The 55,460-nt window shown below is 65.2% G+C and carries 56 protein-coding genes and 1 pseudogene (1 of these 57 running past the window's edge); 31 read left to right on the forward strand and 26 right to left on the reverse strand.

Annotated elements, in window-relative coordinates; translation table 11 throughout:
- Window positions 1-87 precede the first annotated feature (87 nt).
- From AC5Y2L_RS20105 to AC5Y2L_RS20115, 3 genes are all read right to left on the reverse strand, one after another.
- Window positions 88-516, reverse strand: a complete 429-nt coding sequence (locus AC5Y2L_RS20105) for a cellulose-binding domain-containing protein (protein WP_499937520.1) — start codon at window positions 514-516, stop codon at window positions 88-90.
- 227 nt (window positions 517-743) lie between these two features.
- A complete protein-coding gene (locus AC5Y2L_RS20110; RefSeq protein WP_499937522.1) occupies window positions 744-2,066 on the reverse strand; it encodes an amidohydrolase family protein in 1,323 nt (440 codons plus the stop codon).
- A gap of 13 nt (window positions 2,067-2,079) precedes the next feature.
- On the reverse strand, window positions 2,080-2,634 hold the full coding sequence (locus AC5Y2L_RS20115) for a pyridoxamine 5'-phosphate oxidase family protein (protein ID WP_499937524.1): 555 nt from the start codon (window positions 2,632-2,634) through the stop codon (window positions 2,080-2,082).
- 157 nt (window positions 2,635-2,791) lie between these two features.
- Here AC5Y2L_RS20115 and AC5Y2L_RS20120 point away from each other — a divergent pair, with 157 nt between their 5' ends.
- From AC5Y2L_RS20120 to AC5Y2L_RS20145, 6 genes are all read left to right on the forward strand, one after another.
- On the forward strand, window positions 2,792-3,457 hold the full coding sequence (locus tag AC5Y2L_RS20120) for a TetR/AcrR family transcriptional regulator (RefSeq protein WP_499937811.1): 666 nt from the start codon (window positions 2,792-2,794) through the stop codon (window positions 3,455-3,457).
- 231 nt (window positions 3,458-3,688) lie between these two features.
- A complete protein-coding gene (locus tag AC5Y2L_RS20125) occupies window positions 3,689-5,212 on the forward strand; it encodes a cytochrome P450 (protein WP_499937526.1) in 1,524 nt (507 codons plus the stop codon).
- 305 nt (window positions 5,213-5,517) lie between these two features.
- Window positions 5,518-6,108 carry a hypothetical protein gene (locus AC5Y2L_RS20130; RefSeq protein ID WP_499937527.1) on the forward strand — a complete coding sequence of 197 codons (591 nt, stop codon included), beginning with the start codon at window positions 5,518-5,520 and terminating at the stop codon, window positions 6,106-6,108.
- A 65-nt stretch (window positions 6,109-6,173) separates the two neighbouring features.
- On the forward strand, window positions 6,174-7,283 hold the full coding sequence (locus AC5Y2L_RS20135) for a hypothetical protein (RefSeq protein WP_499937529.1): 1,110 nt from the start codon (window positions 6,174-6,176) through the stop codon (window positions 7,281-7,283).
- Window positions 7,284-7,446: 163 nt separating this feature from the next.
- Window positions 7,447-8,397 carry an anti-sigma factor RsbA family regulatory protein gene (locus tag AC5Y2L_RS20140; RefSeq protein WP_499937531.1) on the forward strand — a complete coding sequence of 317 codons (951 nt, stop codon included), beginning with the start codon at window positions 7,447-7,449 and terminating at the stop codon, window positions 8,395-8,397.
- A 90-nt stretch (window positions 8,398-8,487) separates the two neighbouring features.
- On the forward strand, window positions 8,488-8,658 hold the full coding sequence (locus AC5Y2L_RS20145) for a hypothetical protein (protein WP_499937533.1): 171 nt from the start codon (window positions 8,488-8,490) through the stop codon (window positions 8,656-8,658).
- On the opposite strand, the gene AC5Y2L_RS20150 is transcribed toward AC5Y2L_RS20145, so the two are convergent.
- Window positions 8,655-9,518 carry a PPOX class F420-dependent oxidoreductase gene (locus AC5Y2L_RS20150; RefSeq protein ID WP_499937813.1) on the reverse strand — a complete coding sequence of 288 codons (864 nt, stop codon included), beginning with the start codon at window positions 9,516-9,518 and terminating at the stop codon, window positions 8,655-8,657. The genes AC5Y2L_RS20145 and AC5Y2L_RS20150 overlap by 4 nt on opposite strands.
- A 100-nt stretch (window positions 9,519-9,618) precedes the next feature.
- On the opposite strand from AC5Y2L_RS20150, the gene AC5Y2L_RS20155 reads away from it, so the two are divergent.
- Entirely contained in the window at window positions 9,619-9,873 is a 255-nt protein-coding gene (locus AC5Y2L_RS20155; protein ID WP_499937535.1) for a hypothetical protein, read from the forward strand.
- A 119-nt stretch (window positions 9,874-9,992) separates the two neighbouring features.
- Window positions 9,993-10,571: a cyclic nucleotide-binding domain-containing protein gene (locus tag AC5Y2L_RS20160; RefSeq protein WP_499937537.1), complete on the forward strand. Its 579-nt coding sequence runs from the start codon at window positions 9,993-9,995 to the stop codon at window positions 10,569-10,571.
- On the opposite strand, the gene AC5Y2L_RS20165 is transcribed toward AC5Y2L_RS20160, so the two are convergent.
- Both AC5Y2L_RS20165 and AC5Y2L_RS20170 read right to left on the reverse strand, forming a co-directional pair.
- On the reverse strand, window positions 10,568-11,458 hold the full coding sequence (locus AC5Y2L_RS20165; RefSeq protein ID WP_499937538.1) for an HpcH/HpaI aldolase/citrate lyase family protein: 891 nt from the start codon (window positions 11,456-11,458) through the stop codon (window positions 10,568-10,570). The two genes, AC5Y2L_RS20160 and AC5Y2L_RS20165, sit on opposite strands and share 4 nt — an antisense overlap.
- Window positions 11,459-11,685: 227 nt before the next feature.
- Window positions 11,686-12,033, reverse strand: a complete 348-nt coding sequence (locus tag AC5Y2L_RS20170; RefSeq protein ID WP_499937539.1) for a WhiB family transcriptional regulator — start codon at window positions 12,031-12,033, stop codon at window positions 11,686-11,688.
- Between the two features lie 275 nt (window positions 12,034-12,308).
- On the opposite strand from AC5Y2L_RS20170, the gene AC5Y2L_RS20175 reads away from it, so the two are divergent.
- From AC5Y2L_RS20175 to AC5Y2L_RS20185, 3 genes are all read left to right on the forward strand, one after another.
- Complete coding sequence (locus AC5Y2L_RS20175; RefSeq protein WP_499937541.1) at window positions 12,309-13,766, forward strand: aldehyde dehydrogenase family protein; 1,458 nt, start codon at window positions 12,309-12,311, stop codon at window positions 13,764-13,766.
- A gap of 100 nt (window positions 13,767-13,866) precedes the next feature.
- Complete coding sequence (locus AC5Y2L_RS20180) at window positions 13,867-14,520, forward strand: cutinase family protein (protein ID WP_499937542.1); 654 nt, start codon at window positions 13,867-13,869, stop codon at window positions 14,518-14,520.
- 39 nt (window positions 14,521-14,559) lie between these two features.
- Window positions 14,560-15,210, forward strand: a complete 651-nt coding sequence (locus tag AC5Y2L_RS20185; RefSeq protein WP_499937543.1) for a hypothetical protein — start codon at window positions 14,560-14,562, stop codon at window positions 15,208-15,210.
- A gap of 28 nt (window positions 15,211-15,238) precedes the next feature.
- Here the strand turns inward: AC5Y2L_RS20185 and AC5Y2L_RS20190 are convergent, their stop codons facing one another.
- A complete protein-coding gene (locus tag AC5Y2L_RS20190; protein ID WP_499937545.1) occupies window positions 15,239-16,156 on the reverse strand; it encodes a DMT family transporter in 918 nt (305 codons plus the stop codon).
- A 339-nt stretch (window positions 16,157-16,495) separates the two neighbouring features.
- On the opposite strand from AC5Y2L_RS20190, the gene AC5Y2L_RS20195 reads away from it, so the two are divergent.
- The 3 genes from AC5Y2L_RS20195 (at window position 16,496) to AC5Y2L_RS20205 (ending at window position 19,582) form a co-directional block, all read left to right on the forward strand.
- Window positions 16,496-17,962, forward strand: coding sequence for a serine/threonine-protein kinase (locus tag AC5Y2L_RS20195; protein ID WP_499937546.1), 1,467 nt, complete (start codon window positions 16,496-16,498; stop codon window positions 17,960-17,962).
- Window positions 17,963-17,978: 16 nt separating this feature from the next.
- Complete coding sequence (locus AC5Y2L_RS20200; RefSeq protein WP_499937547.1) at window positions 17,979-18,971, forward strand: D-2-hydroxyacid dehydrogenase family protein; 993 nt, start codon at window positions 17,979-17,981, stop codon at window positions 18,969-18,971.
- Window positions 18,972-19,033: 62 nt separating this feature from the next.
- Window positions 19,034-19,582, forward strand: coding sequence for a thioredoxin family protein (locus AC5Y2L_RS20205; RefSeq protein WP_499937549.1), 549 nt, complete (start codon window positions 19,034-19,036; stop codon window positions 19,580-19,582).
- A 24-nt stretch (window positions 19,583-19,606) separates the two neighbouring features.
- Here AC5Y2L_RS20205 and AC5Y2L_RS20210 read toward each other — a convergent pair whose 3' ends face one another.
- The 3 genes from AC5Y2L_RS20210 to AC5Y2L_RS20220 form a co-directional block, all read right to left on the reverse strand.
- Window positions 19,607-19,885, reverse strand: coding sequence for a hypothetical protein (locus AC5Y2L_RS20210; protein WP_499937550.1), 279 nt, complete (start codon window positions 19,883-19,885; stop codon window positions 19,607-19,609).
- Window positions 19,886-19,962: 77 nt separating this feature from the next.
- Window positions 19,963-20,460: a hypothetical protein gene (locus tag AC5Y2L_RS20215; RefSeq protein ID WP_499937551.1), complete on the reverse strand. Its 498-nt coding sequence runs from the start codon at window positions 20,458-20,460 to the stop codon at window positions 19,963-19,965.
- A 53-nt stretch (window positions 20,461-20,513) separates the two neighbouring features.
- A complete protein-coding gene (locus tag AC5Y2L_RS20220; protein WP_499937553.1) occupies window positions 20,514-21,410 on the reverse strand; it encodes a class I SAM-dependent methyltransferase in 897 nt (298 codons plus the stop codon).
- 79 nt (window positions 21,411-21,489) lie between these two features.
- Here AC5Y2L_RS20220 and pdxR point away from each other — a divergent pair, with 79 nt between their 5' ends.
- Entirely contained in the window at window positions 21,490-22,869 is a 1,380-nt protein-coding gene (gene pdxR / locus AC5Y2L_RS20225) for a MocR-like pyridoxine biosynthesis transcription factor PdxR (RefSeq protein ID WP_499937814.1), read from the forward strand.
- 3 nt (window positions 22,870-22,872) lie between these two features.
- On the opposite strand, the gene AC5Y2L_RS20230 is transcribed toward pdxR, so the two are convergent.
- Window positions 22,873-24,258, reverse strand: a complete 1,386-nt coding sequence (locus AC5Y2L_RS20230) for a PPE family protein, SVP subgroup (RefSeq protein ID WP_499937554.1) — start codon at window positions 24,256-24,258, stop codon at window positions 22,873-22,875.
- Between the two features lie 273 nt (window positions 24,259-24,531).
- Between AC5Y2L_RS20230 and AC5Y2L_RS20235 the strand changes: the two genes are divergently transcribed.
- On the forward strand, window positions 24,532-25,233 hold the full coding sequence (locus tag AC5Y2L_RS20235; RefSeq protein ID WP_499937555.1) for a DUF899 domain-containing protein: 702 nt from the start codon (window positions 24,532-24,534) through the stop codon (window positions 25,231-25,233).
- 32 nt (window positions 25,234-25,265) lie between these two features.
- On the opposite strand, the gene AC5Y2L_RS20240 is transcribed toward AC5Y2L_RS20235, so the two are convergent.
- Together AC5Y2L_RS20240 and AC5Y2L_RS20245 are read right to left on the reverse strand one after the other, a co-directional pair.
- On the reverse strand, window positions 25,266-26,810 hold the full coding sequence (locus tag AC5Y2L_RS20240) for an FAD-dependent oxidoreductase (protein WP_499937556.1): 1,545 nt from the start codon (window positions 26,808-26,810) through the stop codon (window positions 25,266-25,268).
- Window positions 26,811-26,869: 59 nt separating this feature from the next.
- Window positions 26,870-27,715 (reverse strand): hypothetical protein, encoded by an 846-nt coding sequence (locus tag AC5Y2L_RS20245; RefSeq protein ID WP_499937558.1) that lies wholly within the window; start codon window positions 27,713-27,715, stop codon window positions 26,870-26,872.
- 98 nt (window positions 27,716-27,813) lie between these two features.
- On the opposite strand from AC5Y2L_RS20245, the gene AC5Y2L_RS20250 reads away from it, so the two are divergent.
- From AC5Y2L_RS20250 to katG, 3 genes are read left to right on the forward strand one after another with little or no spacing between them, the layout of a single operon-like run.
- Window positions 27,814-29,088, forward strand: a complete 1,275-nt coding sequence (locus AC5Y2L_RS20250; RefSeq protein ID WP_499937559.1) for a L,D-transpeptidase — start codon at window positions 27,814-27,816, stop codon at window positions 29,086-29,088.
- Between the two features lie 57 nt (window positions 29,089-29,145).
- On the forward strand, window positions 29,146-29,595 hold the full coding sequence (locus tag AC5Y2L_RS20255; protein ID WP_499937560.1) for a Fur family transcriptional regulator: 450 nt from the start codon (window positions 29,146-29,148) through the stop codon (window positions 29,593-29,595).
- A 37-nt stretch (window positions 29,596-29,632) separates the two neighbouring features.
- Window positions 29,633-31,873 (forward strand): catalase/peroxidase HPI, encoded by a 2,241-nt coding sequence (gene katG, locus AC5Y2L_RS20260; RefSeq protein WP_499937561.1) that lies wholly within the window; start codon window positions 29,633-29,635, stop codon window positions 31,871-31,873.
- A gap of 58 nt (window positions 31,874-31,931) precedes the next feature.
- On the opposite strand, the gene AC5Y2L_RS20265 is transcribed toward katG, so the two are convergent.
- Together AC5Y2L_RS20265 and AC5Y2L_RS20270 are read right to left on the reverse strand one after the other, a co-directional pair.
- Window positions 31,932-32,702 (reverse strand): glycerophosphodiester phosphodiesterase family protein, encoded by a 771-nt coding sequence (locus AC5Y2L_RS20265; RefSeq protein WP_499937816.1) that lies wholly within the window; start codon window positions 32,700-32,702, stop codon window positions 31,932-31,934.
- 123 nt (window positions 32,703-32,825) lie between these two features.
- Complete coding sequence (locus AC5Y2L_RS20270) at window positions 32,826-33,620, reverse strand: DUF1906 domain-containing protein (protein WP_499937563.1); 795 nt, start codon at window positions 33,618-33,620, stop codon at window positions 32,826-32,828.
- A gap of 144 nt (window positions 33,621-33,764) precedes the next feature.
- Here AC5Y2L_RS20270 and AC5Y2L_RS20275 point away from each other — a divergent pair, with 144 nt between their 5' ends.
- Entirely contained in the window at window positions 33,765-34,439 is a 675-nt protein-coding gene (locus tag AC5Y2L_RS20275) for a cutinase family protein (protein WP_499937818.1), read from the forward strand.
- A 6-nt stretch (window positions 34,440-34,445) separates the two neighbouring features.
- Here AC5Y2L_RS20275 and AC5Y2L_RS20280 read toward each other — a convergent pair whose 3' ends face one another.
- Entirely contained in the window at window positions 34,446-34,697 is a 252-nt protein-coding gene (locus AC5Y2L_RS20280; RefSeq protein ID WP_499937564.1) for a hypothetical protein, read from the reverse strand.
- 594 nt (window positions 34,698-35,291) lie between these two features.
- Between AC5Y2L_RS20280 and AC5Y2L_RS20285 the strand changes: the two genes are divergently transcribed.
- On the forward strand, window positions 35,292-36,305 hold the full coding sequence (locus AC5Y2L_RS20285) for an NADP-dependent oxidoreductase (RefSeq protein ID WP_499937565.1): 1,014 nt from the start codon (window positions 35,292-35,294) through the stop codon (window positions 36,303-36,305).
- Window positions 36,306-36,330: 25 nt separating this feature from the next.
- Window positions 36,331-37,773 carry an amino acid permease gene (locus AC5Y2L_RS20290; protein WP_499937567.1) on the forward strand — a complete coding sequence of 481 codons (1,443 nt, stop codon included), beginning with the start codon at window positions 36,331-36,333 and terminating at the stop codon, window positions 37,771-37,773.
- Here the strand turns inward: AC5Y2L_RS20290 and AC5Y2L_RS20295 are convergent.
- Window positions 37,764-39,047, reverse strand: a pseudogene (locus AC5Y2L_RS20295) (acyltransferase family protein); the annotation flags it as partial. The gene AC5Y2L_RS20290 and the pseudogene AC5Y2L_RS20295 sit on opposite strands and share 10 nt — an antisense overlap.
- A 183-nt stretch (window positions 39,048-39,230) precedes the next feature.
- Here AC5Y2L_RS20295 and AC5Y2L_RS20300 point away from each other — a divergent pair.
- On the forward strand, window positions 39,231-39,485 hold the full coding sequence (locus AC5Y2L_RS20300; protein WP_499937568.1) for a hypothetical protein: 255 nt from the start codon (window positions 39,231-39,233) through the stop codon (window positions 39,483-39,485).
- Between the two features lie 74 nt (window positions 39,486-39,559).
- On the opposite strand, the gene AC5Y2L_RS20305 is transcribed toward AC5Y2L_RS20300, so the two are convergent.
- Window positions 39,560-40,600 (reverse strand): M48 family metallopeptidase, encoded by a 1,041-nt coding sequence (locus AC5Y2L_RS20305; RefSeq protein WP_499937570.1) that lies wholly within the window; start codon window positions 40,598-40,600, stop codon window positions 39,560-39,562.
- A gap of 158 nt (window positions 40,601-40,758) precedes the next feature.
- On the opposite strand from AC5Y2L_RS20305, the gene AC5Y2L_RS20310 reads away from it, so the two are divergent.
- Entirely contained in the window at window positions 40,759-42,213 is a 1,455-nt protein-coding gene (locus tag AC5Y2L_RS20310) for an aldehyde dehydrogenase family protein (RefSeq protein WP_499937571.1), read from the forward strand.
- Window positions 42,214-42,261: 48 nt separating this feature from the next.
- A complete protein-coding gene (locus AC5Y2L_RS20315; RefSeq protein WP_499937572.1) occupies window positions 42,262-43,092 on the forward strand; it encodes a glycoside hydrolase family 16 protein in 831 nt (276 codons plus the stop codon).
- A 4-nt stretch (window positions 43,093-43,096) separates the two neighbouring features.
- On the opposite strand, the gene AC5Y2L_RS20320 is transcribed toward AC5Y2L_RS20315, so the two are convergent.
- Complete coding sequence (locus AC5Y2L_RS20320) at window positions 43,097-43,939, reverse strand: class I SAM-dependent methyltransferase (protein WP_499937574.1); 843 nt, start codon at window positions 43,937-43,939, stop codon at window positions 43,097-43,099.
- Between the two features lie 122 nt (window positions 43,940-44,061).
- On the opposite strand from AC5Y2L_RS20320, the gene AC5Y2L_RS20325 reads away from it, so the two are divergent.
- Complete coding sequence (locus tag AC5Y2L_RS20325; RefSeq protein WP_499937575.1) at window positions 44,062-44,883, forward strand: alpha/beta fold hydrolase; 822 nt, start codon at window positions 44,062-44,064, stop codon at window positions 44,881-44,883.
- Between the two features lie 30 nt (window positions 44,884-44,913).
- The gene (locus tag AC5Y2L_RS20330) at window positions 44,914-45,288 is read left to right on the forward strand and encodes an NYN domain-containing protein (protein WP_499937577.1); all 375 of its coding nucleotides are present in this window, start codon (window positions 44,914-44,916) and stop codon (window positions 45,286-45,288) included.
- A 62-nt stretch (window positions 45,289-45,350) separates the two neighbouring features.
- Here AC5Y2L_RS20330 and tpx read toward each other — a convergent pair whose 3' ends face one another.
- A complete protein-coding gene (gene tpx, locus AC5Y2L_RS20335; protein ID WP_499937578.1) occupies window positions 45,351-45,845 on the reverse strand; it encodes a thiol peroxidase in 495 nt (164 codons plus the stop codon).
- A 119-nt stretch (window positions 45,846-45,964) separates the two neighbouring features.
- Between tpx and AC5Y2L_RS20340 the strand changes: the two genes are divergently transcribed.
- The 3 genes from AC5Y2L_RS20340 to AC5Y2L_RS20350 all read left to right on the forward strand — a co-directional run bounded on the left by AC5Y2L_RS20340 (window position 45,965) and on the right by AC5Y2L_RS20350 (window position 48,969).
- The gene (locus AC5Y2L_RS20340) at window positions 45,965-46,915 is read left to right on the forward strand and encodes a GlxA family transcriptional regulator (RefSeq protein WP_499937579.1); all 951 of its coding nucleotides are present in this window, start codon (window positions 45,965-45,967) and stop codon (window positions 46,913-46,915) included.
- A gap of 32 nt (window positions 46,916-46,947) precedes the next feature.
- Window positions 46,948-47,691, forward strand: a complete 744-nt coding sequence (locus AC5Y2L_RS20345) for a DJ-1/PfpI family protein (protein ID WP_499937581.1) — start codon at window positions 46,948-46,950, stop codon at window positions 47,689-47,691.
- Window positions 47,692-47,904: 213 nt separating this feature from the next.
- Window positions 47,905-48,969: an alpha/beta hydrolase gene (locus tag AC5Y2L_RS20350; RefSeq protein ID WP_499937583.1), complete on the forward strand. Its 1,065-nt coding sequence runs from the start codon at window positions 47,905-47,907 to the stop codon at window positions 48,967-48,969.
- Here AC5Y2L_RS20350 and AC5Y2L_RS20355 read toward each other — a convergent pair.
- From AC5Y2L_RS20355 to lipL, 3 genes are all read right to left on the reverse strand, one after another.
- Window positions 48,966-49,442, reverse strand: coding sequence for a nuclear transport factor 2 family protein (locus AC5Y2L_RS20355; RefSeq protein WP_499937584.1), 477 nt, complete (start codon window positions 49,440-49,442; stop codon window positions 48,966-48,968). The genes AC5Y2L_RS20350 and AC5Y2L_RS20355 overlap by 4 nt on opposite strands.
- A gap of 75 nt (window positions 49,443-49,517) precedes the next feature.
- Window positions 49,518-51,362 carry a fatty acyl-AMP ligase gene (locus tag AC5Y2L_RS20360; protein WP_499937585.1) on the reverse strand — a complete coding sequence of 615 codons (1,845 nt, stop codon included), beginning with the start codon at window positions 51,360-51,362 and terminating at the stop codon, window positions 49,518-49,520.
- Window positions 51,363-51,434: 72 nt separating this feature from the next.
- The gene (gene lipL / locus AC5Y2L_RS20365) at window positions 51,435-52,718 is read right to left on the reverse strand and encodes an esterase/beta-lactamase LipL (RefSeq protein ID WP_499937587.1); all 1,284 of its coding nucleotides are present in this window, start codon (window positions 52,716-52,718) and stop codon (window positions 51,435-51,437) included.
- A 285-nt stretch (window positions 52,719-53,003) separates the two neighbouring features.
- Between lipL and AC5Y2L_RS20370 the strand changes: the two genes are divergently transcribed.
- Window positions 53,004-53,462: an SRPBCC family protein gene (locus tag AC5Y2L_RS20370; protein WP_499937588.1), complete on the forward strand. Its 459-nt coding sequence runs from the start codon at window positions 53,004-53,006 to the stop codon at window positions 53,460-53,462.
- A gap of 52 nt (window positions 53,463-53,514) precedes the next feature.
- Here the strand turns inward: AC5Y2L_RS20370 and AC5Y2L_RS20375 are convergent, their stop codons facing one another.
- The 3 genes from AC5Y2L_RS20375 to AC5Y2L_RS20385 all read right to left on the reverse strand — a co-directional run.
- Window positions 53,515-53,808 carry a hypothetical protein gene (locus AC5Y2L_RS20375; protein WP_499937590.1) on the reverse strand — a complete coding sequence of 98 codons (294 nt, stop codon included), beginning with the start codon at window positions 53,806-53,808 and terminating at the stop codon, window positions 53,515-53,517.
- A 54-nt stretch (window positions 53,809-53,862) separates the two neighbouring features.
- Window positions 53,863-55,026, reverse strand: coding sequence for an LLM class flavin-dependent oxidoreductase (locus tag AC5Y2L_RS20380; RefSeq protein WP_499937591.1), 1,164 nt, complete (start codon window positions 55,024-55,026; stop codon window positions 53,863-53,865).
- Between the two features lie 80 nt (window positions 55,027-55,106).
- Window positions 55,107-55,460, reverse strand: the 3' portion of a protein-coding gene (locus AC5Y2L_RS20385; protein WP_499937593.1) for a hypothetical protein. The gene runs 87 nt beyond the window's last position; only the last 354 of its 441 coding nucleotides appear in the window; its start codon lies off the right edge, out of view; the stop codon is at window positions 55,107-55,109.

Here is a 55,460-nt window from a genome sequence, read left to right on the forward strand (position 1 = left end):
GCAGGGAGAAAAGTTTTCTGGTTCAGTCACTATGCGGCTCGGATTGGCTGGGTCTTAGAAGCGCCGAGCCTCAGTACTCAGTAGCCGCTAGCTGCAAGGATATTGCCCGTTGAGCACACAATTCGACGGTGGCACATAGGTACCGCTCAGCACGCCCCGGAAACCACCTGTGGCTGTTCCTCCGGGAGCGATGATGCGATTCCAATTCGCGGGGCTGAGAACATAGTGCGTGCCAGATCTGGTAACGGTGCTGTTCCAGGTGTGTGAAACGGATTCGCCTGCCGGCAAGTCGAATTCAAGCTTCCAATCGCTGAGCGGCACGGTGCTCGAGTTGGTGACGGTGAAGTGGGCGATGAAACCGGTCTGCCATGTGGATGACACCGATAAGGTCGCCGCGGCCGCAGCCGCGTGAGCTACCGGGCTGACGACGAGTCCGAGGACGGCTGCTATCAATATGGACACGGTTGCGGGAAACGCTGTGCGCCAGTGCTTCACGTAGCTGTCTACACCAGCCATAGCAGCCGACACTAAAGCCAACAGCCGATATCGGCCGTCGCATCGCGGGTGAGCTGCAGTACCTTTGCCCAACTGAAACCTTGATGAGATTTTGGCGTCCACCCCTGCAGGTCGGGCGGCAAGATGCGGATCGGGCGGCAAGGAAGCGATTCCCCCCCTCGCCTAGTCGCAGAGAGCCTGGCCGCACCTGTCGAGTCAGGCAGCGACACGAACCGGCAACCCCGAAGTCAGGTGCTGCTCGCTGAACTCAACTGGCGGACAAGCCGTTCTCCAGATTCCTGCAGCCGGCTCTTTACTTTATCGAGGTCTGCGTCGATCAGACGGTGATTGCGTTTGCGCCAACGGCCACCGATCATCACTGCTTCGATGTTGGCGACGCTTGCGCTCAATGCGGTGGCGATCGGGTCGTGGGCCGGCCAGAGGTTCAGTGCGCGCGCATCGATGACGACCAAGTCAGCCTGCATGCCCGGCTGCACTCTACCCACCCGGTCGGCGAAGCCGAGGGCTCGTGCTCCCTCGACGGTCGCCCACGCCAATGCTTGCTTGCTGGTGACCGACGGCCTCGTGCACATCAGGCCCGTTGCTTTCCGGTGGTTCTCGTGGTCGAGACCGCGCTGATGTGCCAGCGCGATCCGTGCGGCGGTGAGGATTTCGCCGGACACGGCGGTTTCGGTGTCGGTGCCCAACGACGGCGCTGCACCCCGTTGCAAGAGTTCTCCGGTGATGGGAACGCCGTGGCCATGGTTGAGTTCGTTTTCCGGTGTGGCGGTAAAGCTGACGCCCATGTCGACCAGTGTGTCGAGCCACTGGCCGGTAAGACCCGCACCATGCACGACGTTGGTGTGCGGCCCGAACAACCCCGCTGCGCGTGCAGCGTCCCACGCAGCCGCCGGTTGGCCGCCGCTTTGATGCATTGACACGATCAGGCCGCGGTTACTGGCAGCACGCAAATCGGCCAGGGTCACATCCGGCGTCGAGTACTGCGGCCCGCCGATCGCCATGCCGACGGTGAGCAGGTCGTGCGCACTGGCCGGACCGGCAAGTAGCCGGTCCACCTCGTCCAGCGGATGAGCGATGTCGGCTGCCCTGTTTGGTGTGCCGTGCAGAAAGACGGCACGAATGCCGGATTTCTGCAGGCCCTCGACGGCGCCGTCGGTGTGTTCGGGAGTGGGATTGTTATGACACCAGTCTCCGAGAGTAGTTGTGCCACAGTTAATTTGGTTGAGCGCACCGGCAAGATTGCCAATGTAGATATCGTCGGAGGTGTAATGTCCTGCAACGCAACCATGCATGCGATGCAGATATTCCGGCAATGTCCAGTCGGCGCCCGCAGAACGCAGTCCGCTTTGCCAAGTGTGCAGGTGCGCATTGATGAGCCCGGGAATGACGATGCGGCCGGTCAAATCGACGGCTTCGGTCTCGGTGCGGTCAAGGCGCTTGCCCATGTCGGCGACGCGATCGCCGTCGATGAGGATGTCGACGCGCTCTGCATCGGGCCGCCGGGGTGACATGGTGATCACCTGCGCGCCACGCAGTAGGGTGCGGCTCATTCGTCAGCTGCCTTTACCCAGGGTCTGACGCGTCCCACGGCACGGTGCCAGAAAGCCAATGGGTAACCCGTTCTTCTTGATCATTTCGGTGCAGATGCCGCGGTGGCTGGCCGAACGTCGCATACGGGCGGCAACGGACCACAACGCGATTCTCTTGAACGCGCATCGCCTCGATGTGCGGACGAGCTTCATCGGGAAGCGGCTGGCCTGACATCCGTCCGGCAACCGCCATCATGACGTCGACCACCAGTTCGGGGTCGTTCTCAATCACCGCGTCGGCGTACACCTGCAGATATGCGAACGGCCAGCGCTCGTCGAGCACGCAGAGGCTCACTTTGCCGTCGCGAGCGATCACACGAGCCTTGCCTCGGCCGGCCATCGTCGACACCAGAAGCTCGTCGTCGTCGGAGGGAATGTAGTACACGACCGACATACCCGGGCCGTCGTTTTTCCGGCGGTAGCCGAACACGCATGTGCGATGAGTCCGCACGAATTCGCGCCGCTCCGACGGGAGCATGTCGCGGTCGGTGGGAGCCGTGAATGGCTCCGTCGCAAGCGGTAAGAGCATGAACAGCCGTCCTTCTTTCTGGTGCGCCCACAATTATGGATACAGCGTTACCGATATTGCGGCGCCTGTCAAGAGTCGCCATACTGGCCGGGTGTCCCCCGCACGCGTTACCGATCGAGGCCCCGTCGCCCGCCGCCCTCGCGGACGCCCGCCGGTTCTGCCGGATCGGATCATCGACACGGCGCTGCAGATCGTGGATGAGGAAGGCGCGGACGCGCTGTCGATGAGGACACTCGCGCAGCGGCTGGAGTCGGGAACTGCAACGCTGTATCGCCACTTCGCCAACCGGGGCGAGGTGATTGCCCAGGTGGTGGACCGGGTTTTCGGTGAGGTGGAGTTCAACGCGGATGAACTTGCCGCCATGGGCTGGCAGCGGGCCTGTGAATCGTTCGCACAAGCCATGTTTGAGGTGTTGCACCGCCACCGCAACGTGGCACCGCTGCTTGTGGAACAGGCGCCGATCGGCCCTAACGCGATGGCGCACCGCGAACGATTGTTAGCCGTCATGCTCGACAACGGATTCACGCCACAGCACGCGGCGCGCTCGTATGCGACCGTGGCCCGCTATGTACTGGGCTTTGCTATCCAGCTCAGCGACCACGAATCCGGCAATGCCGAGTTGTCCCGACTCTTTCGCCAGCTCGATCCGCAGATGTTCCCCGCTACTCAGGCCGTGGCCGACTACCTGCCTGTGCCGTTGGATGAGGAATTTGCGCTCGGTCTGCATTTGATCATCGACGGCCTGGCCAAAATGCGCCGCGGTAAATCTCCTGCTGTTCGTCCGGATCGCCGCTCAGCCGATACGTCTGGCAGGGGTCAGTAGACAGCGATAGTGCCGAAAATATCGGTATACGAATAGCTTTCATCCCTGACTTGCCCCTCCGGCAGTGACCTCGTGGCGCGAAGCGGACGCTCAATTCGAGTCGAGCGCCGAGCGGCCACCGGCGCCGCGAATTCGGTCTAGCGTCTCGGCGGTACCCGCGGTACCGTATCCCAAGTACCCAGTACCGGCGGTATCGCATCTTGGTTCGATTCATGGAAGCGAGGTCCGTTGATGACTAGTCATGCAGAACTGCATCCCCCGCGTTGGGCACCGGCTTTTGTGCGCTGGCACCACACCCAAGTGGGCTGGTTACGGTCGTGGCAGTTGGCGCTCAAGGCGCTGTGGGCCGGTTACCGGCATACCATCTACGACTTCGCTGCCCAGCTACCGGGGCAGGACGACATCGTGGTGGCCCGCGCTCCCCTGGCGAAGTTCGTCATCATCCGCGATCCTGACATCGCCCGCCACGTGTTGGTGTCCAACCAGGACAACTACAGCAAAAACGCCGAATACGACCTACTCGCCGTGGCATTCGGTCGCGGCTTGGTCACCGATCTCAATGACGAACTGTGGCAACGTAACCGGCGGCTGGTTCAACCGCTATTCGCCAAGCGCCAAGTCGACAGCCTGGCACCGCAAATGACCGCTGCGGCGGTGGCGGCCGCCGAACGCTGGGATGCCCATGCTCAGGCCGGGCGCCCGATCGATGTCGCCGCCGAGATGAACTACCTGACGATGGACATCATCGCCCGCACGATGTTCGGCATCGATCTCACCGGGGAACTCGCGGAGCAAATGCGGCTCGACTTCGCCCGGCTGCTAACACTATTCGGATACGGGTTCATCGGGGGCGTGGCCCGGCCGCTGCGGTGGATCGCCGATCGTCTTGCCCGACATGGTCCCGACTCATTCGCGGCGCGTTCACCGCGGCTGGCCATCAACATGCTGCGCTTCGGCGCCAGTCTCACGGCGCCGCGCACCATGCGTGGCCTGCGCCGCATCGAGCGGTTTATCGACGGGCTGATCGCCGATTACCGCAGCGGAGCGATCGATCGCAGCGACAATCTGCTGGCATTGCTGATCGCCGCCGAGGATCCCGAAACCGGCTACCGCTACACCGATTTGGAGATTCGCGACGAACTGATGACCTTCCTGGGTGCGGGTTTTGAAACCACCGCCGCCGCGCTCGCCTGGACCTGGTATCTGCTGTCACAGAACCCGGAGGCACGCGCCCGACTGGGCCGCGAACTCGATGACGTTCTGGGCGGCCGCGAGCCTACCGTCGCCGACGTCGACAACCTACCGTGGACCCAGGCCGTCGTCGCGGAGGCGATGCGGGTATATCCGCCCATCATGGGTCTGGCCCGGGTGGCCAAAGGCGACGACATGCTTGGCGATTACCCGATCAAAGCGGGCACGCATGTCGCGATCCTCATCCACGGCGTGCACCACAACGCGCGGGTATGGAAGGACCCGAGCAGCTTCGACCCGGCGCGGTTCCTCAAAGCGAACTTCGATCCCGCATTACGCCGCGCACATATTCCGTTCGGGGCCGGCAAGCGCATGTGCATCGCGTCCGGGTTCGCCAACCTGGAAGCCGTCCTCGCCGTCGCCGCCCTAGCCCAGCGGTTCGAGCTTGACCTACTGCCGGGCCAACGGCTGCGGCGGGAACTGACTTTCACCGGCGGTCCCGATGGCGCACTGCTGATGTCCGTCGCACCGCGGAGAGCCGCGCGGACGGCGCTGTCGGGTTAGTTTGTCTTGGTAAATTGCCGCATTCTCGGCCGTCGCTGAAATGACTTGCGGCGCAGTCCGGTAGCTGGCGTCCGCGCCACACTCCCTGTCGACCGAACGTGCGAATTTTCCCGATTACCCACCGACAGCGGGCGCGGAGGGGTTTAATCCTCGCTTGGGGGACAAGCACATCACGCTCGCCGCTGACGTTATCGCGAGCAAGGGGGGTAAGAGCAGAAATGGGATCCTACCGGGCCGACCCGCATGCTGAATATCACCGGCAAGCCGCGGCTCACTTCGGCCAAACCGCACAGCCACAGCGCGGCATGGCCGAGCCGGCTTTCTCGGGCGACAAGTTCTCACAGTGGCTAGCGGTGCCAGCGAACCGCAAGAAAGCGCTCGTGGCAGCCATTGGGGGCTTCATCGCGCTGATTCTGTTTCTGGCCGGCGGCCCTGTCCTCAAGCTCGTGGCATTAGTTGTGCCGATAGCTATTTGGGCCATTTTTTTCAGACACGGTTACCACGAGACAGCCGGACTGCGGGCGCAAGCCCGGATACCCGCTGACGAAGCGATACGCCTCGCAGTGGACATTGCCAACGGCGTGCGCGGCCTGGCATCCAGCATTCAGGTCAACGGATCCTCACCGGGGCGCGCGGATTTCACGGTGCGCGGCCTGACCTGCCATCCCCTGGACTTTCACATCGCGCTACGCTCCGATCCGTCGGGCTGGACTTTCTTGTCGACGCACCTTGACAGTTGGACCTGGCGACGCGTCCGGGTCAACTTCATCCCTGTCCCCTTCACGAAGCGTATTGACGGGTACGGCCTGTACAAATCCTTCGGCGACCGGTTGCTCAAGGAACTCCAACAACGCGACCCGTCGGCGTCCGGAGCGTTCAGCAAGCGGCCGACGTAAAAGATCCATCGTGCGCTGTGTTTAGAACGGCGAATGCCTGATTGAAGTAAAGGTGTTGTGCGGGCATGTCTTTGACACTTGACGCGATCTGGTCCCTACCCGGCCCAACCGGATCCCACAATATGGCCGAGGCAGTTCAATTCGTTGCGCGCAGGGGCGGCTCGCACCACACCAGACACTTCTTCTTCTCTTTCGGCCATGGTGCCGGTGGAGCCTTGCTTCTGGTGCCCATCTTGATCGTCATCGGATTCGGCGGTTATCTACTGCGACACCCGGACCAAGCCCGCGGGCTGAAAGAGCGCCTCACATCCATGTGGAAAGGCGCCCCGGCAAACCTCGATCGCAATCGTGCGCAGACGGCTCCTCCGCCCAACGCTCCATCCGGGCCATATCCACCGCCGAACACAGTCGGCGGCGGCATGACGCGGTTCAATCCCCCGCCCGGGTGGCCCGTCCCTGCGGAGTGGACGCCGACACCCGATTGGAAACCCGATCCGTCCTGGCCTCCGGCGCCACCGGGTTGGCGGTTTTGGTTGCCGATGTATCCGCCGCCCCCACCTCGGTTCGGCCCCAATCTGTCTGACGCACTTCGTCAACCAAAAGCCAGCCAACCGACAGCCCGGCGGTGGTTCATCGGCGCCGCAGCCGTGGCGGTGCTGGTGCTCGTGGTCGTCTTCGCGTTTGAACTGTTCGGCGGCGAGTCGACCACATCGGCCACCGGGAAAGCGCCGTCTGCCACCGACGGGGCAAGCATCAGTGGCTACGGATCATTGCGGATTGGGATGACCGAAGCCGAAGCGACGTCGGTAATGGGATCGGCCCCAAAGCACCATTTCTTCAACTGCACCGTCATTGGCGAGATCGCCGTCGGCGCGTTGAAGGTATGGATTGCCGATAGCAGCGGCCGGGTGACCGGAATTGAAACTCCGTTCGGTACCAAGACCGACCGAGGGGTCGGCGACGGCTCGACGCCCGCAGAAGTCCGTGCGGCGTATTCCGGGCCGGAGTACACCATCGACGAAGGCTATGTCGGCGGACAGGGCATGCAAGCGATCAACGTCGTCGAGGGGCCAAAGGAGTACACAAGTCATCGGTTGCTCAGCTTCCTCGTCAACGCCGAGGGGCGTACCGGCCCACCAAGTATCGGACGTCCAAAGGGTTGGGAGGGCTGCTGAGATCTGGCGCGCACTCACGCAGTCCCGAATGGCTAACTTCTGGCACTGAGGCCAAAGCGTATTGTGCTACCCATAACCTAGGTTTCGGGGCGGTTGCCGCATCTCAACGGTGGCAAGGTCAAGACCGCGGCCTGGGACATCTGCTGTTTCGTGGAGCGTAGCAATGACGACGGCCGCACAACTCGATCTCGGTGCCTTCCTGCATCCGGCACTGTTCTACCAATCCGAGCAGGAGTACGTCGATGGCGTGCTGCCGTTCATCTACGAAGGGCTGAAGGCTGATCAGCGAGTGCTGGTGGCAGTACCCGGACCAAATCTGGCGCTGTTGCGGGAGGCGCTAGGCGCCGCAACGGTCTTCGTCACTATGGCGGATATGGCCGACGCGGGCCGCAATCCGGGCCGCATCCTCGGTGGGCTGTTGAGCGCCTTCGCCGAGAGGCACGCCCCGAAGTCGGTCAGGATGATCGGCGAGCCGATCTGGCCTGGCCGATCAGAGGCGGAGTACCCCGCATGCGTGCAGCATGAGGCGTTGATCAACTCAGCGTTCGCCGGATGCGACCTCGCCGTGCTCTGCCCGTACGACGTCAGCTGCCTAGAACCCACCGCAATCACCGACGCGCACAGCACCCACCCGGTGCTGTGGCGGGCAGGGATGCCCGAGCAGGACAGTGCGACGTTCGCGCCGACAGCCGTTTGGGAGAACTACAACCGCCCGCTGGCCAGCGATCCGGCGGCGGTTACCTACAACGTCAACCGGTTGACGGATCTGGGCGGGCTGCGCCAGTTCGTTGCTGCGTACGGACAGTGGTTCGACGTGCCGGCGCAGATAACCAGCAATCTGCAGCTGATCGCCAACGAGTTGGCTACCAGCAGCGTTCAGCACGATGGCGCACCATGCCAGCTCGCGTTGTGGCGGCGCGACGGCTATCTGATATGCGAGGCCCTCGACAACGCGTATCTCGACGACCCGCTGGCCGGGCGTCGGCCATATCAGCGCGACACCGTGCGCGGGCGCGGACTGTTCGTGGTCAACGGGTTGGCTGATCTGGTGCGTATCTACACCACGACAGGGCAAACCACCATCCATGCCTACCTCGAGCTGGAGCCGGCCTGAGTGTCGGCGCTCCCTCGCGCGGGTATGGGAGTCCCGGACCCGCATCGTTGAGGGTCGCTGCCCGAAAATGTGGAGCCGATCGGAGCGCTTATGACCCAACCCGACAACGAGAACTTCACCCGCGCGCAAGAGCTAGAGAACATCGTGGATGAGCTCGGTGAGAAGGTCGCCGGGGAACGCGAAGCTCAAGGCGTTCCCGGCAAACCTAGCGACCGCGAAGAGGCGGCGACCCGGGGCTCGGAGACAGAGCCGCCGGATTAACGGGCGGACTGCCACTCCCCTCCTCCGGCGGATGCCCGCGTGACCGCCTTGTCACTCGTGGCAGGCGACGGCACCAATTCCGCATGCACCGTGCGACCGAACCTCGACCGCATCAGCCGGTGTGCGGTAGGCACCAAGACGCCGTGCAGCAACGGATACTTCTGCCGTAACAAGCGTGCCGCCCCCCGAGACTCGGCGCCGTCCAGCAGCCGGACGCACCCGGCCTGTGCCGGGCCCGTCGGCTTTCCGGATCCGGTAGCCGGCCCGAATTCCACGTGCGGATTCCGACGGATGCGGCGCACCTTGATCGCTCGTTCGAAACTGCGGAAGTAGGCGCGGTCACCGTCGACCACGATGCTGACCGGACTTGAGCCCGGAGTGCCGTCCTTGCGAAATGTGGTGAGGCTGATGGTCTTCTGTCGCACGAACGGCGCCAGCGCCGGATCCGTTGCGGTGCCGACTCTGCCCAGCACATAGCCGAGCTGCTGCAGCCGCAGCACGAATGCCACAACCAGCGCCACGGACACCGCGCCCAGTAGCCAAGCTTGCGCTGCCGAGCCCCCCAGCCGAAGGTCCATTACGTGGTTCACCGTGTGTACGGTGTTCGCCACGATGAACCCCGCCAGCGCGGTGGCCAATGCGTCGGCCCAGATCAGCGCAAGCAGCAACGTGATACCGAGGCCCAGCTGGAATGCGCCGACGTCGTGCAGGAAATGCACATGCGGTCCGAAATTGACGGCCGCCGCAAACGACCGTGGCCCGACCAGACACCATATCCCGATGCCACCGGTGGTCAGCCCGACCAGGCCGGCGACCGCGTATAGGTATGTCCGCGCGAGCGCGCCCAAGCGTTTCATGATCCCCGCCTTTCGCGATCAGTGTGTCCCTCCTCGATCCCTAGACGGGCCAGGGCATCGATATGTGACGGTGTTCGACTGCGCATCGACTACGGTCGACGACATGTCTGAAGTCTCAGGTGTTGAGCGAATCGAGCACGTCGCCGCCGGCGACATCATCGTCATCGTCCGCGGCTCTGCTGAGCGGTCATACAAAGTGGTGTTCAAGGACGCCACGGACGCCGGATATGTCGTTACGCTCCAGGACGACGGCGGTGAAACGTTCCAGCTCGAGTTCGACGCCGGCGATACCGTCAGGACGTCATTGCAGTCGAAGTGGGAATCTGCGCAAAGTCCCACACCGCATGCCGAAAGTTGAGCCGATCGGCGGCCGGCCGCGATTAGCGAATTCGTCGGTCGCTATTCTGCCCGTCCGGGTGCAATTTCCGCGTTAGGCTCCTCGATATCACGGTTCACATCCCGCATCAGGAGCTCACCATGAAGGTAGACGAGCAGGGAATTGAGAAAGACGTTCATCGACTCCGCGAATTCACCGCGTTCGACAAGTTCTCCGATGATGAGCTGCAGCGTCTCGTCGGTGCAGCGCACCACATCACGCGTTCCGCGCCGTGGCCATTGATTCAGGAGCAGACTCCGTCGGACTCGTGTTACATCATGCTCAGCGGCGAAGTAGGGGTGTATGTCGGCGAGGACCGCATCGCCGTATTGGGCCCCGGGGAGGTAATCGGCGAATCCGCGCTTCGCCGTGGGAAATTGCGCTCCGCGACGGTGACGACTACCGGTCCGGCCGAGGTGCTGCGCATCGAGCGCGACGACCTTGCCCGCTTGCTCGACGAGATACCCGCGCTGCGCGAAACGATGGACGCGACCGCCGCGCAGCACGTGCCCGTTTCCCCGCCGCCCAAGCCGAAACCGGCACGGTCCAAGCTGAACGCCTCGGTCCCGACGGAGTTGGTCGAGCGATTCGAGCAGGCCGCCGACGCCGCAGGTGTGAGCTCCGCAGCGGCGCTCGAGGAGGCGCTCACGCAGTGGGTCGAACGGCGCAGCAAAAACTAGTCATCCGGGGTTGACTCATCCTTTTCGGCGATGAGCTCAGCCAGGGCGAGAATCCGCTGTGATTCACGCACGTGCAGGCTCTCGATCATGCGGCCATCGACCGTTATGACACTGTGCCCCGCTGCCCTCGCCTCGTCATAAGCCGCGACGATTTTGCGGGCGTCGGCCAACTCTTCTTGCGTAGGACCGAACACCTCGTTGGCCGGGGTGAGCTGAGACGGATGGATCAGAGTCTTGCCGTCGAAACCCATCTCGCGACCCTGGCGGGCTTCGGTTCGGAAACCGGCCTCGTCGGTGATGTTGTTGAACACGCCATCCAAGATGACCTTTCCGGCCGCCCTTGCCCCCAACACCGCAAGCGCCAACGCGGGCACGACCGGTGCACGCCCGGGTACGTGCAGCCCGTGCAGCTCGTTCACCAGGTCGTTGGTACCGACGACCAGACCGGCCAAACGATCACTGGCCGAGGCGATCTCCTCTGCTCTCAGAAAGGCGCCGGGCGTTTCGATCATGACCCACAATTGCATCGCTTCCGGTGCGCCGAGTGTCTGCAGTGTCGTGACCAACGCTCGAACTTGTTCGCCGCCACCAACTTTCGGCACCAACACGCCGTCAGCGGATGACCCAGCCACGGCCCTCAGGTCATCGTCGTGCCAGTCGGTACCCAGACCGTTGATGCGCACCACGAGCTCACGTTGTCCGTAGCCTCCTGACGACACCGCCTCGCATACGTTCTGCCTCGCGTCGGCTTTGGCGTCGGGCCCGACGGCGTCTTCGAGGTCGAAAAGCAACACGTCCGACGGCAGCGTTTTCCCTTTTTCCAATGCGCGGGCTTTGTTGCCGGGCAGATAGAGGGCGGATCGGCGCGGACGCACTGTGGGTGCCATAAATACTTTCCTCGGGCGCAGGGTTCGATTGCTTTACTTGCAAAGTTGATATCACCGGCGCCATCGCTTCGCAGTGCGCGGCATGCCGCGCTTTCTTGGTACTCAAGTGGCAGGTGCGACTGTATGACGAATTTGCCTGTGCCACAAGGGCTTTAGCGTCGAAGGCTTTCGGCTTCAGTGTCGTAACGCTACCGCAATGAGAAAACGGCTGCTATCGCAGCGGTCGCCTAGCCGACCGAGCGCACACCGTGGGCGTTGAAAAAGTCCGCCCACGAGACGACCTCGGGATGCTGTTTGAGCAGTGCCCTGCGCTGCCGCTCGGTCATGCCTCCCCAGACGCCGTATTTCACATGGTTGTCGAGCGCGTGCGCCCCACACTGCTGCACCACCGGGCAGTCGCGGCAGATGACCGCCGCCTTGCGCTGCGCGGCGCCCCGCACGAAGAGTTCGTCGGGATCGGTTGTGGCGCAGCGTGCTTGCGCGAACCAAGCACGGTCTTCCGTATGCGATACGGCCGGCTTGCTGTTGGCCTGCACGAGGTTCAATCGCCGCGCGCCCGGCCTTGTCTCTGGCACCGAAGCCGTTCCCTTCTCCCCGGCCGCGCTATGCGACCGCCACCCGTGGGCGGAACCCCGAATGAGAGCCGCACCACACCGCGCCCATCAGTGTGATGTAGATCTCATCTGCGCTTCCAAGTTATAGCTGGTACCCACCGATTGCGCAACGGTCTTTTGGCACAGGCGTACCTGAGGTGTGGACATCTTGTCCTTTCGCAGACCGAGGTAGACAGCGCGTGGTTAAGCGCGTAACTTCTGCCACGGTCGACTCGTGAGGCAAGAAGGAGATACCGATGACGGTGCAGGCTGTGCTGGATGAAGTGCGGGAACGGCCCGGCGCCGGTGAGGTGATCCCGGTGATCGATCCGGCCACCGAAACCCAGATCACCGAGTTCACCGACTGCGGAACCGAGGCCGTCAACGACGCCGTCGCTCGCGCGAAAGCAACGGCGGACTCGGCAGTGTGGTCCGGTTTGCCCGACTACGACCGAGCCAAGGTGCTGTGGCGGGTGGCCGACCTCATCGACCAGAGCGCCGAGCTACTCGCCGAACTCGAAATGCTCAACGCCGGCATGTATCCCGCCCAAGCGCAGATGCAGGTCAAGGTGGGCGCCGAGTGGTTTCGCTATTACGCCGGCTGGTGCACAAAAATTGACGGCATCGCGCGCGACGTGAACACCGGCGGGCTGACCGGGGTCGATTCCCACATGCACGCCTACACGTTGAAAGAACCGTACGGCGTGGTGGGCCTGATCTTCCCGTGGAACGGCCCCGTCTTCAACTTCTGCGCAAAACTCGCGCCGTCGCTGGCCGCGGGCTGCAGCAGCGTCGTCAAACCCGCAGAGGAGACACCACTTTCGGCGATTGTGCTCGAAAGAATACTGGCCGAAGCCGGAGTTCCTGACGGGGTGGTGAACCTGGTGAACGGTTACGGGCACACCGTCGGTGCGGCCATCACCGCACACCCGGACGTGGAGAAGGTTGCGTTCACCGGGTCGACGGAAGTCGGCAGAGAAATCGTGCACGCTTCGGCGGGCAGCAACCTCAAGAAGGTCACGCTGGAGCTCGGCGGCAAATCCCCCGTGCTGATCTTCGACGACGCCAGCCTGAAGAGAGCCATGACCATCGCGGCGTTCGGCGCCTTCGTCCACTCCGGGCAGGCCTGTGTGTGCGGGTCGCGCATCTTCGCGCAGCGTGGTGTTTACGAGCGAGTGGTAGAAGGCATTGCGGGCATTGCGAATACGCTGCGGCTCGGCGGCCCCAAAGAAGAAGGCACCATGATCGGTCCTTTGATCAGCCAAAAGCAACTCACTCGCGTGCTTGGCTACCTCGAACAGGGCAAGTCCGACGGCGCCGAGTTCGTCACCGGAGGACGTCGCCTGGACCGCAAGGGATACTTCGTCCAGCCCACCGTGGTCACCAACGTCGATCCCGATTCGAGCAGACTCTTCCAAGAGGAGATCTTCGGGCCCGTCGTCACCGTCCTGCCGTTCGACGACGAGGACGAGGCCGTCGCGCTGGCGAATAACAGCACCTACGGGCTGGCCGCCACGGTCTGGACCAAAGACCTGGGCCGCGCGCATCGGCTGGCCAAGCGGCTCAAGGCGGGAACGGTGGGATTGAACTGCCAGATGCAGTACGACCACTCGATGCCGTTCGGCGGATACAAGCAATCCGGATGGGGTCACGAATCAGGTAAGGCGGGCATCGAGACCTACCTTCAGGACAAGATCGTTTGGGCGCAGCTGTAGACGCGTCGCTCACCTGGTGCTTTACCCGTCGGCGCCGAGCGCTGGTGCGTCTCGGACGCCCCCGACGGCGGCGCCGACGGCGGTATGTCAGCATTTCCCCATGATTGATCGCAGTGTTGCCCGCATCGCTGGGGCCTTGGTCATGACGGTGTGGGCGCTGCTGAGCACGCCCCTATCCAGTCCTGTCGCTTCAGCCGATCCCTGCTCGGACGTCACGGTGGTCTTCGCTCGCGGGACCCATCAGGAGCCCGGCCTGGGCAACATCGGCCAGGCCTTCGTTGACTCGCTTACCGCGCAGGCGCAGGGGCGGTCCGTCGGGGTCTACGCGGTCAATTACCCCGCGAACGACGACTATCACGCGAGCGCGACGGCCGGCGCAGACGATGCGAGCGGCTACATCCAGAACACCGTCGCCAGCTGCCCGAACAGCAAGCTTGTCCTTGGTGGCTACTCGCAGGGCGCTACGGTGATCAATCTGGCCAGCAACCAGATGCCGGCTTCGGTGGCCAACCGTGTCGCCGCCGTGGCCCTCTTCGGTGAGCCGACCAGCGGATTTTCCAGCATGCTGTGGGGCGGCGGGCCGCTGCCGACAATCAGCCCGCAATACGGCGGAAAGACGATCAGTTTGTGCGCTCCCGACGATCCGATCTGTTCCGGCGGCGGGAACATCATCGCGCACGTTTCCTATATCGAGTCCGGGATGACAAACCAGGCTGCCACCTTCGCGGTCAACAAGCTCGGTCCAGCGCGCTAAGCCATTACGCCCGACTGCTTGCCGGAGTAACTTTGGCGCGTGGACATCGTGTCGCGAAGTGTCCTTCTGCCGCTTGCGGTCACGGCGGTAGCTGCGTTCTCAGCGGCCGGTCCGGCGACTGCCGATCCGGCGCCTACCCAGGTCGTCACGACGGTGGCAGTAGGGGCGGGCGGCCAGCCGATCAACGGATATCGGGAGGCTCCTGCGCGGGGGAACGTGGCCGCAGCCGCCGACTGCACCACGCCGTCGCCGTCGGCGGTCGCTGATGACGTCTACTACTGCTCTCCGAGTGCGGCAGGCGCCGGCACCTGTTGGCCATCGACGCCCGGATCCTTGCTGTGCATGGACAATCCCTGGGACAAGCTGTTGCATCGGGTGACTTACGGCGGTCCGCTCCCGCCAGTGCAGCACCCCGTCACACCGGACCCGTTCGCGCTTGAGCTCGACAATGGCACGCGATGCCAGTTTCGCAATGGCGGCGCCTGGGGCGGGCGGAGCGACGGGTACGTCGGCGTGTACGGCTGCGGCGACCTCGCCGTCCTGTGGCTTCCCAGCGAGGGCCCCGGGACGTGCGTCGACCGCTCGGGGCCGGTGTGGACGGTCAAGGTCGGCCAATTGGGTTCCCCCACTAGCCAGTTCCCGCCGCCCGAGACCCGCGCGGTGACCACTGCGTGGTTCGCCGGAGCTTGAGCACCGACCGAATTACGCTCTTGACCGCTCAGTCGATGGGTACGGCCGCTTCGGAAAGACCTCGCTGCTGTGTAAATTCACCCGTCGCAGGCGCTTGATCGCGGCCCAGTGCGACCGTTGACGCCACCATCGCGAGGACGGCCAGCACCAGGACGAGGGCAGCCGGTCCTCTCGCCGTCAGATGTTCGCCGAGCACGACAACGCCGAGCAGGACCGCGACAATCGGCTCCCCCACCAACATGATCGGCACGGACGTCTGCAACGCACCCGCGTGAAACGCTGACTGCTGCACCACGGTGACCGTTACCGCCAAGCCGACCAGCAGGTAAGGCGCAGGAACGGTCAGGAGTTCATGCCATCCGCCGATGGCGAAGCGGTGCGTGCAGATCTTGGTCAAGACCGCGATCATGCCGAGCAGTACCGCCACCGCCACCGCGAGCAGCATGGCGCGCACCCGGCCGGCGGTGCGGTGGGCCGCGACGACGCAGACCAGCACCAGCGGCACCGCGACCGCCAGCGCAAGGGTCCACGCCGGTATCGGAGGCCGGTTATGGCCCTCGTGGGGCTGGCCGACAAGGACGAAGACCGCAAGGCCGGCCGTCAACAGCACCGCCCAGCCCCAGTCGGCCCAGCTGATGCGTTGGCGCGAAAGCCGCGCACTCAACGGCATTGCGAACAGCAGCGCCGACACCAGTAGCGGCTGGACCAGTAGCAACGATCCGTGCGCCAGCGCCAGCGCCTGGAATACGTAACCGGCGACGGCGGCAACCGTTCCCGCCCACCACAACGGTTGGCGAACCAAGGCGGTCGCCATCGTCGCAGACATCGCCTCGTCGCCCGGGACCGCTTGCGCGGCCCGCTGACGGACCACAATGCCGACCGCGGCCCAAAACGCGGCCAGCAGACCCGAGAAGATCGCGACCGCGTGTGCTGTAACCCACCCCATCCTCGCGAAAATACCCGCGATGGCCGCGTTGCTAACTAGTCAACGTGCAGGTAGATCAAGCGTTGGCGAGCTCCAATAACTTTATTGTGCGTGAATAGCGTTGCAATGCAATGCGATTCAGCTATCGAAGGCCATCTCGTGAGGGTTAGCGCCCGAACCGCGGGTTTCTGATGGTCGCTATCGACGCTGACGTATCCAGGAAACACCCCGATGGGGCACTGGGCGGCATGCCGGATTCGAGTGCGCCCACGTTGCGGTCGGCTTATGGTAGCGATCATTATCTGCTAGGCGCGGATGCGAGGTAACGGCGTGGAGGGGGCCCCATTCGGGCGATACCGTTTGCTCGAATTGCTGGGTCGCGGCGGAATGGGCGAGGTGTGGCGCGCCCATGACACCGTGACGAACCGTGTGGTAGCGGTGAAGGTTCTGTCACCGAACTCGCGCGACAATCCGGACTTTGAAGAGCGATTTCGCCGCGAGGCCTATGCCGCGGCCGCCCTGACTGAGCCGCACGTGGTGCCAATCCACAACTTTGGCGAAATCGACGGACGACTGTATGTCGATATGCGGTTGATCGAAGGCCGCGACCTGCATTCGCTCCTTGCGGAAGGACCGCTGAGCCCTACCCGTGCGGTAATGATCATTGAACAGATCGCCGCAGCGCTCAGGGCCGCTCACAAGGTGGGCCTTGTGCACCGTGACGTCAAGCCATCGAACATCCTGATTACCGAGGATGATTTTGCCTACCTGATTGATTTCGGGATCGCCCGTACCGCCGATCAAACCAGCCTCACGGCGAGTGGCAACGTGATCGGAACTTGGGCTTATATGGCACCGGAGCGATTTAGCGCGGAGGCGGACTGGCGTGCCGACATCTACGCCCTGGCGTGCGTGCTGCACGAGTGCCTGACCGGGACGCAGCCCTTCCCCGGAGACAGTATTGAGCGGCAAATCGCGGGCCACATCACGGCTCCCCCGCCACGTCCGTCAACGATGGTGGCGCAAGTACCGCCAGCCATGGACGAGGTGATTGCCAAAGGCATGGCGAAAAATCCAGCGGATCGATATCAATCCGCAACGGACCTCGCCAAAGCCGCCCGGTTGGCGCTCACGGCGCCACCTTTCCAACCATCGCCTGACGAGCCGACTCAACCCCCGAGAACATCGGCGCTCGGGTGGGAGGTGCCGGTCGGACCACCCGCCACCACGCCTGTGCAATGGCAGTCGCCAACTCCGTCTGAGGCATCCCGCGGTGCTCTACCACAGCGGCCGGGCCGCAGACCCTACGCGCGTGCGATCGCGATCTTGGCAGTACCTCTGGTAATCGTGATCGGGGCAGTTGCATTCGCGGTGCCCACAACGCGGCTCTACCTCAAGGACCGAGCGCAAGCGAATGCGAAAGCTGCGGTGGTCCGAACCGCAACAGAAGCGATAGTGGCATTGTGGAGCTACACGCCGGACGACATCGACCGCTTGCCCCAAAGGTCGGCCCGCTACCTCACGGGTGATTTTCAGGCGCAATACTCCAAGTTCGTCGACGCGATTATTCCCGCGAACAAGCAAGCTCAAATCAACAGCACGGCGCAGGTCGTCGGAGCCGGTGTCGAATCGCTCGCTGAATCCGATGCCACCGCGTTGATTTACGCCAATACGTCCACCACCACACCGCAGACGCGCGACCAACCCGCAGTGAATTACCTCTCCTATCGGCTAATAATGCAGAAGCACGGTCCTGCGTGGCTGATTTCGAAGATGACCACCGTGACCTCCACGACCTTGGAGCCGAAAGCGCCGGGCGCCGGCTGACGCGAACGGAGATCACATGCCGCAGGTGGCGATACTCGACGATTATGCCGGTGCGGCCCTCGACCTCGCCGACTGGTCGCCAGTGCAGAGGCGTTCGGAGATAACCGTTTTCGAAAGACATCTCGCCGAGGCAGAGGCCGCGGACACATTGCGGCCATTCGACGTCGTCTGCACGGTGCGCGAGCGGATGGCGTTCCCGCGCACGCTGATCGAGCGGTTGCCCAACCTGAAACTCATCACCATCGTCGGCAGGAGCTTGCCCAACCTGGACATCGCGGCGGCCACCGAACGCGGCATCCTGGTGGCGCATTCGGACTTCGCGGGCCCGCGATTCCGCTCCGTCCGCGACGCCACCCCGGAGCTGGCGTGGGGGCTACTGATCGCAACGGTGCGTCACCTGGCCGAAGAACATCGACGCCTGCGTGACGGCGCGTGGCAGGCGACGGTGGGCGTGACGTTGGCGGGGAAAACGCTCGGGCTGGTCGGCCTCGGCCGGGTTGGCAGACGCATGGCCAAATACGCGAAAGCGTTTGACATGCAAGTGATTGCGTGGAGCCAGAATTTGACCGAGGAGGACGCCGCGGCGGTCGGCGCCCGGCGGGTGGACAAATCGGCGCTATTCAAAGAATCCGACGTCGTCTCCATTCATGTGGTGCTCTCCGAGCGCACCCGAGGGCTGATCGCCGAACCCGAGTTCGCCTTGATGAGCCCGCATGCCTACTTGATCAACACTTCCCGGGGCCCGATCGTCGACGAGGCCGCTCTGATCTCCGCGCTGCGGCATGGGCGGATCGCCGGCGCGGGGCTCGACGTCTATGACGTCGAACCGCTGCCGCGCGACCATCCACTACGACTGCTACCGAACGTGACGCTGTCTCCGCACTTGGGCTACGTCACTCGGGAAATGCTCGGCGCCTTCTACGCGGACACCGTCGAGGCCGTCGCGGCATGGCTGGACGGAACGCCTATCCGGATCGCCAATCCTCAGGTGTTGCCGACAAGCGGTTGATCGCGGCCGCGGCGCCGCGCGCGAGGTGTCGCGGCGACACTCTCGCGGCTACGCTGGCGCACATGGCCGTCGAGTCCACAATGCTCGCCCTGGGCACTCCCGCCCCGTCGTTCACGCTGCCCGAGCCGGCAACCGGCGCGACGGTCAGCCTCGAGGAACTCACCGGGCCCGCGCTCGTCGTCACCTTCATCTGTAATCACTGCCCGTATGTCCAGCACGTCGCCGCGGGACTGGCCGCGCTGGGCCGGGACCTGGCCGACCTCGGCGTCCCGATGGTCGGCATCTCGAGCAATGACGTCGTCACCTACCCGCAAGACGGACCCGAGCAAATGGTCGCCGAGGCCCGCCGTCACGGCTGGACATTCCCGTACCTCTACGACGAGACCCAAGACGTCGCCCGCGCCTACTCGGCGGCCTGCACACCCGACACGTTCGTGTTCGATGGCCAGCGTCAGCTCGTCTACCGCGGCCAGCTCGACGACTCCCGCCCGAAGAACGACGTCCCGGTGACGGCCGCTGATGTCCGGGCAGCGGTCTACGCCGTGCTCGCCGGGCGGCCGGTCAACCCCGATCAGCGGCCGTCGATAGGGTGCGGCATCAAGTGGCGTTGATCGGGTGGGCGCCGACGTGAGCGCTCAGCCGTGTGGTGCCTCTGAGATCTTGCTGTCCGGCTTGCCGACCGTTTGGCAGTAGAGGGTCACCGACGCGCGGGTTGTCGAGATTTCCAGACTGCTGGGGTCAGCGCCGCTCTTGTCCTTGAGCATCTTGCTGATTTCTTCGTTCTGTTTCTTCTCGTCCTGGCTGGTGAAGTCCTTGCATTTGGTGTCGCCGCCGGTATTGATGACCTGTGAGGCCGAACATCCGCTGAACAACAGCATGGCCAGCACGATCGTGGCGGGTGCAATTCGCCTCATGGTTCTCCTTTGTGACTAGGTCCCCTTCGTGACGAGAGGTAGCTATTTCTTTCACCGCAGCGCCGAATCCCAAACAACTAGCGTCGGCGAGGCGGCAGGAGTGCGTCGGCGGCAACGTATCCGATCGCGCCGGCAAGAACGGCGAACTTGAGGTAAGCAGCGGTTCGCGCGCGCCGCGCATTAGCGGCGATGCGGGTGCGGTTGAGTACCTGCAGCAGCGCGAAGCCCTCTACCGCATCGCCGGCAACTGCCGGAATTATCAGGGCGGGCAGCGCGGCCGGGTGGCCGCGGCGCCGTCGCGCACGGTCGACCAGCAGCGCCGTGAGCGTGCCATAGGTTGCCATGTACCCGAAGTCCAGCCACAGCGACAATCGCGCGGCCCGCTGACCCTTTGCTCCCCACCGGGCCATCATGTCTTCGGCCCGAGAAGCGCTGCCGGCCAACTCAAATGGAATGATTCCGGGGCCGCCGGTCTGCCGCATGATGTGATCGGGCACCAGCATCACCGCGGTGTAGGCGACGAAGGCAGCGGTTGCCGCCGCGAGTCGATTGTGGGGTAGGCGACCGATGATCATGTCCAGTCCTCCGCGTGCCCGGACTCTATGGTCGCGCAGCCGGTTCCCGGAATCTACCGGCGTTGGGCGGTCGCGACTGCCAGCCAGTCGTCGGCGGCCAATCCGCTTCTGTTCGCCGGGTCGTAGCGCCGCAACAGCGCAGAGACGGTCAGGTGCTCGTGGGGCTGGAAGCCGTGGGCGGTGAGCAGGTCGTTGAGGGCGGCCTCGGTGAAATCGCTGCGGTACGGTTCGCCGCGCCGGGCCACCGTGCGGGCAACGCGACTCGCGCTTCGCCACTGGGTGCCCGCCGCGACGACACCGGCGCGGATGTAGTCGACGATCAGACGGCTGCCCGGCGCACTGAGCCGCGCGATGTCGCCGAGCGCTGCATCGATGGCGCCGCCGGTGAGATAGGGCGTGACTCCGAGCCAGACGATCACGGCTGCCTTGCCGTCGTCGAACCCGCAGGCGAGCAGGCGCTCCCGTAGTGAGTCACGCTCGAAATCACATGGCACCCAGACTGTTTCGGAGTTACAGTGCGTCGGTCGTAGGTGCTCTATCACGTGGCGTTTGCGGGCCTGGGTGGTGGGGGCGTCAACCTCGAAGATCCGGATCGGCGCGTTGGCCCGCCGCAGGCTGGTGGTGTCGAAGCCGGCGCCGAGGAGCACGAGCTGGTCGATGCCCGCGCTGATCGCGGCCGCGCAGGCATCGTCTGCGTAGCGGGCCCGCAGCACGATGTGGGCGTGCAATCCGCCCCAAACCCAGTCGATGAGGCGAAGTGCGGCATCGGCGCAACCTGCGCGGGCCAGCATGACCCGCAACACCGGGTGTTCGACGAAATGTCGTGCGTACGGATCGTCGAGCAGGCGACGAGTCGGCGGCCGCAACGTTTCCGCGGCGCGCTGGGCCGCGTTGAACTCGGCGGTGAAACTCGCCGTGCGGTCAAGACGGCGGTCGGCTAGATCAACCATTCAGCAATGCTACGAAAGCATCGGTTCATCGGTATGGTCCAATTCGATGCCGGATTTGTGGACCAGTGCGGTCGGCGGAATCGACCTGCATCTCGACCTGCCACCGGCGCGCGGGCGGCGTGCGGCGCTCGAAGGTGCGTTGCGGCAAGCGATCCGCGACGGACGACTCGCGCCCGGCGCAGGGTTGCCCTCCTCGCGGGCACTGGCCGCGCAGCTCGGTCTGGCCCGCGGAACCGTCGTCGAGGCGTATTCGCAGCTTGCTGCCGAAGGCTATCTGCGGACCCGGCCCGGCGCGGCCACCGAGGTGGCTCACGGGCGTCACCGGCCGACACCGGTGAGCGCTGAACGCGCCGATATACGTCCCGTTGCCGATTTCCGCCTCGGTCGCCCCGACCTCAGCATGTTTCCCCGCGACGAATGGTTACGCGCGCTGCGACGGGCGCTGCACCGTACGCCGCACGCCGAACTAGGCCCCGCGGACCCGCGCGGATCGCCGCGCTTGCGTGCCGTATTGGCCGGCTATCTGGGTCGTGTCCGCGGAGTGCTCACCACCAGCGAGCACATGGTGATCTGCAGTGGCTTCACGCAGGGATTGCGGTTGGTTTGTGACGCTTTGGCCGACGGCGGAGCTAGATCGATCGCCTGCGAGAACCCCTGCCTTCCCGATCATCGCGCGATCGCCGGCGCCAGCGGACTCGCCGTCGTCCCGCTGGACGTCGACGACCGCGGTGCCAGGCCGGAATGCTTCAGCGCGTCCGCCGCCGCTGCTGTCCTGACCCCGGCGCACCAGGCACCGCTGGGCGCCACACTGGACGCCGTGAGGCGCACCGCGTTCACCCGGATCGCCGCCGACCGCGGCGCCTACCTGATTGAAGACGACTACGACGGCGAGTTCCGCTATGACCGCCATCCCATTGGTGCCCTGCAGGGACTCGCGCCCGAGCGCGTCATCTATGCGGGCAGCGCCAGCAAGAGCCTGGCCCCCGGTCTGCGGCTGGGCTGGCTGGCGTTGCCCACCGACCTCGTCGACGCGGTGATCGAGGCCAAACGCCGAGCCGATCGCGGCACCGATGTGCTGGCGCAGCTGGCACTCGCGGAGTTGATCGAATCAGGCGTTCTCGACCGACACATCCGACGCATGCGGCGCCGTTACCGAAATCGCCGCGACATGCTCGTCGCGACCCTGGCCCGCTATGCACCGTCGGTATCAGTCCAGGGAATCGCCGCCGGGCTGCATGCCGTTGCCCTGCTTCCCGACCCCGTTTCGGAGGCCGACGTGCTGGCCGTTGCGCAGCAACGCAAAGTCGCCGTCACCGGCCTAACCCCCTTCTGGCATGCAGCCGGTCGACATGAACAGGGAATCGTCATCGGCTACGGCACACCGTCCGAACACGAATTCGCACGTGCGCTCCAGCACCTTGGTCAGCTGATGCGCGCCGCGACGGGCGTACATCGGTGACGCTCAATGCGGCAGCAGCCGCTTCTTTTGCTCGTTGAATTCCTCGTCGGTGAGGATGCCCGCGTCGCGCAGCGAGGCCAATTCCCGTAATTCGGCGGCGATGCTGGTGATCGGGCCGCCCGCCGGGCTCGGTGGCGACGCGGCCGGCTCGGGCGAGGACTTGGGCTCGCCCGGTTCCCCGGGTTCACCCGCACCCTTCGGCTTGGACACTGCCGCCCCCACCCGCTCCCGACGGCCGCCGGCACCGGACCCGCCGGTGCCGGCCATCGCCCGTCCGGCCATGCTGGCGACGGCCATCTGACCGAACAGGCTGCCGACGCCGTCGCCCGAAATTTCTGCGGCCGCGCCCGCGCCCGCCGTCGGCAACGCCAACGCGGCGGGACGGAACTCAGGTGACGCCGTAGCCCAGCCGCGCGGGACCGACAGCCCGCTGATCGTCTTCGCCTCTCCCATGCTCGCGGTGAACACCGAGCCCGGGTTGGTGATCACCGGGAAGTTCGTCGGCGGCGCGGAGCCGGTCCCGGGCCAGGGTTGAATTCCCGCCCAGCCGCTGACGATGTCGTCGGTGTGGACACCCACGTAGTAACCGCCGACGTCGTAGGGCAGAGCCACCGTGCCGACAGCAAGCCCCGCAGCGCCTATTTCTGGGTCGACGAAAATGCTGCTCAGGCTGCCCAGCAGGTTGAGCACGTCAAGGGGCGCCAGGGGCGCGGCGGGTGCAGCCGCCGGCGCCGCCAGGCTGTTCAGAGCGCTGGGCACCGCCGAGAATGCTTGCTGCGCCGATGAAACCGCGCCCTGCGCCTGACCGGCCGAGGTGCTCAACGCCTGGGCAACCACTTTGGATTGGCCCGCCTGCCCGCTTGGGTTGGTGTCCGAGGGCGGCTCGCTGAACGGCGTCAGCGACGCGGCCGACGCCGACGAACCCGCGTAGGCATACATCGCCCCGGCATCCTGCGCCCACATCTCGGAGTACTGCGCCTCGGTGGCCGCGATCGCGGGAGTGTTCTGTCCGAAGATGTTGGTCGCGATCAGCGCCATCAGCAGGCTGCGATTCGCGGCGATCACCGGCGGCGGCACCATCTCCGCGAAGGCGGTCTCGTAGGCGGCGGCGGCCGCGCCGGCCTGGGTGGCGGTCTGCTCGGCCTGCGCGGCGGCGGCCCGCGCCCAGGTCACGTAGGGATAGGCCGCGGCGGCCATCGCCGCCGACGAGGGACCCAGCCACGGCCCGGCGGTGAGGGCGCTGATCACGGACTGATACGCGCTTGCCGTCGAATGCAGCTCGGCGGCCAACGCCTCCCAGGCCGCGGCGGCCGCCAACATCGGCCCGGCGCCCGCGCCGACATACATCCGGCCGGAGTTGATCTCGGGCGGCAGTAACGCGAAGTCCATGTCGTTTCCTCCGATCTACTCGAGGCCCCCACGGCGCGGTTTCGACGACTGCATACCGGCGCCGCCGCGACAAGCGGGCCAGCAAAACAGCCGTATTCCTTTGAATGCGGTATGTCATCGGGGTTAACGCTTGACAAACGCGGCGCCAGCCAACTGTACAAGCCTTTGCCGCCGAACCGTGAATCCGCTGTCGAGCCGGGCAGCGATGAATTTCCGACCCACCAGCGGTCAACACTTTTTACAAACCGGCATTCGACAGCAAAGGTGAATTCCATGTCCTCGGAGCACGCAGCGGCCTTGCCGCCGGTCGTCGATCTTCCGACCTGGCGCGCCGCGCTGGACGAACTTCGCAAACGAGAAAAAGCGGCCACCCGCGAACTGGACGCGATCGCCGCGCAGCGACGCCGGCTGCCGATGGTCGAACTGCCCGACTACACCCTGATCGGCGCCGACGGACCCGTCCGGCTGGCCGACGTGTTCGAGGGCCGCTCGCAGCTGATCGTCTACCACCACATGTGGACCGACGGCGCGGAGTGGCAATGCGGGGGCTGCACGGGATTCACCTCGCAGTTCACCCGCTTGGAGTTCCTGGACAACTACGACGCCAGGTTCGTCATCGTCACCAACGGCCCAATCGAAGAAGCCGTCGCCTACAAGCGCAAGGTCGGCAACCAGATGCAGTGGTATTCGTCGTCGCAGAGCCCGTTTTCCGCCGACGTGGACGCGCCGCCCGGCGGCGGGTTCGCGGTCAATGTGTTCCTGCGCGACGGCGACACGGTGTACCGCACCTGGCATACGACCGGGCGCGGCACCGAGCAGCTCAGTCACACGTTCGGGCTCATCGACATACTTCCGTGGGGTCGTCAGGAGGAATGGCTCGATTCGCCCGAGGGGTGGCCCTCGCGGCCGACATACTCGGGATGGCTCGATTCGCCGGATATCGCCGCCGCCTATGGACCCAAAGGGGATGCATGATCGCGATCAGGCGCCGGTCGCTGGGTGGTCTCTTATCGAATCGCGCCGGCTCGTTTGTCGGAAGACGCGCTCGCGGTGAGATCGCGGGTCGCGGGCCCCTCCAATAGTGTGCCGTCTGGCGCGAACCGCGATCCGTGCAGCGGGCATTCCCATGCCTGATCGGCGTCGTTCCAGTTCACGATCCCGCCGAGGTGTGGACACACCGGCGAGACGCGGTGCTCGGTGCCGTCCACCCGGCACCTGGCTTCCAGGTGCCACGGCGGTCCGCTGACCACCCCGCCCTCGTCCTGCTGCGGGTCGCGGCGGGCGGTTCGGATCGCCGGAGTGATCCAGCCCTTGGTCAAGTTGAAGCCGACCTCGAGGTTGGCCTGCAGGGCCGTGGTGAGGCCCGTCAGCTCGTGCGGGCTCCAACTGGCGAACGCGCGGGACCAGTCCATCCGCCCGCCCAGGATGCGGCTGGCCAGCGCCAACGCCGCGGCCGCGCCGTTGGTCATGCCCCATTTGTTGAAACCCGTTGCCACGAAGATGCTTTCGTTGCCCGGCAGGATGGGCCCGACATAGGGTAGCTGGTCGATCGGGGTGTAGTCCTGCGCCGACCAGAAATGTGTTTGCATGGCGCCCGGGTAGTGCTTGCGTGCCCACGACGACAGCTCTTCCAACGCCTTTGACGGGCTTTTCTTGCGGCCCACGGTGTGGCCGGCGCCACCGACCAGCAGCCGCTCCCCGTCGCCGAACGGCGCATAGCGCACCGAACGCGTCGGCGAGTCGGTGGAGATCATCATCGGCCGGGTGATGGTGCCGTCGGGCACCTTGAACGCCAAGCAGTACGAGCGACTGGGCTTGACTCGGGCGAAATATCCGCCCCGGTCCAGGATCGGGATTCCGGTGGCCAGGACGATCTGCTTCGCGTCGACCTCGATCTCCTGCTGTGCGGGTGAATTAACTTGTGCGCGTAAGGTTTTGCCTTTACTGGACACCTTGCGTACCCGGGTGTGCTCGACCAGGCGTCCGCCGCGATTGAGCAACTCGACGACCAAAGAGTCCAGGAAGGGCATGGGATCGAACTGCGCCTGGTCGGGCAGCCGCACACCGCCGTGATACGGGAACGGCACGTCGGCGTCGTCCTCCCAGCTGACCGGTAGGCCCACCGCTTCGCACGCCGCCAGTTCAGCGCGCGCCGACAGCACACCCTTACGGGACTGGGCGTAGGTGTAGGCATCCTCGCGCTGTACCGCCACGCCATGCGTCTCGCAGTGGTCGAGCACCCACTGCTGACCCTCGCGATTTCCCGCCACGTAGGCGCGCGCAGTGCCCAGGCCATGCCTGGGCAGGATCTTCGACATATGACTGCCCTGCAGCAAGCTGATCTTTGCGGTGGTGTTGCCGGTGGCGCAGGCTCCCACGGTGCGGGCCTCCAACACCAAGACTTCTTTGCCTGCCCGCGCCAGCAACACCGCGGTCATCAGCCCGGTGATCCCCGCGCCGACGACGATGACGTCAGCGGACCGGGGGCCTTCGTCGATCTGGTTTGCGGTCCAGGGAGGTTCGGTTCGATCGGCAAGCCATAGGGAAGTCACAGCAGGCTAGTACCCCGGCGGCAAACGGGGAAACGTGGCCGTCGACCATCAGCGCCCTCTCACGCCCTCCTGAGCTGCGCTTTTGCCTCACGCAACGACTCCGCGGCGGCGCGGCAGGCCTGCCGTGCCCTGTCATAGCGACGCTCGGCGCTTGTCAGCTCGCGCTCGGCATTTCGCAGGCTAGCCAGGGCGTCGTCCCGGAGCCGCTGAGCGGCAGCACGTTCGGTTTCCCGCTTGGACAGTTCGTCGTCGGCGTGTGCCTTGGCGCGCTCCGCGCCGGCTACGGCCGCTCTCAGCTTTTGCAGCCGCCGTTCGGCTGCCTCGGCCTTGCGGTCGCGCGGCGGCTCGGCCGGTCTTGGCCGCGACGGGTGTGCCGGTGCCGTCGTCTGGGGCGCCTTATTGGTGGTTTCGCGAGAGGCTTTCGGCGGCGGCGGAGCGGCATCGCCGAACGCGCCGAAACCGGACCACCGCTCGGGTTTAGTCAGCCGGCCAAGCCGCTCCCCGACGTCGGGGTCCGCGATCGCGGCCTGCAGCGTGTGGGTCACGTCGTCGCGCACCGCCGCGGAAGGATTCTTTATGTCGGCCGCCTGAAATGCGGCGTTGGCGAGTTTGTTGATGAGCCAGTGTTGTTCGGCAGACAAATCCCGAATGGCATCGCCGTCCATCGCTGCGTGTGCGGCGCGCAGGCGCTCACCCAGGTCGGCAAGTTGCTGCTTGGTTTCCCGCTGCTGCAGCGCGAGCCGGTTGACCACCCAGGCCGCCGTCGTGGGTTTGCGCGCTGCAGAGATCCGTTTGGCGGCCACGGCATCACCGCGCTCCTTCGCTTTGGCAGCCAATGTGGCCCGTTGCGCAGTGAAAGCGTCCGGCGGTACCGAATAGAGACTGTCGAGTTCGTCGTCGGCCATGCCGTCATGATCTCTCGCCCGGGGCCGTGGCCGGGTTGTGAACGGGCGAATAAGCGCGCGGTTTCAGGAACGATGTCGCCGGTTATGTGGAAGCACAAATGACGTCCAAGAACAGGGTTGGGCCGGTGCGGCAATTCAGAGTGAACCGGTCACGCTGGTTGCTGCTGTGCGTGTTGGTCGTCGTCGGCGTGGCCGGCGCGGTCCAGCTTGCCTCGCAGCCCCATTGCCCGAACGGCCGTCACTGCGGCAATACCCCGGCACCGGCTGGGCCGGCGCGAGTGACGATCACACCCGGCCCCGGCGCGCACAACGTCGACCCGGTGGCGCACGTCGCGGTGAAGGCCGATGTGGGGACCCTGGTCGAGGTCCGCATGGTCAACGACGTCGGCAAGCCGATCGAAGGCGTCATGACGCCGGACAACACCTTCTGGAAGCCCGTCGTCCCATTGGGCTATGGGCGCACCTACACGCTGACTGTCACCAGCCGCGGGCCCAATGGCGCTGCGGCGACTCAAGTTTCGTCGTTTTCCACATTGCAGCCGTCCAACCAAACCAAGGTGTCCTTCACCACCACGTCGGAGGCGGCGTTGCAAGAAGGCGGGACGTACGGCGTCGGAACGGTGGTTGTCGCCCATTTCGACGAGCAAATCGCCGACCGCGCCGCCGCCGAGCGACAGCTGGTGGTGACCACCAACCCGCCGGTGCAAGGGTCATGGTTCTGGGTCGACGACCAGAACGCCCACTGGCGACCAGAGCACTACTACGCGCCCGGCACGACGGTGACTGCGGAAGCCAAGATCTACGGAATCTCGTTGGGGAACGGCCTATTCGGGCAAGAAGACAGCCGGGTATCGTTCCGGATCGGCGACGCGCACATCTCGATCGCCGACGACGCCACCAAGATGGTGAGCGTCTTCAACAATGGCGCACTGGTCCGCACGATGCCGACGTCGATGGGCATGGGCGGCACCGAGACGATCGGTGGACGGACGTTGTCGTTCTGGACTCCCCCAGGAATCTATACCGTGCTCGACAAGGGCAACCCCGTCGTGATGGACTCTTCGACATTCGGGCTGCCGAAGAATTCGCGCCTCGGGTATCGCGAGACCATCAACTACGCCACCCGAATCAGCACCGACGGTATCTATCTGCACCAACTGGACGCCACCGTGTGGGCGCAGGGCCACACCGACACCTCGCACGGATGCCTGAACCTCAACGGCGACAACGCGAAATGGTTCTATGATTTCTCGGTACCGGGTGACGTGGTCGAGGTCCGCAACAGCGGCGGACCACCGTTGAAACTCGAGCAGAACGGCGACTGGACGCTTACCTGGGACCAGTGGCGGCAGGGCAGCGCATTGAAGCGCTGACGCCGACGCGCTCCACAAAGTCTTGACTCATTCCAGAAAACGGCGCATATTGGTGGGGTGTCCTCAACGGATTACGCAGAGCAGCTGCGGTCGGCTGATCTGCGCGTGACCCGGCCCAGGCTCGCCGTGCTAGAAGCTGTGAACGCCCATCCCCATGCCGACACCGAGACCATCTTCTCGGCGGTGCGGATCGGCCTGCCCGAGGTCTCCCGCCAGGCCGTCTACGACGTGCTCAACGCGCTGACCGCGGTGGGCCTGGTTCGGCGGATCCAGCCCTCTGGTCTGGTCGCCCGCTACGAATCCCGGGTCGGCGACAACCATCACCACCTGGTGTGCCGGTCCTGCGGGGTCATCGCCGACATCGACTGCGCTGTTGGCGAAGCGCCGTGCCTGACCCCGGCGGACACCGACGACGTCCTGGATGGTTTCGTTCTCGACGAGGCCGAAGTCATTTACTGGGGCTTGTGCCCCGACTGCTCGACTGCCGATTCCCGATCACAGCCGTGATCTAAATCTGATTCACCCAACCCCTGGAAGGAATGCTGTGTCATCTGATACATCCGACAGCCGCCCACCGCAGCCAGACACCGGGACGGCTAGCAGAAGCGAGAGCGAAAACCCGGTAATCGAATCGCCCAAACCGAAAGCCCATGCGCCGCTGACGAACCGGGACTGGTGGCCCGACCAGGTTGACGTCTCGACCCTGCACCCGCACCCGCCGCAGGGCAACCCGCTCGGCGAGGACTTCGACTATGCCGCGGAGTTCGCCAAGCTCGACCTCGATGCGCTCAAGGCCGACATGATCTCCCTGATGACCACCTCGCAGGACTGGTGGCCGGCCGACTACGGCCACTACGGCGGTCTGTTCATCCGGATGAGCTGGCACGCCGCCGGCACCTACCGCATCCACGACGGCCGCGGTGGCGGCGGTCAGGGTCTGCAGCGCTTCGCGCCGCTCAACAGCTGGCCGGACAATGCCAGCCTGGACAAGGCGCGCCGGCTGCTCTGGCCGATCAAGAAGAAGTACGGGAACAAGATCTCCTGGGCGGACCTGATCATCTACGCCGGCAATGTCGCCCTGGAGTCGATGGGCTTCAAGACCTTTGGCTTTGCCTTCGGCCGCGAGGACGTCTGGGAACCCGAAGAGGTCCTCTGGGGCGAAGAGGAAGAGTGGTTGGGCACCGACAAGCGTTACTCCGGCGATCGGGAGCTCGCGGCGCCTTACGGCGCGACCACCATGGGTCTGATCTACGTGAATCCCGAAGGCCCCGAAGGCAAACCGGATCCCATCGCCGCCGCGATCGATATTCGTGAGACGTTCGGCCGGATGGCGATGAACGACGAGGAGACCGCGGCACTGATCGTCGGGGGGCACAGCTTCGGCAAGACCCACGGCGCCGGCGACGGCGACCTCGTCGGTCCCGAGCCGGAGGCTGCCCCGATCGAACAACAGGGGCTCGGCTGGAAGAGCTCCTACGGCAGCGGCAAGGGCAAGGACGCCATCACCAGCGGCCTGGAGGTGGTCTGGACGCCCACGCCGACCAAGTGGGACAACAGCTTCCTGGAGACGCTGTACGGCTACGAGTGGGAGCTGACCAAGAGTCCTGCCGGAGCCTGGCAGTACACGGCCAAGGACGGCGCCGGCGCCGGTACCATCCCGGACCCGTTCGGTGGGCCGGGACGCGCTCCGACGATGCTGGTCACCGACATCTCGTTGCGTGAGTCGCCGATCTACCGCGACATCACCCGGCGTTGGCTGGATCACCCCGAGGAGCTGGAAGAGGCCTTCGCCAAGGCGTGGTACAAGCTGCTGCACCGCGACATGGGACCGATCACCCGTTATCTCGGGCCATGGATTCCCGAGCCGCAGCTGTGGCAGGACCCCGTTCCGGCCGTCGACCACGAGCTCGTCGACGAGCAGGACATCGCTGCGCTGAAGAGCAAGGTGCTCGATTCCGGCCTGTCCGTTCCGCAGCTGGTCAAGACGGCCTGGTCGTCGGCGTCGAGCTTCCGGCGGACCGACAAGCGCGGCGGCGCCAACGGGGCGCGGTTACGCCTTGAGCCGCAACGTAATTGGGAGGCCAACGAGCCCTCCGAACTGGACCAGGTGCTGCCCGTGCTGGAGAAGATCCAGCAGGACTTCAACGCATCGGCGTCGGGCGGCAAGAAGATCTCGCTGGCCGACCTGATCGTCTTGGCCGGTTCCGCGGCGGTGGAGAAGGCCGCCAAGGACGCGGGCTATGAGATCACGGTGCACTTCGCGCCCGGGCGTACCGACGCCTCGCAGGAAAGCACCGATGTCGAGTCGTTCGCGGTGCTCGAACCGCGCGCCGACGGGTTCCGCAATTACGTGCGGGCGGGTGAGAAGGCGCCGCTGGAGCAGTTGCTGGTGGAGCGGGCGTACCTGCTCGGTGTGACAGCTCCGGAACTCACGGTGCTGGTCGGCGGTCTGCGTGCGCTCGGCGCCAACCACGGTGGCAGCAAGCACGGGGTGTTCACCGACCGCGTCGGGGCGTTGACCAACGACTTCTTCGTCAACCTGCTCGACATGAGCACCGAGTGGAAGGCGTCGGAGACCGCGGAGAACGTCTATGAGGGCCATGATCGTTCCTCCGGCGCGCTCAAGTGGACCGCGACCGCGAATGACCTTGTCTTCGGCTCGAATTCGGTGCTGCGCGCCCTCGCGGAGGTCTACGCGCAGGACGACAACCACGGCAAGTTCGTTGAGGACTTCGTGGCGGCCTGGGTCAAGGTCATGAACAACGACCGGTTCGACCTCAAGTAAAACCCGACCATGCGACACCCCGCGAGCTCCGGCTCGCGGGGTGTCGCACGTCAGCGCGCTATTGCTGCCACCACTGGCCGCGGTCGATGAGGACATCGCGTAGCAGGTCGGCGCGATCGGTGATGATGCCGTCCACGCCGATGTCGAGAAGCGTATGCATGGTTACCGGGTCGTCCACCGTCCACGCATGTACCTGACGGCCCGATTCATGAAGAGCCCGAACCATTCCCGGCGTGATGACGGGAACCCGGCCAAGCCGCGGCGGCAGCTGGACGCAGTCGCTGTCACGCAACACCCGCCAGGCATAGGCCCGGCTGGCGGGTGTTCTCGCCGCCAGCAGCGCCAGCAACACTCCCCTGCCCGCCGAACTGGCCACCCGCTTGGACAGCAGCCGCAACGCCCGCCGCCGGCGGCGATCGGAAAACGAGGTGACCAGCACGCGGTCGTGTGCGGCCAGCCGTTCGATCGTGGAGACGGTCGGCTCGATCGCCGACGCTGCTTTGATATCGATGTTGATCCGCATATCCGGCAATGCGGCCAGCAAGTCTGCCAGGGTGGGAATCGGTTCTCCCGCACCCAGATCGGCTTTTCGGACGTCGCGCCACTCCAGCTGGTCGATAGCGCCGGGCACTCCCGTCGCATGGCCGAGCATGCGGTCGTGCAGGATCACCGCTACGCCGTCTCGGCTGGCGCGAACGTCCGTCTCGAGGTAGCGGAATCCCAGCTTCGCCGCCTCGTGGAACGCGCCCATGCTGTTCTTCGGGAATCTAAACGACGTAAACCCCTGATGCGCCATGGCAATTCGCCCCGCGTCGCGGAGAAAGTCCACGACGCCGTCGTCGTAGTCGCCCACCGGCTAAGTATGACCGGTCGGGGGGCCTTGGCGAGCAGACGTAAAATTCCGCGAAAACGGCGGCCCTTTCCGGCGATTTTGCGTCTGTTCGGCGGAGGGCTAGCGGTTGAGGGCCCACTGCCCGAAGTCCGGCGCCAGCACGTCGTCGACATCCACCGTTATCCCGCCCAGAACCGGGCCGTTGATGACTCCCTGATAGAGCACCGCGGTGGGCTCGCGTTCCCCATTTGACCAGCTCCTGGTCTGCCACGCCCAGCGGTGCCCGGCAGAGGTCGAGTGTCCGATCACGCCGTCTCGCACCGCCCACCCGCACGCATGGGCGTGCCCATAGATGCCGGTGCGCTCCACGCCCATCGCCGAGTTGATTCCTCGGAACCAGTTGACGGCGACGTTGTTCCAGGTATCGAGGTCGATGTTGTCATCCACGCTGAAGAAGATCGGCGCCGAATCCGGGCCCCCGGCCGCGGTGTGCAGCGCCACGGCGGTGCGAGCATCCGCCACACCACCGTCGTATCCGCGGGTGAAATCGGAGGGCGCCGACCAACCGGGTTTGCCGTACTGGAAATTACTCACGATATGAAGGCCCACCGCGCGCAGCGCAGTGGCGTATTCGCGGGTGAGCGGCTTTGCCTCGAAATTGGCGCCGGGCCGCGATTCGGACACATAGTTCACGACGCCGTCGTAGCCTGCCGACTTGATCTCCTCCGGCGGAATCCTGCGCTCGGCAAAGTCGATCAACCTCATGTTGGCAGCGGATGCCGTCGGCCCTTGCAGTGACCCGGCCAGCGTTGCCAGACCCAACGCAGTGGGAACGGAAAGCGAATATCTGAGGACGTCGCGTCTGGTAACGGATCGCTGTCCCCCGGCTCCACGAGGCGCAGCACAATGGTGCACCGCGAGATGGTAGCAAAGCCAGGCCGGCCGTCAGGAGGCGATTGGGGTCAAATCCGGTCGCGGTCGGCTGGTCAAAACTTCCCACCCCCAGCGGCGCGGGCAGCATGGCTTTACCATCTTGCTGTGCGCAAACTGGTTGCCCGTATATCGGTTGTCGTTGCCCTGGCGCCCGCTGTCGTCGTCGCCGCATTGACATTCGGCGCCGCAGTGCTGCCGCCCGGTCTGCCCGGCGCGGCGCCCTGGGCCGTCGCTGCGAATTGTCCTCAGGTGCAGGTTGTTTTCGCCCGCGGCCGCTTGGAATCGCCCGGGCCCGGCGTCCTGGGCAACGCGTTCATCAACGCGCTCAGCTCGAAGGTGGGCGGCAGAAGCTTCGGCTCGTATGCCGTGCGATACCCCGCCGACACCCAGGTGGACATCGGCGCCAACGACATGAGCCAGCACGTCCAGTACATGATCAACAACTGCCCGGACACACGGCTGGTGCTGGGTGGTTACTCGTTGGGCGCCGCGGTCACCGACGTGGTGCTCGCCGTGCCAATCTCCGCGCTTGGTTTCGACAATCCGCTGCCCGCGGGCGCCGATCAGCACATCGCCGCTGTCGCGTTGTTCGGCAACGGCAGCCAGTGGGTAGGTCCGATCACCAATTTCAACCCCGTCTACAACGACCGGACCATCGAGCTGTGCCACGGCGCGGACCCCGTCTGCAACCCCGCCGATCCGAACACCTGGAAAGAGAACTGGCCGCAGCACCTCGCCAACGCCTACATCCAGGCCGGAATGGCGAATCAGGCCGCCGACTTCGTCGCCGGGAAGCTTTGATACGGGCTAAACCAACCGGAGCAGGCGTTGCGGAGCGCTGCGCAGCAATATCATCCGCTCGAGCGTGCGGCGGGCCGGGAGTTGTCGCTGGATTCGTCGGGCGGTGATCAGCACGACCAGGCAGACGGCGCGCTTACCCAGCGCCACCCGGCTCGTTCGTTGCTTCCAGCTGGGAGGTGCCGAGCCGGCACGACGGCCGAACTGGTAGCCGATGAACAATGAAGTCACCAGCGCGGCAACAACCGCGAGCGCTGTCATGAAGATCAGCGTCCATTGTCGCTATCGCGAAAAGGTCACAGGCAAGATACGCCCGGAAATCGGTTACGAGGGAATCGAATTAGGCGTGTTCAGTCAGCGATATCCGCTGATGCTGTCCACTGCGACCAAATGGCGCCGGCCAGTCCGACGTGTTGCCTGCGAGGCGCAGCCGGTGGATATCGGCTTCGAATCGCCGGCTTGTCCTGGAGCACCACTCTGCTTGGCCAGAAACGAGGGATGGCGGCGCATGGCTTCCATCCGCCTAGCTTCACGCCGGTGAGCTGCAGCCCAGGCCGGGTGTGAATGAAGGAAAACTACCGTCGCACCTGATGCGTTTGCCACGATCCGCCACTCTCCGATATTGCTTGCCGCTCCCGATGTGCGGCCGTCAATCCCGCGACAATGCGGTTTTCGAACCTGATTAATGATGCCCGGGTAAAGCTGTGACCAAACCTTTGCGATCCTGAGATTTCGCCGTGAAGTCCGGAATTTTCTCGCCCGGCGAGCACACCTAAAAGCCTCGAAAAGGCCCGTTCAGGTGCTTTTTGCCGCTGCTCGCCCGCCGCAGCCGGCACGGTCCGGTAACGTGCGCTCATGCCCGATCGAAACCGTCGCTTCCTGCTCCGCGAGCGCCCCTCGGGACGCATCGGCCCCAACACCTTCGAACTCAGCGAGGAGCCGGTTCCCGAGATCGGCGACAGGGAGGCACTGGTTCGCGTCGACTGGATCTCGCTCGACCCGACCAACCGCATGTGGATCAACGACACGCCGACATACCTGCCTCCGGTTGGCATCGGCGAGGTGATGCGTGCCGGCGGGCTCGGCGAGGTTGTCGCTTCGAAGAACCCGAATTATCCGGTCGGCCAGATCGTGCAAGGTCTGGTCGGCTGGCAGGAATACGTAGTCGCCTCGGACACAATGCCTTTGCTTCCGGTCGAGGTCGCCGAGGGCGTCTCACCGAGTGCCTACATGGGTGCGCTCGGCATGACCGGGCTCACTGCGTGGGTGGGAATCCGTGACATCGGCAAGCCGAAGCCGGGCGAGACGGTCGTGGTGTCGGCCGCGGCGGGTGCGGTCGGGTCCGTCGCGGGCCAGCTCGCCAAGGCGGACGGCGCCCGCGTCGTCGGGATCGCCGGTGGTCCGGAGAAGTGCGCGCTGCTGACCGAGCAGCTCGGCTTCGACGCGGCCGTCGACCATCGCGCCGAAGACTGGGCCGCTCAACTGGCCGCCGCGACACCCAACGGCATCGACGTCGATTTCGAGAACGTCGGCGGGCCGATCATGGACGCGATCTTCGCGCGCCTCAACATCGGTGCACGCGTGGCACTCTGCGGCCTGATCTCGGGCTACAACGCCGACGACCCGCCCCCCGGGCCACGCGCATTCGGAAACCTGCTGATTCAGCGTGCGACGGTGCAGGGCTTCATCGTCCTCGATCACTTCGGCCGCGCCCCCGAGGCGATCGGCGAGATCGCCGGCCTGATCACCCAAGGCAAGCTCACCCCGCTCGAGACCGTCATCGAGGGCTTCGAGCAGTTGCCGACGGCGATCAATATGCTGTTCGACGGCAAGAACGTCGGCAAACTCATGGTCAAGACGTCCGGGTAGGCCACTGACGGTACGGATCCTCGCAATGGCGACCGCCCGATCGCTGGCAACCGACGATGCCGTTCCCCGTCTGCATCGCGACCTCTCCAACCGTCAGATCCAGCTGATCGCGATCGGCGGAACCATCGGCACCGGGCTGTTTTTGGGGTCCGGCCGGACCATCTCCCACGCCGGCCCGGCCGTGCTGCTGGTATACGGGATCATCGGGTTCTTCGTGTTCTTCGTCTTGCGGGCGATGGGCGAACTGCTGCTGTCCAACTTGAACTACAAGTCCTTCGTCGACTTCACGGCAGACCTGCTGGGGCCCGCGGCGGGATTCTTCACCGGTTGGTCGTACTGGTTCGCGTGGATTGTCACCGGCATCGCGGAAATCGTTGCGATAACGGGCTATTCAAAGTTCTGGTGGCCCGGGCTGCCGGGTTGGTTACCCGCCGCGGTCACCGTCGCGCTGGTGCTGGCGTTCAATCTGTTCAGCGTGCGCAACTTCGGGGAGATCGAGTTCTGGTTCGCCTTGATCAAGCTCGCGGCGATCTTGGCACTCATCGTCGTGGGCGGCATCCTGCTTGCGACCAATTTCGTTTCGCCACAGGGGCATCGCGCGAGCTTCGGAAACCTGTGGAACGACGGCGGGTTCTTCCCGACCGGGTTCATGGGCGTGGTCAGCGGATTCCAGATCGCGTTCTTCGCGTTCGTCGGTGTGGAACTCGTCGGCACCGCCGCGGCCGAGACCGCCAACCCACGCCGCACCCTGCCCCGCGCGATCAACGCCGTGCCGCTGCGGGTGGCGATCTTCTACATCGGTGCGCTGCTGGCGATCTTGGCCGTCGTCCCCTGGCGGCAGTTCGCCGGCGGACAGTCGCCGTTCGTGACGATGTTCGCGCTGGCCGGGCTCGGCGCGGCGGCGTCGATAGTCAACTTCGTGGTCATCACGTCGGCGGCCTCGTCGGCGAACTCCGGCGTCTTCTCCACCGGCCGAATGCTTTTCGGCCTGGCCGACGAGGGCAGCGCCCCAGCGCGATTCCGCCGGCTCAACCGCGGCGGCGTGCCGGCGCTCGCCCTGCTGGTCACCGCTGCGCTGCTGCTGACCTCGATACCCTTGCTGTACTTGCAGGGTTCGGTGATGGGCGCCTTCACGCTGCTGACCACCGTTGCGTCGCTGTTGTTCATGTTCGTCTGGTCGATGATCGTGGTCAGCTATCTGGTCTATCGTCGCCTGCACCCGCGACGTCATGCCGACTCGATATACCGGATGCCCGCGGGTGTGCCGATGTCGTGGTTCATCCTTGCTTTCTTCGCGTTCGTCATCTGGACGCTGTGCACCGAACGGGAAACGGCGATCGCGCTGGCCTGGTTTCCGTTGTGGTTCATCGTGTTAGCGACCGGCTGGCTCATCGTTCGGCACCGGCCCGGCCGCGCGGAGCAATACCGCCTGTTCCAGGCAGAGATGAACGGACCGGTCGACGGATAGGGCCTGCCCGCCAACGCCCGTGCGGCCACCAGCGCGGTCACCATCACGGCGACGCAGACGAGCCCGTCGTCTTTGAGGCCCCACTTGACCGCCGCCAATGTCGCCGCCCCGGCGACGCACAGCAGCGCGCCGACCGCACCGCCCCGCCACCGCGAGGTGATCTGTGCAATGCCGTCCCACCCCGGCAGCGGGTTGTTCTCCAGGGGCCGCAGCGCCACGAAGAGCAACGCGACGATGCCGGCCATGAGGAAAAGCTGCTCGATGCTGATCCCGAGGAAATCCGGCCGGCCGGGATAGCGCGGGCGTCCGAAGCCGTCGAACAGGAGGTGCACACCCAGCAGCGCCGGCATGTGCCAGAGGTACAGGGTCATGGCTCCGGAGTTGCCGATCGCGGTCCACCACCACACCCGTGGACGCTGCGCCCATCGGCCGATAGCCGGGGCCGCCGCGATGGCCAGCGCGCTCAAGATGATTGCGTGCCCGGCCAGTAACAGCGACGGCGGGCTCATGTTGGGCAGACGCTGGCCCTCGATGCCGACCAGGCTCAGCTCGTATGGACCCCAGTGCAGCAGAGCGACATTCACAGCGAACAACGCCGCGGCGGTGCCCAGCGCGGCACGCCCGGTGACCAACTGGCGTCGATAGCCGACACCGAAGATGGCCGGGATCAGCCACACCGCGAGGTTGAGATAGCCCAAAGGTGCCGCCGAGGCCCAGTGCAACCGGACGGCATCGACGACCGCGATCCCGCCGTACACCGCCGCCACAGCTGCGGTAAAGCGCGCGGTACTGGTGATCCGCCACATCGCCGGCATCGCCGCCAGCACCAGGACATAGGCGCCGAGAAACCACAGCAGCTGAATGCTGACGCCGGCGACCGGCTGGTAAACATGTTGGGGCAGAACCGGATACAGCATCGTCAGCGCTACGGCCCAAAATGCCAGGTAGTAGAACACCGGCCGAAACAGCCTGGTGCAGCGTTTCATCAACCATCCGCCCCAGTTGGTGCCGGGCTGCCAGGACGCCACGCAGGCGGCCGCGCCGGCGAAGAAGAACAGCGGCATGATCTGGAAAACCCAAGTCAGTGCCTGAAACACGGTCGATGTGGTGAGCAAGTTGTCCCAGATGAATACGCCATTGCGGATGACGCTGATCGCCATCACCGTGTGCCCGAACACCACGCAGAGCAGGCCGGTGATGCGGATGACGTCGATGGCGCGGTCGCGATCGGCAGGGGTGCGGTTGTGCAGGTCGGTGGGGCTGGGAAAGCCCATCAAGGTTGGTTGTGCAGTCACCCGGACAGCATCACTGCCCGACGGGCGCCAACGCCTGCGTAGTTCTACCTGTTCGGCTGCGTAACGCTACTCGTTTCTTGGGATCGGTAGCTGCCGGCGCGTTTTGTACTGGCCGCAACGACGACGCCAACGAGGCGACGCCAACCAAAGGAGAAAGTCGAAATGAAAATCGTGCCCGCCAGCATCGAAGAACAGATCAACCGTGTCGACCGGCAGCGCAGCCTGTACATCGGCATCAGTTCTGCCATTCTCGCGGCATGGAGTGTCATCCGGTTGATCTGGCTGCTCTACATCGCGCTGACATTCGGTGTGTTCTTCGGAGCGCTGGTTTTTCAGTTCGTGCTGTGGGGCGTCATCGGTGTCGCCGCCGCCGTCTCCGCCGTCGGCTTCCTGACCCGCTACAACAAGGGAACCTAACCGCGCCGAGCAGACGCAAAATCGCCCAAAACTGTTAGTTTTGAGGCGATTTTGCGTCTGCTCGCCGGTTGGGGTTACGTGTTACGCCACTCGGTGATCTTGCGGCCCAACGAATCTGCGGCATGGGTTGCGGCCCGTCCCACGCCGTCGACGATGCCGCCCAGGCCGTCGCGGATGCCCTTGATCAGCGGATCCTCGGACTGGTCGAAGCCATCCTTGTAATGGCGAGCTGCCTCGCCGAAGTCGTCGGAGAATTTGGCTTTGCCGTCGTCTTCGCGTCGCGGATAGTCTCCGGACATCACCTTTCCGTAGCCGCCGGTGTCCACCCATCTGGTCAGGGCGGCGGCCCGCAGCACCGAGAACGGGTGCGACTGCAGCTCCAGGTTGAGCAGCTTGAGCACCCCGTCACGCATATCGCCGGACCGGTCGTATTCGGCCGCCTGCGCCAAGAACGCCTCGGAGTCGAGCTTGTCCAGTCGGCTGCCGCCGGCGAGTTTCATCTCCACCCGGATCGCGGTGTCCAGATCCTGGCCGCACAGCAATCCGGCCCGGTCTCCGGACAGCTCGGATTTTCGTTGCCACTCCAGCAGGGCGGCGACGATCGCGCGCAACGCCCAGCCGCCGATCGGCATGAAGCCGAACGACCGCGCCAGCCGCATCAGATGCATCACCATCGTGCGGTACACCGCGTGACCGGACAGCGCGTGACCGAGCTCATGGCCCACCACGAACCGCATTTCGTCATGCGTCATCAGGTCATACAGGCCCGAGGTGATCACGATGAACGGCTGGTCCATGCCGATGGTGTAGGCGTTGGCCTCCGAGGACTGGACGACGTAGAGCTCCGGTTTGGTCGGCGCGTCCAGAACGTCCACGCACTCGTCGAGCAGCGCGTCGACGTCGGCGAATTGGCGCGGCCCGACGCGTGCGGCACTGGCCAGGTACAGCAGCCGGTGTTGGCGCTCCCGCAGCATCCCGGACATCAGCTTCAGTATCTGGTCGAATCCCTTGAGCCGGCGCAGGGCGGACAGGGCGGTCCGGTCGGCGGGATGCTCCCACGCGCGCGAACTGATGTCCGGAAACCGGGTGCGAGTGGTGGCGGGTAGCGAAGACATGACGTGATCCATTCGGTTGTGAGGTCCTCAGCATAGGTCGGCTCGCGGGGCAGATACCGCACCAAAAACCGGGTGGAGACGGACCTTGACCGCGCGACCGCACGATGCTAAGCAAGTGCTCAGCATCTTGGATCGGGCCAGCGCGGAAGGGATCGATGGTGGCGTTGCAGACGGTATTGGACGAAATACGTAAGCGCCCAGGGACGGGGGACGTCATCCCGATCATCGATCCCGCCACCGAAGAACCGATCACCGAGTTCACCGACGGTGGCGCCGAGGCGGTCGACGAAGCGGTCGGGCGGGCCAGGGCGATCTTCAAGTCGGGCGTGTGGGCCGGGCTGCCCGGACGCGAGCGGGCCAAGGTCATGTGGCGCATCGCGGACTTGATCGAGCAGCACACCGACGAACTCGCCAGGATCGATGCGCTCAACACCGGCATGCCGCTACGGCAGGCGCAACTGAACGTGGGTACCGCGTCGGAGTTCTTCCGCTACTACGCGGGGTGGTGCAGCAAAATCCGCGGCGACGCCTACGACGTCAAGACCAGCGGTATCGCGTCGGACAGGTATGTGGACATGCACGTCTACACCCGCAAGGAACCGTACGGCGTGGTGGGGCTGATCTTCCCGTGGAACGGCCCGATCTTCAACGCCAGCGCAAAGCTGGCGCCGGCACTGGCCGCCGGGTGCAGCAGCGTCGTCAAACCCGCCGAGGAAACACCGCTGTCCTCTGTGTTGCTAGACAAGATCATCGCCGAAGCCGGTGTCCCCGACGGCGTGGTCAACTTGGTGACCGGCTACGGCCACACGGCCGGCGCGGCGATCGTTGCCCACCCCGACGTGGAGAAGGTCGCCTTCACCGGTTCGACCGAGGTCGGCAAGGAGATCGTGCGGGCGTCTGCGGGCAACCTGAAGAAGGTCATGCTCGAACTCGGCGGCAAGTCGCCGGTGCTGATCTACGACGACGCCGACCTGCGCAAGGCCATCCCGATGGCGGCGATGGGTATCTTCGTGCACTCGGGTCAGGGCTGCGTGTGCGGGTCGCGCATCTACGTGCAGCGCGGCGTATACGACCAGGTAGTGGAAGGCATTGCGGCAGTTGCCAATTCGATCAAGCTGGGTGGCCCCGAGGAAGAGGGCTGTGTCAGCGGCCCACTGATCAGTGCCAAACAGCTCGACCGGGTCATGGGTTTCCTCGACGAGGGTAAGAACGAGGGAGTCGAGGTGGTGACCGGCGGGCACCGACTCGACCGGAAGGGCTACTTCGTCCACCCGACCGTCCTCGCCAACGTCGACCGCGGCATGCGGCTGTATCAGCAGGAGATCTTCGGGCCCGTCGTCACCGTCCTGCCGTTCGACGACGACGACGAAGCGGTGGACCTGGCCAACGACACCACCTACGGCCTGGCCGCCACGGTCTGGACCAACAGGTTGAGCCGGGCACATCGGCTGGCCAAGCGATTGGAAGCCGGAACCGTCACGCTCAACTGCCAGTTGGTGTTCGATCACGCGGTGCCATTTGGGGGCTACAAGCAGTCCGGCTGGGGTCATGAATTCGGCTATGAGGGCGTCGACGCCTACCTGAAAACCAAATCAGTGTGGGCCCAAATCTGAATTCGCGTTTTCACGCCGTGCGGCCTTGGCTGCTATGGTGCTTTGCTTATGCCCGAGATGGATCGTCGCAACATGATGTTGATGACGGGCTTCGCGGCGCTGACCGCCGCGATCCCGCTCCCCCAGGCCGCTGCTGACCGGGGACGTCAGCCGGCCCCTGCAGCGCCACCCAGCGGCCAATCCGGGCCCTACATCTTCCAGGACGAGTTCGACGGGCCGGCCGGCTCAGCACCCGATCCGTCGAAGTGGACCGTAGCGCGGGCCCGCGAGACCATGAAAGATCCGACGTATTGGGAGCTGCCCGAGCACGTTGGGCAGTATCGCGACGATCGGCAGAACGTCTTCCTCGACGGCAAGAGCAACCTTGTCCTGCGCGCGGCGAAGGACGGCCCGACCTATTACGGCGGCAAGGTTCAAAGTCCATGGCGGGGCGGCGTCGGCCACACCTGGGAAGCCCGCATCAAATTCGACTGCCTGACCGCCGGATGCTGGCCCGCCTGGTGGCTGGGCAACGAGGATCGCGGCGAAATCGACATCATCGAGTGGTACGGCAACGGCAGCTGGCCCTCGGCGACCACCGTCCACGCGAAATCCAACGGTGGCGAATGGAAGACCCACAACGTCGCGCTGGACAGTGGGTGGCACACCTGGCGCTGCCAGTGGGATCAGGCCGGTATCCGCTTCTGGCGGGACTACACCGACGGCGCGGCACCCTACTTCGACGTGCCGGCAAGCTCGCTGCCGGACTGGCCGTTCAACGATCCGGGCTATACCGCGTTTCCGGTGTTGAACCTTGCGGTCGCCGGTTCGGGCGGCGGCGATCCCGGGCCGGGTAGCTATCCCGCGCAGATGCTCGTCGACTACGTACGGGTCTGGTAGTCGGTTAGTGGGTGAATCGGGCGACGGCGCTGTAGGGCTGGCGTTTACCTGGGCGGCGCGGATCGGGTTGGGGCAGCCGGGCGACCAGGCGCATCGACAACGGTAAGCGGCGAAATCGTCGGGCCGCCATTAAGGACGACTCAACCTCCACCGTCCGCCAGCCCAGCTCTTCGAAGTAGGCCAACCCGTTCTCCGGGGCGAACTTGAACGGCGCGTTCGCCGCCAGGCTGCCCACTTTCTTGTTCATCATCTTCTTCAGGCCCGGACCGGCGAAGTCGGTCATCCACCAGGCCACCTCAGGACGCTTGATCGCCTGCGAAAGCGCGGTGACATCGCGATCTTCCAGATACATCAGCAGGCCCTCGGTCAGCACCAGCGCTCGGGCGGCGCCGTCGAGGGCGTCGTCGAAGAAGGCGTCGCGGGCAGCCGGGTCCGCCAGGTCGACGGCGGTCCGGGTCAGCCGGCAGCGCGGCGTCTGGTCGGAAAGCGCCTGGGTCTTCTCCGCGAGCAGTGCGGGCAGGTCCGCCTCTACCCACTCGAAATCGGCCGGAAGGTCCAAACGATAAGGGCGCGTGTCCAATCCGGCGGCCAAGTTGAGCACCCGGTCACAGCCGTCGGCGATCGCGTCGATAATCGTGTCGTCAATGATCTTGGTCCGCGCGACCAGCCACCAGCCGTTGCGCGTGGTGCGCGGGGTCCCGGCGACGATAGCGCGGCCATGCTCACCGGCGAGACGTTCGGCGAACGGGTCGTTGAACAGTGCGTCGGGTCGCGCCGACTCGGTGGCTCGATGCAGCGCCGTCCAGCGGGCGGTGTCGGAGACATGCGTGATGAGCGGCTCGGCCATACGTTGCGTTATAGCATCCACCGCCTGGGGCGGGATCGCCGAGCAGACGCAAAATCCCCTAATTCCGGCACGAAATGGGGACTTTGCGTCTGCTCGCGCGACCGGCGTAGTGTTCCCAACTCATGAGCGACGCGATCCAATTCGTCGATGCGAACGGACTGAAGTTCGCGTATTTGGAGGAGGGCTCCGGCCCCCTCGTGCTCATGTTGCACGGATTCCCGGACACTGCGCATTCGTGGGACGATCTTCGGCCGCGGATCGCTGCCAAGGGCTATCGCGCGGTCAGTCCGTTCATGCGCGGTTACCACCCCACCGCGATCCCGGATCGTGACCCCGATCAAGAGACCTTGGCGCGTGATCCGCTCGCGCTGATCGAAGCGCTCGGCGCTCCTGACGCCGTAGTGATCGGGCACGACTGGGGCGCGTCGGCCGCATACGGTGCCGCTGCTCTCGGTCCGGACCGCGTGAAAAAGCTTTTCGTGGTTGGGATTCCGCATCCCGCAGCGCTCAAGCCGTCGCTGAAGAAGCTCTGGGGCGCCCGGCACTTCGCCGCGTACAAGCTTCCGGGAGCGCCGAACAGATTTGCCCGCAATGATTTTGCCGCCCTGCCCGCGATATACCGGCGCTGGTCACCGACATGGGGACCCGATCCGTCCGAGTTCGACGCGGTGCGCGCGAGCTTCTCCAACCCGGCGAGCCTGAACGCGGCATTCGGTTACTACCGAAAGCTCTCCCCCATCCCGAGCGCATCGCTGAAATCGCGAATCACCGTGCCTACGGTAGTATTCGCGGGCTTGGACGATCCGATCGTCACGCCGGCGGATTATCGCGGTGCTGCTCGGATGTTCGAAAACGAGTACATCGTCGAGGAGGTTCCGGGCGGCCATTTCATGCACCGCGAGCATCCCGATGCGTTCGTCGGGCGACTGCTGCAGTATTTGTGATTCGGCGTTGCGCTGAGTAACGGGGCCCTCGTGCGGTGGGTTGTCGACGGCATGAACGTGATCGGGACGCGTCCGGACGGTTGGTGGAAGGATCGTCACCGCGCGATGGTCGTGCTGGTGGACCAGCTCGACCGGTGGGCATCAGCGGCGGGCGAGGACGTGGCGGTCGTGTTTGAGCGGCCCACCGCCATTCATTCGTCGGTAATCGAGGTGGCGCACGCACCTCGGGCCGGCGCCGACTCGGCGGACGACGAGATCGTCCGGCTATTAGCAGGTGACGCGCGATCGGATGAGATTCGGGTCGTGACGTCGGACCGGGTGTTGGCCGACCGCGTCCGGGCCATGGGCGCATCGGTCTGCCCGGCCGAAACGTTCCGGGACATCATCGACCCGCGCGGCGCCTAGCGCGAGCAGACGCAAAGTCGCCCGAAAATGGCGCTTTTAGGGTGATTTTGCGTCTTCTCGGCCTAGGAAAGCGCGGCGAGCGCGGCGTCGTAGTCGGGTTCCTGGGCGATCTCCGGGACCAGCTGTGCATAGGCGACGTTGCCGTCGGCGTCGATCACCACGACCGCGCGGGCGAGCAGGCCGGCCATCGGACCATCGGCGATGGTGACGCCGTAGTCCTCGCCGAAGCTGTCGCGAAACGCGGAGGCGGTCACGACATTCTCGGTGCCTTCTGCGCCGCAGAACCGTTTCTGCGCGAACGGCAAATCCTTGGACACGCACAGTACCGTCGCACCCGTCGCGCCGGCGCGCTCGTTGAAGGTCCGGACGCTGGTCGCGCACACCGGTGTGTCAATGGACGGAAAGATGTTCAGCAACACGGATTTACCGCGGAATTGATCGCTGCTGACCGTTCCGAGGTCGCCTCCGGTCAGGGCAAAGCCTGGGGCCGGTGATCCGACTGCGGGCAGTTCTCCGACGGTGTTGATCGCATTTCCGCGCAAGGTTATCTGTGCCATGGGGCACAGTCTGCCAAGGCCGAGCGGAAACCCGACGGGCAGGTCCGGCCCGGGCGATGTCCTAAATGGTGGGGTGCATGGCGTAGACGCCATGCGGTGTGCTGGCCAACACTGGGTTCATGGCTCGAACGGTGCTCATGGTCGGCTTCCCCGGCGTGCAGGCGCTCGACTTGGTAGGGCCGCATGAGGTGTTCACCGCCGCGTCGCTGCTCACCAGCGGCGGATATCAGGTCTCGATCGTGTCGCCCGCCGGCCAGCCGGTCACCACTGCGACCGGACTGGCCTTCATGGCAGAACCGCTACCCGACCCGAGCGACCCGGTGGATACCGTCATGCTCCCCGGCGGCGCCGGCACCGATGCCGCACGAGCCGACGCCGAGTTGGTGAGCTGGATCAAAGACGTCGCGCGCACGGCCCGACGTCTCGTCACGGTCTGCACGGGCGCGTTCCTCGCGGCTGAGGCAGGGTTGCTGGACGGCTGCCGAGCGACCACACACTGGGCCTTCGCCGAACGCCTGGCCCGCGACTTTCCCAACATCGACGTGGACCCCGACCCGATCTTCATCCGCAGCTCCGAGACGGTGTGGACGGCCGCGGGCGTCACCTCGGGAATCGACCTCGCCCTCTCGCTGGTCGAGGATGACCACGGCACCGAGGTGGCCCAAACCGTTGCCCGCTGGCTGGTGCTGTATCTGCGCCGTCCCGGTGGACAGACGCAGTTCGCCGCGCCGGTATGGATGCCGCGGGCCAAGCGAGCCCCCATCCGCGAGGTGCAGGAGGCCATCGAGGCCGAACCGGGTGGTTCGCACAACATCGACGAGCTGGCCCGCCGCGCGGCGATGAGCCCACGCCATTTCACCCGCGTGTTCACCGACGAGGTCGGTGAGGCGCCCGGCCAGTACGTGGAACGCATCCGGACCGAAGCCGCTCGCCGGCAGTTGGAAGAGTCCGACGACACCGTCGTGGCGATTGCCGCCCGCTGTGGCTTTGGCACCGCGGAAACCATGCGGCGCAACTTCATTCGTCGTATCGGCGTCTCGCCGGACCAGTACCGCAAAGCGTTTGCCTGAAACCTGAAGAGCCCCAGCTAGAAAGGAACCAGATGACCCAAATCGCCTTCGTGGCATACCCCGGATTCACCGCGCTGGACATGATCGGCCCCTACGAGGTGTTACGGCAGTTGCCGCATGCCGACGTACGGTTCGTCTGGCATGAGGCCGGCCCGATCACCGCCGACTCCGGCGTCCTGCTGCTCGGCGCCACGCACACGCTGGATGAAACACCTTGTCCCGACGTGATTCTGGTGCCCGGTGGCCCGTCGACTCCCGTGCATGCCCGCGACGAGAAGCTGCTCGACTGGCTGCGGCGGGCTCACCAGACCGCCAGCTGGACGACGTCGGTGTGTTCGGGTTCGGTGATCCTGGCTGCCGCCGGCTTGCTCAAAGATAAGCGCGCGACGTCGCATTGGATCGCACTTCCCGCGCTGAAGGCGTTCGGCGTCACTCCCGTCGGCGACGAGCGAATAGTCCACCAGGACAACGTCATTACCAGTGCCGGTGTATCTGCGGGACTTGACCTGGCGCTGTGGCTGGCCGGACAGATGGCCGGGGAAAGCCGCGCGAAGGCGATCCAGCTCGCCATCGAATACGATCCGCAACCGCCGTTCGATTCCGGCCACCTGTCGAAGGCGTCGACGGCCACTAAGGCCGCCGCGACAGCGCTGCTCTCCAAGGACAGCGCCAAGCCGGCCAACCTCAAGGCCACCACGATGCTGGCGTGGGACCAGGCACTGGCTGCGGTCCGGTCCAGGCGGCGCAAGCGGCTGCCTGTGGGCTCTTCGGCCTAAGCGCCAGCAGCCGCAAAAGCACCCGTTTCCGCACGAAATCGGGTGCTTTTGTGTCTGCTCGGCACATTTGCGGGCCGCCCTCCAAGGATCCTTTTAGAAGTCGTGGAGAACTCATTTAGGTGACTTAGGAAGCATCGTGCTCAATGCCGCAGACAGCGGGACATTCAGAGACTTTCCGCCACCGAGGTTGCGGAACGAATCGAAGGAAGCGCGATGACCACGCTAGCGAGTCGGGTCCACCCCCACCACAGCGACGTTCGCTCACGCCGTCGCCGTCGTTTTCGCCATGATGGCGGCGCGCCCGTTGAGATCGTCGAAGGCGCCCCGAGCGTGGCCGGGAGGCTACTCTCACTCGGCGCGCGGCTCGCCCTGCGCCCGGCGCTGTCAATTGGTAGCCAGCTACCGATTCCGTGGCCCTATGGTGCGTTGGACTTTGTCGCCCGCGCGTTGCCGCCCATCGCGGGCACCGAGCTCTCCACGGTGGAGTTGGCGAACTGCACTGCCCAGGTCATTCGAGCCAAGGGTGTGCGACCGGCCGACGGCACCGGGCGTGTCCTGCTTTTCCTGCACGGCGGCGCGTTCTTGGCCGGCGGAAATCACACGCACGCACGGATGGCCTCGATACTCTCGCGCGACATCGATGCGCCGGTGCTCTTGGTGGACTATCGCTTGTTGCCCAAGCACTCGATCGGTCAGGCGCTCGACGACTGCGAGGACGGCTACTACTGGCTGCGCGAAATCGGTTACGAGGCAGACCAAATCGTCGTCGCGGGTGATTCGGCCGGCGGCTACCTTTCCCTGGCACTGGCTGAGCGGCTGCTGGCCGACGGCGAGCACTTGGCGGCTCTGGTCGCGATGTCTCCGCTGCTGCAGTTGCGCGCCGACGCCAAGCAAGCGCACCCCAACATCCACTCCGATGCGCTGTTCGGGGCCGGGGTTTTCGACTTCCTCAACGACCTCATCGAGAAGGCCGCATCCCGTCGCGTCGTCGACGGCGCGCCCGAAGACGTGATCGAGCCGCTGGACCAGGTCCGACGTGGACTGCCCAAGACGCTTATCCACGTGTCGGGCTCGGAGGTCATGCTGCACGACGCGCGTTTGGGAGCCCGCCGGCTGGCCGACGCCGGTGTGCCGGTGGAAGTGCGGATCTGGCCTGGGCAGCTGCATGGCTTCCAGATCGCCGCCGGGCTCGTTCCGGAAGCGGATCGGTCATTACGCCAGATCGCCGACTACATCCGGGCAGCCACCCCCGAGTACCTTCGCGAGGTCGCCAGCTAACCCTGGGGCTGCGGGATCTCGTCGGTGGCCAGCGTGCCGCCGGCCTGTAGCCAGGCACTGACGACTCGGGGCGCATCACGGTTCGGGTTGTAGATGTCTTCCTCGCTGGAGAACAACCCGTCACCGGCGTAGACCAGCCGCGTCCAGTTCGGGAACCAGAACGGTTCGCCGTCCGGGTCCGTCGGGTGATCGAGCAGATTCCTGATCATCATCACGACGGCGTCATTGTCTTCGTCGAAGGCGATCCAGTCGCTGGGGAAGCGCATGTGCGGGAACGGCGCCATGACGCCGACGATCCACTCGCGCACCGCCTCACGCCCGTGAAAGACACCGTAGTGGTGCTCGGTGTAGACGACGTCCTCGGTGAACAGGTCTGCGAAGGGTCGCCAGTCGCCGGAGGCCGAGCACCCTTCGACCACAGCGGTGTAGTGGCTGACGGCTTGCTCGATTTCGGCTCTGGTGAATTTGCCCATGCCAGACACCCTAAGGCGCACGACGGCGGAACTCCGGTAATTGCTGGTCGGCCGCCCGAAAGGACCATGCCCCTGCTAATGCGCACCCAATTCGCCGCTGAGGTATTGCTCACGGCAGGCCCGTCGCGCCAGTTTTCCGCTCGTAGTGCGTGGAATGGCGCCGGCCGGCAGGAAAACGATGTCCGCGGGGACGACCTCGTGGCGGTTCGACACCGCTGAGCGGATAGCCTGGATGGCCGGCTGCGGGTCCGCGCGACTGGTGCCGGGCGCACGTTCGGCGACGATCACCAGTTGCTCGCCGGCGTCGGCCGATCCGGCCGGCGCGGCGAACGCTGTCACGTATCCCCGTCGTACCAAGGGTGACGCCGCGGTGGTGGTGGCTTCGATGTCCTGCGGATAGTGATTGCGGCCGTCGATGGTAACCAGATCCGCGATCCGGCCGGTGATGTAGAGTTCGCCGTCCAGGTAGACGCCCAAATCGCCTGTGCGCAGCCAGTTTCCGTCAATTGGCGTGCCGTCGGCGTGGCTGCCTTCGCGCAGCCGCGATTGCAGCTTGGCGCCGAACGTCAGCCGGGTCTCCTCGGGCCGTCGCCAATAGCCTCGGCCTACGTTGTCGCCGTGCAGCCAGACTTCGCCGATCTGGCCGTCGGGCAGCTCGGTTCCGGTGTCGGGGTTGACGATCACGCCCCATAGGCTGCGGGCAACCTGACCGCAGGAAACTTGCGCGACGGCGTTGGGGGCATCCGCTGCCACGGGAACCGCCCGGCCGGCGCCCAGTTGCTCCCGGTCGAGATAGATGACCGTGGTCTCGGCGGTGTGGCCAATGGTTGCGATCATCAGCGTTGCCTCCGCGATGCCGTACGAGGGTTTGAACGCCGTGCGCGGTAATCCGTACGGGCCGAACGCTTTATTGAACGTCGTCACCGCGTCGATGCTTACCGGCTCGGAGCCGATGATCAGCACGACGTTGCTCAGGTCGATATCGTCACCGGCGGCGGGCAGTCCGCGTTGCGCCGTCCATTCGTAGGCGAAGTTGGGCGCGGCCGTCACCACCCGTCCGGTCCGGGATCCCGCGGACAGCGCCTGAATCCAGCGCTGCGGCCGGCGGACGAAGGCGGTGGGCGACATCAGCGTGGTGTGTCCGCCGTACACCGTCGGGAATCCGATCATGGACAAGCCCATGTCGTGGTAGAGCGGTAACCAGCTGACGCCGTGGGTATTTCGGTTCAGCAGGTCGATCGACAGGATCATCTGCACCAGGTTGGTCTGGACCGCGCGGTGAGTGATCTCCACGCCCACCGGCGGGCGGGTGGCGCCGGAGGTGTACTGCAGGTAGGAAACTGCGTCCAAATCCAGTTCGACCGGGCGGAATTGCTCACCCGCCGAGTCGGGTATCTCGTCGATGACGATGACCTGCGGCTGGCCCAGCTGCGGACGGCCGGCCAGAAAACTTTCGATCGCTTGTCTGCCCGCCGTCGTGGTGAGCACGACTGTGGGCTGGGAATCCTGCAGCGCAATTTCCAGCCGTTCGGCGTGGCCCGGCAGTTCGGGGGCGAACAACGGCACCGCGATGCTGCCCGCTTTGATCGCCGCATAGAACCCCGCAACCCAGTCGATGCCCTGTGGAGCGAGGACGGCCACCCGGTCACCCAGTCCGGCGAACTGTTGCACGCGTGCACTGATGGCCTGCAGGCGCGCACCGAATTCGGTCCAGGTGATCTCGTGGGCCTGTCCCTCGGACCGCGCGTAATCCAGGTAGCGGTATGCCACCAGATCGCCGATGTTGGCGACGTTGCGTTCGATGAGAGAGATCAGTGTGGTACCCGCCGGCAACGCGATATTTCCGTCGGAGTCCAGGCAATCGTCGATCTCTAGCAGGCCTTTTGGCGCGGTGGAGTCCTGCTGTGAACCGAAATCCATACCCGAAGTCTAGGCAGGGGCGCCCGGCTGAAGTCCGTGCTGTACCTGAGCCCGGCGGGCGGTCGCGTCCAGTTATGACACGGTGCCGGAGCTCGCACCCGTCTGATTCGGTTGGTAGTACGGCGCACCCAGGTGCGGCACCTCGAGTGGGCCGTCTTTGCGGGCCGCTCCGACAGCACTGCTCAGCAGCGGGGCCAAGCCCGCGAACGACCCCACGTCGAACAGCATCAGTGTCAGCAGACGGTTGTGCACGTAGGCCAGGGAGCTGCCGGTGTCAGGATCGGCCCACCCGACCGTTCCGCCCAGGCCGATATGTCCGTAGCCCGGCAGCAGCCCGGGTATCGGCGACGACTGGTAGCCGTGGTGGTAGGTGAACGGGATACCGAGGTTCAAGTCCGGGGTCAGGTCGGGCTTTGCCTTCAGCCCGTCCACCAACTCTGCCGACAACAGTCGTGATCCCTCGATTTCACCCCCGTTCGCGATGGCGCCGTACACCTTGGCCAGGGCACGTGCGGTGACCACACCGTTGACGGCGGGGATCTCGCCGTCGAGAAACGGCATATCGCCCTGCAGCATGGAAAGGATTCCGGGGAAATATATCGAGCCGAGCACTCCGGAGAACGACAAGCCCGCGATTTTCGGCGCGACGAAGTCGAGCACCGGCGTCGGGAAATTGGTCTGCGGCAGCAGCGTCTGGGCCACGGTGGTCGGCGCGTCGGCCGGCGGACGACCCAGGTGCAGGCCGTCGGTGTCGAGTGGTTCGGCCAGTTCCTCGCGGAACAGCTCCCGCATGCCCTTACCGGTCACCGCCCTGGCCAACCCGGACAGCAGCCACCCATAGGTGATCGCGTGGTAGGCCAGCTTTCCATGCTGGGAATCCAGTGGCGCCTCGGCCAGCCGGGCCTCCATCGCGAGGTGATCCAGGATCTCTTCTTTGCCAACACCTTTCAGATGCGCCAGCCCGGATCGGTGCCGCAGCACATCGCTGACAGTGATCTCGGATTTGCCGTTGGCTCCGAACTCCGGCCAGTACTCCGCGACGGGCGCTTCGTAGGACAGCAGCCCGCGGTCGGCCAGCCGGTGGATCACCGTCGCGGACAAGCCCTTGGTGGCGGAGAACACCATGGCGCCGGTATCGGCCGTCCATGGCACCTCGCCCTTTCGGTCCGCGAACCCCGTCCACACGTCGACGACCTGTATCCCGTCGATGTACACGGACAGTGCGCCGCCGCCGAACTTGCGGGCGGGGAACAACGCCGAGAACGCCTTGATTGCTACCCCGAAGCGAGAATCACAGGCACCTTGCACGCCGGACGGTAGGCCGTCGTCAGCGGTGAGGACGGACGGATTTGCCATAGGTGAATGATTCCGCCCGGGCAGCCACGGCGTATGCAAAATGAGGATTGAGGTTCAGTCGGGCCGCCATGATGGGTCGCGGCCCAACCGGGCCAATAACCTCGACTGACTGTCGGCGTCGGGCGCAATGACACGGGGAGCTGCGATCCCATTTGCCGTCGGCGGATTGGACGGCGGACCCGAACCGTCGGCATACCGCGAGGTGCAGCTCGCCGGTATCCACGTCAGTCCTCCGCGCAGGTAGGGTCAGTCAGGTCTTTCAACAGGGCTATGAGGGAGTCGGGCATGTCGGGTCGGAAATATTCGTTTGAGGTCAATAAGACCAGCAGCGCCCCAGCGGCGACATTGTTTCGCCTCGAGGTCGACGGTGGAAACTGGTCGAAGTGGGCCAAGCCGATCGTGTTCAGCTCGAGTTGGGCGCGCCAGGGTGATCCGGCGCCGGGCGGGGTCGGGGCCATTCGGAAGGTCGGCGCGTGGCCGGTTTTCGTCCAGGAGGAAACGGTCGAGTACGAGCAGGATCGCCGTCACGTCTACAAGCTGGTGGGGACTGCGCCGGTCGAGGACTACCTGGCAGAGGTGACCTTTACTCCGAATGCCGCCGGCGGCACCGATATCCGCTGGACTGGTTCGTTTGTCGAAAAGGTTCGCGGGACGGGTCCGCTGGTGCGCGCCGCGATGGGCGGCGCGGTGCGGTTCTTCGCGGGACGGCTGGTGAAAGCTGCCGAACGCGAGTCCGCGCACTAGTCCCGTCCGGGGCGCCCGCGCCGTATGCCGAAGTGCGCCACCGCACAGTGGCTCAGGACGTCCCGATCGGCCAGTTGTCCATTACACAATTCACTTGCAGGGCCGCGACTTCCGGCTTGACTCCCATGCTCACCAATTCCTGCGCTACGTGGGCGCGGGATTTACCAGATTTGAATTCGTTCTCAATAAATGAAACATAGGGCAGATCTTTTGCTTCAGCGCCGGGCGGGAGCTCCGCATCGCTTTTAATGCAGCGAAGATAGCTGTGCGTGTCGGCGTGCGCAGGCGATGCCCCGATTACCACCGGGGCCATGAGCACCGCGGCAGCGACGTAGATGAGGCGCATGCATGCATCATGTACCCGCCGCCGAGGTCAGGCAATAAGCGCTGCCGGGGCCCGCTACTTCGAAGCGACCTCGTCCTGATACTTCTTGGCCATGTGCTCGACGGCTTGCAGCTGTGACTGCGCCAGGCCCTCGCGCACCTGACCGGCACGCGCTGCGGCGTCCAGGGTCGGTTGCGCCTGCCCCTGAAAATGCGGGATCACTTCGGCGGCGAACAGCTCCGCGGACCGTTTGGTGGCAGCCGGATTGGCCCACTCGTGGGCCATCTGCAGCATGCAACCAAACCCGCCGGACTTGTCCCAAAGCCGTTGCACCTGCTCCCGCGCCCGCTCCGGCGTACCGATGACGCCGGCCCCGTTGTCATTGATGATGTCGATCATCTCGTCGAGCTGCTCCCCCGGCATGGTCATCTGCGGGAACGCGGCCACCTTCTGGAAGTAGTTGAACCACGACTCGATGCCGAACTTGACGTCCGCGCGGGCCTGCGCGTCGGTCTCGGCGATATGGAACGGTCCTACCAAGGCCCAGTTCGAGCGGTCAACCTGGGTGCCGAACGCCGCGGCGCGCTCTTCGACGATGCCCCAGTGGTACGAGAGCGCATTGAACCCGTCGACCGTCAGCGTCGCGCCGATGGAGAGCAGGCCGATGCCATGCTTTCCGGCCAGCCGCGCACCGGTGGGTGAGGCCACCGCGGCCACCGCCAGCGGAATGCCGCCCTCGGAGTACGGCGCCAGCTGCAACCGGGCGTCGAACAGCTGATGCGTCGCGGTCTTTGCGCTGACGGTCTCGCCGGCCAGCAGCCGCACCACGATGTCGAGGTTGGTTTCCAGGAGTTCACGGGTGTCCGTCGGATTCAACCCGATCATCGCCGAATCGGTGGGCAGCGAGCCCGGGCCCATACCGCCGATCACCCGGCCATGGGTCAGGTGATCCAGCAACATCAGCCGGTCGGCGACCCAGAGCGGGTTGTGATACGCCAGCGAGATGACGCCGGTGCCGAACCGAATCCGTTTGGCGCGCTCGGCCGCCGCGGCGATGAAAACCTCTGGCGAGCTGATGATCTCGCTGCCGGCGGAGTGGTGCTCGCCCAGCCATACCTCGTCGAACCCCAGCGCGTCGATGTGCTGGATGAACTCCAGGTCGCGCTGCAGGGCCAGCGTCGGGTTGGTGCCGGCCCGATGGAACGGGGCGATGAAGTATCCGAACCTGAGCTTGGCCATGACGGGTCCCCTTGCGGTCGAGTTCAGGAGAACCCTAACGCGAATCCGGACAGGGACCCTAGGCTCGGCTCAGCGGACGATCACGGATAGCCGCCGCAAATGTTGCCGACGCAGCCACCACCGCCGCCCGGGCCTCCACCTCCGCCGCCGACCCCGGGGATGCCGCCGCCCCCGCCGCCAGGACCGCCGCCTCCGCTGGGCCCGCCCGGAACACCGCCGCCTCCGCCGCCAGGACCGCCGCCTCCGCTCGGGCCACCGGGGATGCCGCCGCCTCCGCCGCCGGGTCCACCGCTACCGGACGGGCCACCCGGGACGCCTCCCCCGCCACCGCCAGGTCCGCCGCCGCCGGAGGGACCGCCGGTGCCCGGAGTAGAAGACGGGGCAACGCTGGATGACGGAGCCGTTGTTGTCGGCGTCGTGGAACTGCTCGGGCC

It is taken from the genome of Mycobacterium sp. NGS66, assembly GCF_059812225.1.

What these genes read in the sequence shown, in the direction of transcription:
- AC5Y2L_RS20350 (WP_499937583.1), top strand. Translation starts at nt 47,905, where the DNA reads ATGACCACGCTAGCGAGTCGGGTCCACCCCCACCACAGCGACGTTCGC.
- AC5Y2L_RS20340 (WP_499937579.1), top strand. Translation starts at nt 45,965, where the DNA reads ATGGCTCGAACGGTGCTCATGGTCGGCTTCCCCGGCGTGCAGGCGCTC.
- AC5Y2L_RS20220 (WP_499937553.1), bottom strand. Translation starts at nt 21,410, where the DNA reads ATGGTTGATCTAGCCGACCGCCGTCTTGACCGCACGGCGAGTTTCACC.
- AC5Y2L_RS20190 (WP_499937545.1), bottom strand. Translation starts at nt 16,156, where the DNA reads ATGGGGTGGGTTACAGCACACGCGGTCGCGATCTTCTCGGGTCTGCTG.
- AC5Y2L_RS20130 (WP_499937527.1), top strand. Translation starts at nt 5,518, where the DNA reads ATGGCCGAGCCGGCTTTCTCGGGCGACAAGTTCTCACAGTGGCTAGCG.
- AC5Y2L_RS20180 (WP_499937542.1), top strand. Translation starts at nt 13,867, where the DNA reads ATGATTGATCGCAGTGTTGCCCGCATCGCTGGGGCCTTGGTCATGACG.
- AC5Y2L_RS20115 (WP_499937524.1), bottom strand. Translation starts at nt 2,634, where the DNA reads ATGCTCTTACCGCTTGCGACGGAGCCATTCACGGCTCCCACCGACCGC.
- AC5Y2L_RS20200 (WP_499937547.1), top strand. Translation starts at nt 17,979, where the DNA reads ATGCCGCAGGTGGCGATACTCGACGATTATGCCGGTGCGGCCCTCGAC.
- AC5Y2L_RS20105 (WP_499937520.1), bottom strand. Translation starts at nt 516, where the DNA reads ATGGCTGGTGTAGACAGCTACGTGAAGCACTGGCGCACAGCGTTTCCC.
- AC5Y2L_RS20380 (WP_499937591.1), bottom strand. Translation starts at nt 55,026, where the DNA reads ATGGCCAAGCTCAGGTTCGGATACTTCATCGCCCCGTTCCATCGGGCC.
- AC5Y2L_RS20230 (WP_499937554.1), bottom strand. Translation starts at nt 24,258, where the DNA reads ATGGACTTCGCGTTACTGCCGCCCGAGATCAACTCCGGCCGGATGTAT.
- AC5Y2L_RS20250 (WP_499937559.1), top strand. Translation starts at nt 27,814, where the DNA reads ATGACGTCCAAGAACAGGGTTGGGCCGGTGCGGCAATTCAGAGTGAAC.
- AC5Y2L_RS20300 (WP_499937568.1), top strand. Translation starts at nt 39,231, where the DNA reads ATGAAAATCGTGCCCGCCAGCATCGAAGAACAGATCAACCGTGTCGAC.
- AC5Y2L_RS20235 (WP_499937555.1), top strand. Translation starts at nt 24,532, where the DNA reads ATGTCCTCGGAGCACGCAGCGGCCTTGCCGCCGGTCGTCGATCTTCCG.
- AC5Y2L_RS20110 (WP_499937522.1), bottom strand. Translation starts at nt 2,066, where the DNA reads ATGAGCCGCACCCTACTGCGTGGCGCGCAGGTGATCACCATGTCACCC.
- lipL (WP_499937587.1), bottom strand. Translation starts at nt 52,718, where the DNA reads ATGGCAAATCCGTCCGTCCTCACCGCTGACGACGGCCTACCGTCCGGC.
- AC5Y2L_RS20360 (WP_499937585.1), bottom strand. Translation starts at nt 51,362, where the DNA reads ATGGATTTCGGTTCACAGCAGGACTCCACCGCGCCAAAAGGCCTGCTA.
- AC5Y2L_RS20210 (WP_499937550.1), bottom strand. Translation starts at nt 19,885, where the DNA reads ATGAGGCGAATTGCACCCGCCACGATCGTGCTGGCCATGCTGTTGTTC.
- AC5Y2L_RS20370 (WP_499937588.1), top strand. Translation starts at nt 53,004, where the DNA reads ATGTCGGGTCGGAAATATTCGTTTGAGGTCAATAAGACCAGCAGCGCC.
- AC5Y2L_RS20145 (WP_499937533.1), top strand. Translation starts at nt 8,488, where the DNA reads ATGACCCAACCCGACAACGAGAACTTCACCCGCGCGCAAGAGCTAGAG.
- AC5Y2L_RS20215 (WP_499937551.1), bottom strand. Translation starts at nt 20,460, where the DNA reads ATGATCATCGGTCGCCTACCCCACAATCGACTCGCGGCGGCAACCGCT.
- AC5Y2L_RS20125 (WP_499937526.1), top strand. Translation starts at nt 3,689, where the DNA reads ATGACTAGTCATGCAGAACTGCATCCCCCGCGTTGGGCACCGGCTTTT.
- AC5Y2L_RS20280 (WP_499937564.1), bottom strand. Translation starts at nt 34,697, where the DNA reads ATGACAGCGCTCGCGGTTGTTGCCGCGCTGGTGACTTCATTGTTCATC.
- tpx (WP_499937578.1), bottom strand. Translation starts at nt 45,845, where the DNA reads ATGGCACAGATAACCTTGCGCGGAAATGCGATCAACACCGTCGGAGAA.
- AC5Y2L_RS20140 (WP_499937531.1), top strand. Translation starts at nt 7,447, where the DNA reads ATGACGACGGCCGCACAACTCGATCTCGGTGCCTTCCTGCATCCGGCA.
- AC5Y2L_RS20155 (WP_499937535.1), top strand. Translation starts at nt 9,619, where the DNA reads ATGTCTGAAGTCTCAGGTGTTGAGCGAATCGAGCACGTCGCCGCCGGC.
- AC5Y2L_RS20285 (WP_499937565.1), top strand. Translation starts at nt 35,292, where the DNA reads ATGCCCGATCGAAACCGTCGCTTCCTGCTCCGCGAGCGCCCCTCGGGA.
- AC5Y2L_RS20205 (WP_499937549.1), top strand. Translation starts at nt 19,034, where the DNA reads ATGGCCGTCGAGTCCACAATGCTCGCCCTGGGCACTCCCGCCCCGTCG.
- AC5Y2L_RS20355 (WP_499937584.1), bottom strand. Translation starts at nt 49,442, where the DNA reads ATGGGCAAATTCACCAGAGCCGAAATCGAGCAAGCCGTCAGCCACTAC.
- AC5Y2L_RS20375 (WP_499937590.1), bottom strand. Translation starts at nt 53,808, where the DNA reads ATGCGCCTCATCTACGTCGCTGCCGCGGTGCTCATGGCCCCGGTGGTA.
- AC5Y2L_RS20175 (WP_499937541.1), top strand. Translation starts at nt 12,309, where the DNA reads ATGACGGTGCAGGCTGTGCTGGATGAAGTGCGGGAACGGCCCGGCGCC.
- AC5Y2L_RS20290 (WP_499937567.1), top strand. Translation starts at nt 36,331, where the DNA reads ATGGCGACCGCCCGATCGCTGGCAACCGACGATGCCGTTCCCCGTCTG.
- AC5Y2L_RS20135 (WP_499937529.1), top strand. Translation starts at nt 6,174, where the DNA reads ATGTCTTTGACACTTGACGCGATCTGGTCCCTACCCGGCCCAACCGGA.
- AC5Y2L_RS20345 (WP_499937581.1), top strand. Translation starts at nt 46,948, where the DNA reads ATGACCCAAATCGCCTTCGTGGCATACCCCGGATTCACCGCGCTGGAC.
- AC5Y2L_RS20245 (WP_499937558.1), bottom strand. Translation starts at nt 27,715, where the DNA reads ATGGCCGACGACGAACTCGACAGTCTCTATTCGGTACCGCCGGACGCT.
- AC5Y2L_RS20305 (WP_499937570.1), bottom strand. Translation starts at nt 40,600, where the DNA reads ATGTCTTCGCTACCCGCCACCACTCGCACCCGGTTTCCGGACATCAGT.
- AC5Y2L_RS20315 (WP_499937572.1), top strand. Translation starts at nt 42,262, where the DNA reads ATGCCCGAGATGGATCGTCGCAACATGATGTTGATGACGGGCTTCGCG.
- AC5Y2L_RS20160 (WP_499937537.1), top strand. Translation starts at nt 9,993, where the DNA reads ATGAAGGTAGACGAGCAGGGAATTGAGAAAGACGTTCATCGACTCCGC.
- AC5Y2L_RS20165 (WP_499937538.1), bottom strand. Translation starts at nt 11,458, where the DNA reads ATGGCACCCACAGTGCGTCCGCGCCGATCCGCCCTCTATCTGCCCGGC.
- AC5Y2L_RS20320 (WP_499937574.1), bottom strand. Translation starts at nt 43,939, where the DNA reads ATGGCCGAGCCGCTCATCACGCATGTCTCCGACACCGCCCGCTGGACG.
- AC5Y2L_RS20325 (WP_499937575.1), top strand. Translation starts at nt 44,062, where the DNA reads ATGAGCGACGCGATCCAATTCGTCGATGCGAACGGACTGAAGTTCGCG.